Annotated in this window: 45 protein-coding genes (1 of these 45 only partly in view); 25 read left to right on the top strand and 20 right to left on the bottom strand. The window is 64.4% G+C overall.

Going from position 1 to position 57671, the window contains the following annotated elements; all coding sequences use genetic code 11:
* The 4 genes from KF712_11380 to KF712_11365 form a co-directional block, all read left to right on the top strand.
* A protein-coding gene (locus KF712_11380; GenBank protein ID MBX3741586.1) for a TonB-dependent receptor crosses the window boundary here: on the top strand, positions 1-1796 show its 3' portion. Its footprint begins 181 nt before the window's first position; only the last 1796 of its 1977 coding nucleotides appear in the window; its start codon lies off the left edge, out of view; its stop codon occupies positions 1794-1796.
* A 3-nt stretch (positions 1797-1799) separates the two neighbouring features.
* Positions 1800-2720, top strand: a complete 921-nt coding sequence (locus KF712_11375; GenBank protein MBX3741585.1) for a hypothetical protein — start codon at positions 1800-1802, stop codon at positions 2718-2720.
* Between the two features lie 39 nt (positions 2721-2759).
* The gene (locus KF712_11370) at positions 2760-3104 is read left to right on the top strand and encodes an aspartate 1-decarboxylase (GenBank protein MBX3741584.1); all 345 of its coding nucleotides are present in this window, start codon (positions 2760-2762) and stop codon (positions 3102-3104) included.
* A gap of 132 nt (positions 3105-3236) precedes the next feature.
* A complete protein-coding gene (locus KF712_11365; GenBank protein MBX3741583.1) occupies positions 3237-3884 on the top strand; it encodes a hypothetical protein in 648 nt (215 codons plus the stop codon).
* Positions 3885-3970: 86 nt separating this feature from the next.
* On the opposite strand, the gene KF712_11360 is transcribed toward KF712_11365, so the two are convergent.
* Entirely contained in the window at positions 3971-4936 is a 966-nt protein-coding gene (locus KF712_11360; GenBank protein MBX3741582.1) for a PhoH family protein, read from the bottom strand.
* A gap of 150 nt (positions 4937-5086) precedes the next feature.
* On the opposite strand from KF712_11360, the gene KF712_11355 reads away from it, so the two are divergent.
* From KF712_11355 to KF712_11345, 3 genes are all read left to right on the top strand, one after another.
* Positions 5087-5545, top strand: coding sequence for a hypothetical protein (locus tag KF712_11355; GenBank protein MBX3741581.1), 459 nt, complete (start codon positions 5087-5089; stop codon positions 5543-5545).
* 202 nt (positions 5546-5747) lie between these two features.
* A complete protein-coding gene (locus KF712_11350; protein ID MBX3741580.1) occupies positions 5748-6188 on the top strand; it encodes an STAS domain-containing protein in 441 nt (146 codons plus the stop codon).
* Between the two features lie 6 nt (positions 6189-6194).
* Positions 6195-7643 carry a SpoIIE family protein phosphatase gene (locus KF712_11345; GenBank protein ID MBX3741579.1) on the top strand — a complete coding sequence of 483 codons (1449 nt, stop codon included), beginning with the start codon at positions 6195-6197 and terminating at the stop codon, positions 7641-7643.
* Between the two features lie 12 nt (positions 7644-7655).
* On the opposite strand, the gene KF712_11340 is transcribed toward KF712_11345, so the two are convergent.
* From KF712_11340 to KF712_11325, 4 genes are all read right to left on the bottom strand, one after another.
* A complete protein-coding gene (locus KF712_11340) occupies positions 7656-8159 on the bottom strand; it encodes a hypothetical protein (GenBank protein MBX3741578.1) in 504 nt (167 codons plus the stop codon).
* A gap of 10 nt (positions 8160-8169) precedes the next feature.
* Positions 8170-9717, bottom strand: coding sequence for a DUF1501 domain-containing protein (locus KF712_11335; protein ID MBX3741577.1), 1548 nt, complete (start codon positions 9715-9717; stop codon positions 8170-8172).
* A gap of 16 nt (positions 9718-9733) precedes the next feature.
* A complete protein-coding gene (locus tag KF712_11330; GenBank protein ID MBX3741576.1) occupies positions 9734-12925 on the bottom strand; it encodes a DUF1800 domain-containing protein in 3192 nt (1063 codons plus the stop codon).
* A gap of 181 nt (positions 12926-13106) precedes the next feature.
* Positions 13107-13838, bottom strand: a complete 732-nt coding sequence (locus KF712_11325; GenBank protein MBX3741575.1) for a PEP-CTERM sorting domain-containing protein — start codon at positions 13836-13838, stop codon at positions 13107-13109.
* 122 nt (positions 13839-13960) lie between these two features.
* On the opposite strand from KF712_11325, the gene KF712_11320 reads away from it, so the two are divergent.
* From KF712_11320 to KF712_11310, 3 genes are read left to right on the top strand one after another with little or no spacing between them, the layout of a single operon-like run.
* A complete protein-coding gene (locus KF712_11320) occupies positions 13961-16051 on the top strand; it encodes a sensor histidine kinase (protein ID MBX3741574.1) in 2091 nt (696 codons plus the stop codon).
* Positions 16048-16674: a response regulator transcription factor gene (locus tag KF712_11315; GenBank protein MBX3741573.1), complete on the top strand. Its 627-nt coding sequence runs from the start codon at positions 16048-16050 to the stop codon at positions 16672-16674. The genes KF712_11320 and KF712_11315 overlap by 4 nt, the downstream gene beginning before the upstream one ends.
* 6 nt (positions 16675-16680) lie before the next feature.
* Complete coding sequence (locus tag KF712_11310) at positions 16681-18282, top strand: FAD-dependent oxidoreductase (GenBank protein MBX3741572.1); 1602 nt, start codon at positions 16681-16683, stop codon at positions 18280-18282.
* 85 nt (positions 18283-18367) lie between these two features.
* Here KF712_11310 and KF712_11305 read toward each other — a convergent pair whose 3' ends face one another.
* From KF712_11305 to KF712_11270, 8 genes are all read right to left on the bottom strand, one after another.
* Positions 18368-18820, bottom strand: a complete 453-nt coding sequence (locus KF712_11305) for a host attachment protein (GenBank protein MBX3741571.1) — start codon at positions 18818-18820, stop codon at positions 18368-18370.
* A 192-nt stretch (positions 18821-19012) separates the two neighbouring features.
* Positions 19013-20542, bottom strand: a complete 1530-nt coding sequence (locus KF712_11300) for a sulfatase (GenBank protein MBX3741570.1) — start codon at positions 20540-20542, stop codon at positions 19013-19015.
* A 112-nt stretch (positions 20543-20654) separates the two neighbouring features.
* A complete protein-coding gene (locus KF712_11295) occupies positions 20655-21296 on the bottom strand; it encodes a VTT domain-containing protein (protein MBX3741569.1) in 642 nt (213 codons plus the stop codon).
* A complete protein-coding gene (locus tag KF712_11290; GenBank protein ID MBX3741568.1) occupies positions 21293-23659 on the bottom strand; it encodes an endonuclease/exonuclease/phosphatase family protein in 2367 nt (788 codons plus the stop codon). The genes KF712_11295 and KF712_11290 overlap by 4 nt, the downstream gene beginning before the upstream one ends.
* A 25-nt stretch (positions 23660-23684) precedes the next feature.
* On the bottom strand, positions 23685-24959 hold the full coding sequence (locus KF712_11285) for a glycosyltransferase (protein MBX3741567.1): 1275 nt from the start codon (positions 24957-24959) through the stop codon (positions 23685-23687).
* Positions 24956-27214: a hypothetical protein gene (locus KF712_11280; GenBank protein MBX3741566.1), complete on the bottom strand. Its 2259-nt coding sequence runs from the start codon at positions 27212-27214 to the stop codon at positions 24956-24958. Before KF712_11280 ends, KF712_11285 begins: the two co-directional genes overlap by 4 nt.
* Positions 27215-27635: 421 nt before the next feature.
* Complete coding sequence (locus KF712_11275) at positions 27636-29081, bottom strand: UdgX family uracil-DNA binding protein (protein MBX3741565.1); 1446 nt, start codon at positions 29079-29081, stop codon at positions 27636-27638.
* Complete coding sequence (locus KF712_11270) at positions 29078-30307, bottom strand: putative DNA modification/repair radical SAM protein (protein ID MBX3741564.1); 1230 nt, start codon at positions 30305-30307, stop codon at positions 29078-29080. Before KF712_11270 ends, KF712_11275 begins: the two co-directional genes overlap by 4 nt.
* A 202-nt stretch (positions 30308-30509) precedes the next feature.
* Here KF712_11270 and KF712_11265 point away from each other — a divergent pair, with 202 nt between their 5' ends.
* The 4 genes from KF712_11265 (at position 30510) to KF712_11250 (ending at position 35123) form a co-directional block, all read left to right on the top strand.
* Positions 30510-32054: a hypothetical protein gene (locus KF712_11265; protein ID MBX3741563.1), complete on the top strand. Its 1545-nt coding sequence runs from the start codon at positions 30510-30512 to the stop codon at positions 32052-32054.
* Positions 32051-33385 (top strand): hypothetical protein, encoded by a 1335-nt coding sequence (locus tag KF712_11260; protein MBX3741562.1) that lies wholly within the window; start codon positions 32051-32053, stop codon positions 33383-33385. Before KF712_11265 ends, KF712_11260 begins: the two co-directional genes overlap by 4 nt.
* A gap of 182 nt (positions 33386-33567) precedes the next feature.
* Positions 33568-34491, top strand: coding sequence for an alpha/beta hydrolase (locus tag KF712_11255; protein ID MBX3741561.1), 924 nt, complete (start codon positions 33568-33570; stop codon positions 34489-34491).
* A gap of 2 nt (positions 34492-34493) precedes the next feature.
* Positions 34494-35123, top strand: a complete 630-nt coding sequence (locus KF712_11250) for a LysE family translocator (protein ID MBX3741560.1) — start codon at positions 34494-34496, stop codon at positions 35121-35123.
* Here KF712_11250 and KF712_11245 read toward each other — a convergent pair whose 3' ends face one another.
* From KF712_11245 to KF712_11225, 5 genes are all read right to left on the bottom strand, one after another.
* Positions 35124-35756, bottom strand: coding sequence for a hypothetical protein (locus KF712_11245; GenBank protein ID MBX3741559.1), 633 nt, complete (start codon positions 35754-35756; stop codon positions 35124-35126).
* A 276-nt stretch (positions 35757-36032) separates the two neighbouring features.
* Positions 36033-37475, bottom strand: coding sequence for a DUF1501 domain-containing protein (locus tag KF712_11240; GenBank protein ID MBX3741558.1), 1443 nt, complete (start codon positions 37473-37475; stop codon positions 36033-36035).
* Positions 37476-37493: 18 nt separating this feature from the next.
* The gene (locus KF712_11235; GenBank protein MBX3741557.1) at positions 37494-40001 is read right to left on the bottom strand and encodes a PSD1 domain-containing protein; all 2508 of its coding nucleotides are present in this window, start codon (positions 39999-40001) and stop codon (positions 37494-37496) included.
* A gap of 500 nt (positions 40002-40501) precedes the next feature.
* Positions 40502-41137, bottom strand: a complete 636-nt coding sequence (locus KF712_11230; protein MBX3741556.1) for a response regulator transcription factor — start codon at positions 41135-41137, stop codon at positions 40502-40504.
* The gene (locus tag KF712_11225) at positions 41137-43101 is read right to left on the bottom strand and encodes a discoidin domain-containing protein (protein MBX3741555.1); all 1965 of its coding nucleotides are present in this window, start codon (positions 43099-43101) and stop codon (positions 41137-41139) included. Before KF712_11225 ends, KF712_11230 begins: the two co-directional genes overlap by 1 nt.
* Before the next feature lie 626 nt (positions 43102-43727).
* On the opposite strand from KF712_11225, the gene KF712_11220 reads away from it, so the two are divergent.
* Positions 43728-44825: a histidine kinase gene (locus tag KF712_11220; GenBank protein MBX3741554.1), complete on the top strand. Its 1098-nt coding sequence runs from the start codon at positions 43728-43730 to the stop codon at positions 44823-44825.
* Entirely contained in the window at positions 44822-45577 is a 756-nt protein-coding gene (locus KF712_11215; GenBank protein MBX3741553.1) for a response regulator transcription factor, read from the top strand. Before KF712_11220 ends, KF712_11215 begins: the two co-directional genes overlap by 4 nt.
* A gap of 16 nt (positions 45578-45593) precedes the next feature.
* Here the strand turns inward: KF712_11215 and KF712_11210 are convergent, their stop codons facing one another.
* Entirely contained in the window at positions 45594-47219 is a 1626-nt protein-coding gene (locus tag KF712_11210; protein MBX3741552.1) for an exo-alpha-sialidase, read from the bottom strand.
* A 478-nt stretch (positions 47220-47697) separates the two neighbouring features.
* The gene (locus KF712_11205) at positions 47698-48612 is read right to left on the bottom strand and encodes a universal stress protein (protein ID MBX3741551.1); all 915 of its coding nucleotides are present in this window, start codon (positions 48610-48612) and stop codon (positions 47698-47700) included.
* A gap of 278 nt (positions 48613-48890) precedes the next feature.
* On the opposite strand from KF712_11205, the gene KF712_11200 reads away from it, so the two are divergent.
* From KF712_11200 to KF712_11160, 9 genes are all read left to right on the top strand, one after another.
* Entirely contained in the window at positions 48891-51236 is a 2346-nt protein-coding gene (locus tag KF712_11200) for a DUF4040 domain-containing protein (protein ID MBX3741550.1), read from the top strand.
* Entirely contained in the window at positions 51233-51700 is a 468-nt protein-coding gene (locus KF712_11195; protein MBX3741549.1) for a hypothetical protein, read from the top strand. Before KF712_11200 ends, KF712_11195 begins: the two co-directional genes overlap by 4 nt.
* A gap of 3 nt (positions 51701-51703) precedes the next feature.
* Complete coding sequence (locus KF712_11190) at positions 51704-52051, top strand: Na+/H+ antiporter subunit C (GenBank protein ID MBX3741548.1); 348 nt, start codon at positions 51704-51706, stop codon at positions 52049-52051.
* A complete protein-coding gene (locus KF712_11185) occupies positions 52052-53569 on the top strand; it encodes a hypothetical protein (GenBank protein ID MBX3741547.1) in 1518 nt (505 codons plus the stop codon).
* Positions 53566-53895, top strand: a complete 330-nt coding sequence (locus KF712_11180) for a Na+/H+ antiporter subunit E (GenBank protein ID MBX3741546.1) — start codon at positions 53566-53568, stop codon at positions 53893-53895. The genes KF712_11185 and KF712_11180 overlap by 4 nt, the downstream gene beginning before the upstream one ends.
* A gap of 21 nt (positions 53896-53916) precedes the next feature.
* A complete protein-coding gene (locus tag KF712_11175) occupies positions 53917-54183 on the top strand; it encodes a hypothetical protein (GenBank protein MBX3741545.1) in 267 nt (88 codons plus the stop codon).
* Positions 54180-54476: a monovalent cation/H(+) antiporter subunit G gene (gene mnhG / locus KF712_11170; protein ID MBX3741544.1), complete on the top strand. Its 297-nt coding sequence runs from the start codon at positions 54180-54182 to the stop codon at positions 54474-54476. The genes KF712_11175 and mnhG overlap by 4 nt, the downstream gene beginning before the upstream one ends.
* Positions 54477-55043: 567 nt before the next feature.
* Complete coding sequence (locus KF712_11165) at positions 55044-55826, top strand: hypothetical protein (protein MBX3741543.1); 783 nt, start codon at positions 55044-55046, stop codon at positions 55824-55826.
* A 412-nt stretch (positions 55827-56238) separates the two neighbouring features.
* Positions 56239-57540, top strand: coding sequence for a hypothetical protein (locus KF712_11160; protein ID MBX3741542.1), 1302 nt, complete (start codon positions 56239-56241; stop codon positions 57538-57540).
* Positions 57541-57671: the final 131 nt, after the last annotated feature.

Below are 57671 nucleotides of genomic sequence, written 5' to 3'. Positions count from 1 at the left end.
GCTCCGTGGCGGAACTGCTGGCGGTGAAAGGCGGCGTGCGGCTGACCAGCACCTCTGGAAATGCGGCGGCGGGTGCGCTGCACCTCCGCGGGTTCGGGGAAAATTCGTCATCCCGTGTGCTGGTCATGGTGGACGGCCGTCCGGTGAACCGCCCGGACATGGCGGCGGTGTCCCTGCTGGAGGTACCGCTTTCGCGGATCGTCCGTGTGGAGATCCTGCGGGGCGCGCAGACAGCCCGGTTCGGGGACAATGCGGCGGCGGGCGTGATCAACCTGGTCACCCGCACCCCCTCGGGAAAGGGGAGCGGCTATCTGGAGGCCGCCGGGGGCAGTGATGGACTTGCCATCTACCGGCTGGGCTACGGTGGCCGGTACGGCGCGGACGGCATCCGCGTCGATCTGGAAAGGAACTTCTCCGACGGCTGGCGGGACAACGCGATGAGCGAGGTGGAGTCCATCCACCTGCGGTGGGACCGGCGGCTCGGCCACGGATGGGAGGTGGATGCCGGTATCGGTTGGTCGGATGAACTCAGCGGCTTTCCCGGCCCATTGTCGGAGGCGCGGTATAGGGATGATCCCCGGCAGTCCATCTACGTGCAGGCCGGTCAGGAGGACCAATATTTTTCCGAACAGGAACAGTGGAAGGCGGATGTCAATCTGGGCTGGAAGGGCGGCCAGGGGATGGGCGTGGAACTGCCGCTGGCGTGGTCCCGCCGGGACCAGGCATGGAATTTCGGCCCCGGATCCCACACGGACAACCTGCTGGATTCCGTCACCTTCCGCCCGGAATGGAGCTGGCGGACCGATGGGCTGGACGTCCGGGCCGGGCTGAACTTCCGGTATGATTCGCTCGACCTTACCCAATACCGGGAGATCCAGCGGCAGAGGAAAACGGCGGTCGCTGACTTGGAGCGCATGGTCTATGGGGCATCCGCCGCGGTGGACTGGGAGCCATGGCAAAGATGGCACCTCGGCTTTGCGGCCAGGTTGGAACGCTCCCGGGTGGACGCCCGCGCGGAGAGCATCCGCTTTCCGTGGGATCCGGACCTGAATTTCGATAGGGGAGGCAGCGAACTGAACCATGCGCTGCAACTAGGCCTCCGCTGGGAAGGCGACGCCGCGGACGCGTGGCTGCGCTATGACCGGCTCTATCGCCTGCCCTCCACGGATGAGATCGCCTCCTACCAGGGCTTTCCCATGGCGGAGCCGTTCAATGACCGCCTGGAAGCGGAAACCGGCCACCAGGTCGAACTGGGCGGTGAATGGCGGAAGGGCGGCTGGAGGTTCCGGCTGAACGGGTTCGTCCAGTGGCTCGACGGAGAGATCGCCTACGACTACCTGCGGAACCTGAACGTGAACCTCGCGGAAACCCGCCGCCACGGCGTGGAGACGGAGCTGGGCTGGAACTCCGCCCGCTGGGACCTGCAGCTCCGCCACACCTGGCTGGATGCCCGCCAGCAATCCGGCCCGTATTCCGGAAAGGAAATCTACCTCGTCCCGCGGCATGAACTCTCCGCCATCGCGGGCTGGCGTCCGCTGGACCGCTGGCTGGTGCAGGCGGAATACCAATACACCGGCAGTTCCTTCGAGGGGAACGACCTTTCGAACAACCGGCCGAAGCTGCCGTCCCATGCCACCGCCAATCTCATGCTACGCTGGGAAGGCCGCGACGGATGGTCCGTCTATGGCCGCGTGAACAACCTCACCGATGAGCGGTATGCCACGGTTAAATACAATGGAGTCTGGTATCCGGCGGCCGGCAGGCAGTATCAGATCGGCATCCGGAAAGAATTCTGACACATGAAGAAGGCGCTTTTGATTCTCTCCGCGCTGTGGCCGCTGGCCGCAGGGGCGGGGGATTTCCCACCTCCGGCTGGGGCTCCGGGTTCCACGGCCATCAGCCACACGGACCCCCGCTTCGTCGCGTGGGCGAACGGATACCTCCCTCCGCAGTATGGCACCGATGTGGACGATGTATGGAAGACGCCGGGGCTCGCCCTCGGGCCTGCCGGCACGGATCCCATGCACATCGTGACGCTGGGGAATGGCGGCAGGATGACGCTCTATTTCCCCCATCCCATCCGGAACGGCCCGGGCGCGGACTTCGCCGTTTTCGAGAACTCCTTCAACCATACCTTCCTGGAACTGGCCTTCGTGGAGGTGTCCAGTGACGGGGTGAACTACTACCGTTTTCCGGCCATCTCGGACACGGTGGAACCCGCGGGCGGCTTCGGCGGCATCGACGCCACGGAGATCCACAACCTGGCGGGGAAATACCGCGGCGGCTTCGGCACGCCATTCGACCTTGCGGAAATCCTGGACGCCCCGCTGCTGGACAAAGAGAACGTGCGGTTCGTCAGGATCGTGGACATCATCGGGAATGGAACCACCACCGACAGCCGCGGGAAACCGATCTATGATCCATGGCCGGTCGAGGGCTCCGGCGGCTTCGACCTGGACGCCATCGGCGTGATCCACCAGAACGACGGTCCGTTCCGCGTCACCCGTGCCGCCGCCGGTGGCGCGGTTTTCACGCTGGAGTGGGAGAGCAATCCCGGCAGCCGCTACCGGATCGAGACATCCACAACACTTGATCCCGCGGAGAGCTGGCAGCCGGTGGAACAGGTGGCTGGAAGCCCGCTTTCCGGGACCACCCTCTTCCCCGCCCCGGTGGACCCCGCGGAAACCCGGCGCTTCTGGAGGGTGGTGCGTCTGGACTAATCGCTTGACTGCCGGGGGATCGGCGGATTCCTTCCGCGCATGCTTCGCCAAGTCCTGAAGTCAAAGATGCACCGCGCCATGATCACGTCTTCGGATGTGGACTATGAAGGCAGCATCGAGATCGATACCCAGCTCATGGAGGCGGCGGGCCTGTGGGAGGGTGAGAAGGTGCTGGTCGCCTCCATCACCAGCGGCAACCGGCTGGAGACCTACGTGCAGGCGGGCGTGCCCGGTGCGCGGGAGATCATCATCAACGGCGGCGCCGCCCACCGGATCAAGAAAGGCGAGCGGGTGGCCATCATGGCCTTCGCCCTGTCCGATGTGCCGGTCGTGCCGAAGAAGATCCTCCTTGATGAGGAGAACCACATCATCCGCCGGAACTGAATGGAGCGCGGACTTCAGTCCGCCCCGGAGAATCCGGCCAGCGAAGCCAAGCGGACTGAAGTCCGCGCTCCGTCCATCCTCGGGTTAAACAAATTGACCCACCATAACTCCCGTGGCAGGTTTCCCGGGAGTATGAAGTATATACCGGTCCTTTCCGCTACCGCCGCTCTCGCCCTTGTGGGCTGCGCGTCGATGAACGCCCCGCTCACCTCCAGCGGTAGTTTCGACCCGTTGTCCGCCGCCGGTGGCTCGGTCCGCACGGGAGTCGGCACCGTATCCGCCTTCAAGGCCGGCCAATTCGTGCACGCCACCATCGACAACACCGCGTTTTTCAACAAGCGGCCGAAGGGTGATGCGGATGCCGACAAGCTTCTCGCCCGCAACACCTCGATGAAGGTGATCTCCTCCGACTCCAGCTACGTCAAGGTGGAGCTGGACAGCGGTGAGGTCGGCTTCGTTCCCGCGGTGATGGTCCATGATCCGAACGCGGTGGCACCGGTGGATACCAGCGGCATGGTCGTCTACCCTCCGCTCCCTGACGGTGGTGGGGTGGTCGAGCCGCTGCCGAACATGACTCCCACGGACGTGCCTCCGGGAGGCGTTCCTCCGGTGATCTCGGTGGATCCTTCCGCACCTGTTCCGCCCGCTCCCGCCGCTGCCGGGGATCCCTCCACCTCTCCCGCCACGGCACCCGCCGCCCCCGGGGCGGCACCTGCGCCCACGCCACCTCCACTGCCTCCGGGTGGTGAGGACGTCACCCCCGGGAAAGCGTCCGAGTAAGCGCCTCCACGGCGGCCCAGTTACATTTCACCATCAAAGCCGGTGCCTTTCCAGAGGCACCGGTTTTGTCTTTGGTGGGTGGGCCATCAGGCGCGGTAACGCTCGTAGGCATCCACGATGCGACCGACGACCGGATGGCGGACGATGTCGTGTTTCGCGAATCTCAGGAAAGTGATCCCGTCGATGCCCTGCAAGGCGTGCTCCGCTTCGGAGAGGCCGGATCTCACACCGGGCTTCAGGTCAACCTGGGAGCCGTCTCCGGTGACGACCATGCGTGAATCTTCCCCCAGACGGGTCAGGGTCATGAACATCTGCTCACGGGTGGTGTTCTGTGCCTCGTCGAGGATGATGAAGGAGCGGGAAAGCGTGCGCCCGCGCATGAAGGCCAGCGGGGCAATCTCGATGGTGCCGTCATCCAGATACCGCTGTGCCTCCTCCGGGTCCAGCATGTCATGGATCGCGTCGTAGAGCGGCCGCAGGTAGGGGGCGACCTTCTCACGCAGGTCCCCGGGCAGGAAACCGAGAGCTTCCCCGGCCTCCACCGCGGGCCGGGTCAGGACGATGCGCTGGATCGCTTTCTTTTTCAGCATCGTCAGTGCCATCGCCATCGCCAGATAGGTCTTGCCGGTTCCCGCCGGGCCGAGGCCGAAAATGACATCATGGGTTTCCATCGCCCGGATGTAGGCCAGTTGGTTGGCCGTGCGTGGGACCACGGGCCTGCGCCCTTTGGATCCGACCAGCTTCACCCCGGACAACTCGGAAACGCCCACCTCAGCTCCCGTCGCCGCGGCTTCCACCGCGAGGCGGAAATCCCGGGACTCGATCTCACGGCCATTGCGGCGTGCGGTTTCCAGATCGTCGAAGACGGCCTTCGCCCTGGCCAATGCGGCGGGTTTTCCGGAAAGCAGGATCCATCCCTCACGGGTGACCGCTTTCACTTCCAGCATGGTTTCCAGCAGGTTCAGATTCCGCAGGTCATCCGCGAACAGGGAATGCAGGAACTGGGGTGTGTCGAACTCAAGTTTGATCTCGTCGGCAGCGGTATCGATCATTGGCAGTGAACAATCTAACGTCGGAATGGAGATCGGTCAATGATCCGGCTTGAGTCCGCCATTCGCACATCCATCTTTGGTTCCCGGTTTCATTGCTGGGGTCCTGTTCTTGATCCTTGATCCCCGTGTGCCTGCTGCTTGAATGGGGTTGTGAAACACTGGTATCTGTTCTTGTCGTTGTTGGGGTTGGGCGCGTGTGCTGGGCCGGACAGCGATCTGACCGTGAAGCAGTTCTACCTGCGGGATCAGGTCGAGGACGATCTTGACGACCCCATGATGCGCGGGGAGAAGAGCCGCCTCCTGCACGGAGCGGTGAGCATGGCCGAAAGGCGTGACCGGCTGGGGCAATACTACACCGTGCTGTGGAACGATGCCAGTGGCGTGGGTTCCGGGCCGGTGGAGGTCCGTTTCGACTACCGCCAGGGAGCATCCGGCAGCCGGATCAAGACCCGCTCGGAGACTTTCTCCGCGGATACATCCTCCGGCAAGGCGGTGTTCTCCGTCATCGGGGACGACTATTTCAAGCGGGGCAAGGTCATCAGTTGGAAAGTGACGCTCCTGCGGGATGGCAGGGCCCTTTCCTCAAGGCAGTCCTACATGTGGGAATAGGCGGTGGGTGGAAAAACCGCCACCGATTCAACCGCAAGGAAGGTTGACCGGGTGCGTGAATGAATTATATTGTTCGGCACCCGGCCGTTGGAAGTACCGTACTCACCCCGTGATCACCGAATGCCCCATCTTGGTAGGAACCTTTGAACGGTTCAGTTGGATCCGTTGCGTTGGGAAAGGTTCCTTCCTCACGAGTCCTTCCATGAAGACGTTCGGGGACGATGCCATCTCCAACGGGGAACGATGTCTGGTGGTGGATCTCGGTGCCTGCACGGGGATGGACTCCACTTTCATGGGCACTCTGGCGGGTATGGCCGCCCGGCTTTCCGTCGTGGACGGTGGCACGCTCCAGATCGCGGATGCGGGTGAACGCAACCGCCGTTCGCTGGAAGATCTCGGATTGGATTTTTTGATGGAGATCGATCCTCCATCCGCCGACTGGCGCGGGAAGGTGGATGAGATCCGGAAATCACTGAAGCCCCCGAAGAGCGGTGTCTCCGCGGGGAATCAGGCCCGCCATGTGCTGGAAGCCCACCAGGTGCTTTCCCAGGCCAACGAGAGCAACGCCCGGAAATTCTCCACGGTCGTGAATCTGCTCGAAGCGGAACTGGCGGAGAAACAGGGGGTAACGGAGGGGTCGTAGCCGCGGATGACACCTCTCCAGCATTCGATCACAGGTGCGCTGTTGTTGTTCGTGATCGCGGCCGTGGTGCTTGTGGTGGCCCTGCAGAACCAGCGCCGCCATTCCCGCAGGTTGCGCGTCCGTTTCAGGGATCACGATGCGAAGGAGCACCGCATGTTCACCTTCCTCCATGACCTGGGGGAATCGATCGAGAACGAACCTTCCCCGGCCGTGCTTTCCCGCATCATCGTGGATGGCATCGACAAGGTGGTGAAGGCCACGGGTGGCGCCATCTATTTCATTTCCGAGGAACACGGCGGTTATCTGAACCCCTCCTATGTTTCGGAGGACTGCCCTCCGCTCATCGGCCTTCCGGCGGACGTCAGGAAGAAGGCGGAGAAGGATCCCCGTGCGATCGAGAGCCACATCCGCCTTTCGCGCGTGGCGGTCGGTGAGGGGATCCTCGGCTATTGCCTGGAGGCGGGTGAAGCCATCCAGGTGGATGATGTGAAGGGCTATCCTTCGTTCCGGGACTCCCACTACACGGATGATGTGTCCGTGCTGCTGGCCCCGCTGCGCCATGCGGGAAAGGACATGGGGGTGCTGGCGGTTGCCCGCCGTCATCAGGACGGATATTTTTCCGAGAACGACTTCACGGTTTTCAAGTCCGCCGCGGAACAGTCCGCCTTCGCCATCGGCAACGCGCGCATCCACCGCGAAGCCAGCGAGAAGCGGGCGATGGAGAGCGAGCTGAGGACCGCGCGCGAGGTCCAGCAGGTGCTGCTGCCGCAGAAGGATCCGGTGGTGCCCGGCTTCCGCATCAGCGGGACCAACCTGCCCGCCCGCATCATCAGCGGTGACTATTACGACTACATTGACCTCGGTGACGCGAAATGCGGCATCGTGATCGCGGACGTGTCCGGCAAGGGTGTTCCCGCCGGCCTCCTGATGGCCATGTGCCGCAGCTCCCTGCGTTCCGTGGCGGCGGGCGAGCTTTCCCCGTCGAAAGCACTGGGCTTGGTCAACCGCCAGCTTTTCCCCGACATCCGGGAGGATATGTTCATCAGCATGGCCTATGGCATCCTCGACGGGATGACCGGCATCCTCACTCTGTCCAGGGCCGGCCATGACCCCGCGCTCTGCTACCGGGCGGCAACCGGCACGGTCGAGTCCCTGCGTTCCCCGGGCCTCGCGTTGGGTGTGGACAGCGGCCAGGTCTTCGAGAGGGTGACGAAGGATCACGAGGTGCCGCTGGCCGCCGGAGACTGCGTCCTTTTCTATACGGACGGCGTGAAGGAAGCCGTCGATGCGAAGGAGGAGGAATTCGGCATGGAGCGCATGGCGGAGGTTTTCAGGAATGCCGCGCCTGATGGTGCGGAAGCGGTGCTTCTCCGCATGCAGGAGGAACTCAAGGCGTTCACGGGTGAATGCCCGCAGATGGACGACATCACCCTCGTGGTGATCCAGAAACGTTGATCCGGCGCAGGTTCAGCGGACGTGATCGTCCGCCGTGTTCATCTCTTTGTCCGGTCCCGCGGAGCGTATCTGCGTTTCAGATCCGGAGATCTGGTGGAAGAAATAAGGGGTGCCCCAGCGGTCCACCAGTTGTCCGTTGCGGTTGAGGTGGGTGCCTTTGTCAGGCAGGTAGGAAAGGCGTTTCGGATTCGCACCCAGCAGCGCCGCAGTGATCTCCTCGTTCTCGCCGATGGGATTCCCCTCATGGTGTTTCCTGAACTCGGACATCAGCAGTTCCAGGGTGGCCAGATCGTCGTCCACCTGGCTGTCCGGTGAGTTGAGCGGCGTGATGTCGTCCGCGATGGGCAGACGGGTGATCTCCACCGGCTCCTGGACCACGGGTGGTGGGGCGGCGGCACGCCGGGACTCGGGGGTAGGGGCCGGTGGTGGGGCCACCGTGTCCTGTTGCCATATCAGCAGCAGGCCTCCGAGGAGCAGGCAGCCGATCACGGCGGGCACGAAGAACCGGCGGGACATCGGCGGTGGGTCAGAGGAAGCCGAGATTGGCGGTGGAGCTGGTGGTGGCGTCGAACCGGCCGAGATTCGGGAACACGGCCTCCATCGAGTTGGAATCCGCTCCCATCCATGACGCGAGACGTGCCGCGTATTGGTCCACCGAGGTGTCCGGAATCCACCGGCCGCGGTTTGATCCCGCGTCGATCGATCCCGTGACCGCACCGGTCTTCAGTGACGGGAAACTGCCATAGAGGTCGCCGCCATTCACCGCGCCTCCGGTGATGAAGGCGTGGCTTCCCCAGCCATGGTCGGAACCCGCCTTGGTGGAGTCCGTGTTGTTCGGCGTGAAGGTCCGGTTGAAGTCGGAGGCGGTGAAGGTCACCACATCATTCCACACACCCAGCGCCTTCAGGGTTTCCGAGAAGGCCTTGATCGAGTTGTTCAGCTCCCTGACCAGATTGCCGTGGGAAACGAGCAACGTCTGGTGCGTGTCGAATCCTCCGATCTGGCAGAAGAAGATCTGCCGGTTGTTGCCCAGCACGTTCCTTCCGGCGATGAGCTTCGCGATCATCTTGAGCTGGTTGCCGAGCGAGGTCGTCGCCCCGGCGGTGCTGAAGATGGAGTCGAAGTTCACGCCCGTGGTGTTCGCCGCGGTGACCGCAGCACCGATGGTCCCTTCGGCGGCACGCGCACGCACCACGATCCGGTTGTACTCCTCCTCATGGAGGTTGCCGTGGGTCAGGCGCATGATGTCCTCGAACGCCTTCAACCTTTTGGCGGCGTCGCTCGTCTTGTAGGTGCCGTCGGTGTTGAGCGCGTCGGTGTAGTTCGTGCCGAAGCCGGACAGCGGGACCGTTCCGCTGCTGTTCACCACGAACTGGGTGACCTGTCCGGCCGTGCCGACCTGGAAGGAATTGATGCCAGCCAGCGAGATCGACATCGATACTTTCGAGGTTCCCGCGTTGTAGGAAGAGTGCAGTAGGTCCGCCGCCCGTCCGCCCCAGCCGGAGCTGAAAGGCTTGTCGGATACGGACGATTGCCATTGGGTCTGTTGGTCCGAGTGGGAGAACAACTGCCGCGGCAGCGGGATGTTTCCGGAGAGATACTCCGCCCGGCTGGCGACTGGAAAAGCGAGGGTACCCACGTTGCAGAGGACCGCCAGATCACCTTCGTTGAAGAGTTGGGCCAAGTGGCTTGCCTCGGGATGAAGGCCCATCGGGGAAATGTTCCCGCCATGCCAGCGGTTGAAGGCACGCGTGGTGGTGGGCACATTCAGCGACCGGAGCGTGGTCCGGTCCAGCGACAGGACGCCCCGGCCCGTTTGATAGTCCGAACGGATGCCATCACTGGCGGGATCACCCGCGGGGACGAGGAAGTTGTTGGAATCATGCCCGCCGTTCAGGAACAGACAGACCAGCGCCTTGTAGGAGCCATCCGGCGGCGTCTGGGCCATGGCCGCGGTCATCAGCCGCATCTGCGCGAGCGCGTTGACCAGGCCGGTCACCCCGAGCGAGGCGCAGGCCGTCTGGCGGATGAAATCCCGGCGGGTGGCGAGGTCTTCCTTCTGGTGTTTTTTCATGGTCAGGAAGATGGGGTTATTTCTGGGTGACGCAGACCGGGGATGACATGACCAGCCAGACACCGGTCTTGATGCGGTCCCGCATGTAGGTCGCCTGGTTGGCGGCGCTGTTCGAATTGTTGCTCGTCGAGCGGATGGAAACCATGGCGTCCAGGATGATCTTCCGCGGCTTCCCGGCGGTGTTGCCGAAGCGGGCCTTCAGCTCGCCCGCGCACAGCAACAGGTCGATGCGGTCCAGCACCGCATCGCAGGCGGTGGTGATGGCCGTCGTGTTGTTGAAGGCACCCGTGTCCAGGTTGGTGATGGTGCCGTCGTTGTTGGTGTCCATCACCGCCATGTAGAGCGCCTCCAGCGGGGTGAAGTCGGCGAAGATCCGTTGCGAAGTCTGGCCGGTGTAGCCGACGGTCGTGGAAAGTCCGCCGCTGGCGTAGATGCCGTTGTAGAGGAAATTCGTCGCGTTGACCGTGCTGGTCTCGTTCGCGATCTGTAGCTCGGGGGAAAGCAGCCCGTTGGCGGAAAGCACGCCGGGGGGCGAGTAGTCCGGCAGGAACCAGTTGAACACATTCGGCGCGGCGAGCGGGGACTGGCCGACGGTGGTCGCCGTGGAGTTGAGCTGGTAACGGCCGATGCCCGGAGTGAATTTATCGACCTCATCCTGCGTATAGCCGAAGGCCAGCAGGTCGGTGAGCGCCATCGTTGACTTCGCGTTGAAGGCACGGAGGAAGGCGGTGGAGCGGATGATCGGCTCCTTGACCTTGCCGGAGCTGGCCAGCGTGACCGCGTCTTGCGGGGAGCGTGCTTCCGGATCCAGAAGGATCTTTTTGATCACGGCGGGGAAACTTCCGCCGGTGTTCCGGAACTCCTCGGAGACCCGGTAGAGATACCCGGCGGACGGGTTCGCGGTGACCAGGCGCTGGATCAGCCTCCGGCAGATGAACGGAGCCGTGTTTGGGTGGGTATCGAGATGGTTCAGCACCGCCGCCAGATCCTGCTCTCCGGTCTGGCCGGCCGGGAGCGACAGCCCGATCATCGACTTCGCGCCGACATCGTGGTTCGCGGCGAACATCTTCATCGGGTTGGTCCACTGCGACTCGTAGTAGCTGTTGCCGTTGCCGTTGTTGAACGTGTTGTTGTCGATGACCGTGTTGCTGGTGCCCGGGCTGTTGCGCTTGGAGAACGACCAGCCGGTGAACACCCGCGCCATCTCCGTGATGTCCGTCTGGTCATACGTCGGGATCGGCGAGCCGTTGCCATCCAGCTTCAGCGAGCCATCCGGATGCAGCGCCACCAGGCCGATGGAGAACAACTGCATGATTTCCCGGGCATAGTTTTCATCCGGAGAGACGAGCAGGTTGCCCTTGGAGTCGTAGGTCGCCTTCGAGTTCCGCAGGTGGGACAGGTAGTAGCCCATCATCGGGCTTTTGGACACATTCTCGAGGGTCGTCTTGAAATTGCCGGAGGCCGCCCCGCGCAGCATGTCGTAGTAGTTGGCGGCACCGTAGGCGCGGTTGTTGACGATCGCGTCGGCCTCGGAGATCACGAAGATCTCGCTGAGCGCGAATCCGAAGCGCTCCTTGAGCTGGCTGTGCGAAGCCATCGACATCAACCACCAGCCACGGCGGCGGTTGATCTGGAGGACCGAATAGTCCGCCCCGCGCATCGACCACTCCTCCGCGTTGGCCGCCGTGGTGTAGGCGAGGAGCGATGGAGGGGTCATCCCGAGTTGCTCGTCGATCCACGCGCTGTAGGCGGCGATGCGGTCTCCCCCCGCGTCGGTGACGCGGGCCTTCATGTCGTTGATCGTCTCCAGAGTCGGGCCGAAGGTCGCCTGGGTGAGGAAGCGCGCGATGTCCCGCTCCAGCTCGGTGCCTGCCAGCGTGTCGATCGCTCCGGGGGCGGACGGAGGCTGGAATTCCGTCGAACCGGACGCCGGCTGGAAGTTGCCCTCGATCTCTCCGGTGACATTGGCCTGGGTGAAGACGCCCAGCTTCACATTGCCGGCGAGCAACGCGTCGAGAACCTCCTGGTCCTTGAGGAAAGACTGGCTCGCGCGCAGCAGCCACTGCTGGCCCCCGTAGTTCGCGGGTTGCACGGACTGCAGGATGGAAGATGCCGCGTTGAGAACCTGGGTCGAGTTGACCGGGGAATTCAGGTTGGAAAAACTGACGGTGACAGTGGCAACGTCATTGTCACCGGGAAGCCGGACGGTCGCGATGCCGCTGCCATTCGACTCGATGCCACTCACGGGCCGCAGGTAGGCGATCAGCAACCGCTGGTTCGCGAGGGTGGGCTTCGCATCCCGGATGGTGACCGCCGCGTTCTGCGCCGTCCCCACCATGGTGATGTGGAGATGCTCGGGAACCTCCGTCAGGGCATCCGCCAGCGGCTTCACATTCAGCGTCGCGCTGCTGGCTCCCGCGGGGATGACCAGGCGGTTGGTGACCGGTTGGTCGTTGCCGTCGCGGAGGGCGAAGTCCGCTGCGGAAGCGGAGGATTTCGTCGGGTCCGTCTCGCCGCTGGTCCGCAGGAAGATGGTGAACGGGTAGGGCGTGGGGCTGGCGAGGCTGCAGGTGACCACCGCCGGTTCGTTTTCCTTTTCATAGGCCGCGGCGGCGGTCGTCGCCACGGTCAGGGAATGGTTCCGCCATGCCTGCACCATCGCCGTGGCGACCGCGAGATCATTCCCGGAAGACGCGGATGGGAAGGAGGTGCCGTTGTCCGGATCGAATCCGGAAAGCTGCATCTCCGACCAGTTGTCCACCCCATCATTGTCCGTGTCGGTGTCGCCGACCACCACCCGGTAGAACGTCCGTGTTTCATCCGCTGCCGGAGTGAAAACGTGGCTGCCTGCGCTGGTGGCGATGTGGGGTTCCCCGACGGGCTCCCACGGGCCGGCGGGACCCGTTGCCGATACCACCTGGTACTTCTTGCCGGGTTGCGTCAGCGTGGTCAGTGAGATGGCGGTGCCATCCATCGTGATGGCCACCATGGGGCGTGACAGCGCATCGCGTGGATCGGTGCCGGCGGCGGACTCGGCGGCGTTGCTGTAGCCGTCTCCGTCGGTGTCTTCCGACGGGACCAGACCGGCGGCATGGTAACGTGCCTCCCACACGTCATTCAGACCATTCGTGTCCAGATCCAGTGCGAACACCGGTGCGACACTCATGGCGACCGTCAACGAAGGCAGAAGGAATTTTGAGGGCGGCATGGAATGGGTTTTTCGGAGCCATCCGTTCGCTAATTCCGCAACCCTTGAAAGTAAAGCCGATTCCTTCCGGCCTGCCGGGTATCATCCCAAATCATGCAATGCGCCTTGGGCGCTGTCCTTGGAACGGGTGGTTCCTGACCCTTTGCACACGCTGGTCTGGAGAGGGCCAACCGCCCGGAGATCAGGGACGCTTCCTGCGGAGCGTGAAAAGCCCGGCACCCATCAACAGGGAACTGAGGAAGGCCGGCTCCGGGATGGCGTCCGCGGTGAGCTGGATGTTGTCGAACCGGAAGCTGGTGGTGTTTCCCGCGTGGCCGACCGTGAACCGGATCTGGACATTCGACTGCCCCTCGATCGCGTCAAGGGACGACAGATCATAGTTCATCACCGTATAGTTGTTGGTCGTGAAACTCCCCAGGTTCGCTCCGGGCACCGAGGTGAAACTTCCCCCGCCGATGCTGTATTCGATCGCGCTGAAGGCGGAGGCACGCGGTTCGGTCCCTCCTTGGGCGGACCGGACATCCATCCGGATCAACAGGTTCTGGATGTTGGTGAGGTTGAGGGAGATGGTGAGCGCGTCGGAACCGACGGTCGAGGTTCCGTTCCAGCCGAAGGCGAAGCCCGCCCCGGTTGCATTGGCGACGCCGTTCCATGTGTTGCTCTGGAAATCCTGGAAGGAGGCCGCCCCGCCGGGCATGCCTCCGCTCCCGATCACGTGGGTGCCCGCGAGGGAGATCCCCGGCGTCACCGGAAAGGTGGATGCCGTCGCATCCGGATTGAACGAACCCCCATTGGCGACCGCATTCTGCTCCGTCTGGGCGGACCAGAAAGCGTGGACGGTCGCTCCGCGGAGTGTGCCGGAAGTTCCGCAGAGGATTGCGGGAAGGAAGATGGCGGCGGTGAGGTTTTTCATGGAGTGGGGTTCGGATTTATTCGCATGGATTGGATCACGCCGCGCACCTCTGCGTCCACCCCCCGAACGGTTGGTATTTGCGGCTTCCCCCTTCGGGCGGCGACCGTGCTAGTTTGGAGGACATGCCTTGGTCCCGTTCCTGTTTCCCACTGCTCGCCCTGGCGATGGTCAGCCAAGGGCAGGAGATCCCCGTGGTCACCCAGGCAAAGGATCTCTACCGGTTGAACCGGGCGGAGATGCTGCACCCCACACCGGTGCGCATCCGGGGCGTCGTCACCTACAACCGTGGGGATGAGTTCAACGACTTCACCATGCAGGACGAAACCGGCGGTCTGGTGGCGGATGCCCCCGGTGCCGCCAACCGGCTGATGATCGGGCTGGTCCCCGGCCAGGAGGTCGAGATCGAAGGGGTGACCATGGTGAACCCTCCACCTACGCCAAGGGTGAAGGTCGAAAAGCTCATTCCCGGCAGGATGGCAGGCCTGCCCGCACCCCTCACGTTCACTCCGGAGGCACTGCTGGGAGGGGCGGGCCGGCTTTGTCATGTCGAGTTTTCAGGCGTGATCCGGGAAGCGCACGTGGACACGAAACTGGAACCACCCAGGCTCATCCTTTCCCTCGGCCCGCCGGAGAGCAGGCTGGCGGTCTGGCTCGCCAGATTCGATGACGCATCCGTGGCCGCGTTGAAGCCGGACACCCGGGTGCGGGTCCATGGTGTCTCGATGTCATGGACCAGCGCGAACCTGCAACCCTACTCCACCTTCGTGGTCGTCCAGGATCCCACGCAGATCGAGATCCTGTCCCCTCCCGCCGATTCGGAGACCCTGCCGGTCATTCCCATAGGCCAGCTTCTTTCCACCGTGCCGGAGGGTTTCGAAAGCCGCAGGCAGCGCATTTCCGGAACGGTCACCCTCCGGTGGTCGGATGAAGCGGTGGTCATCCAGGATGAAACAGGCGGCATCCTTTCCTATCCGGCCACCGGGGAGATGCCGGAAGTGGGGGACCGGGTGGATTGCGCCGGCTTTCTCAGTCCGGACCGCGGACGGGTCATTCTGGACGAATCCTCCTACAGTGACTTCCGGCCCGGCGAGCTGCCGCGGCCGGAGATGGTTTCCGCGGATCTCCTGCTGAATGAAGCTCCGGTGAAGGACCGGGATGCGCTCCTCGTCCGTACCTCCGGCGTTTTCAGGAGTTCCGGACGCAGCGGGACCCATGGGGTTCTCCAGATGGAGGCGGACGGGGTGATGTTTGATGTGGTGCTCCCTCCGGGTGGCGTGCTTTCCGCCGACGTGCTGCCCGGCAGCAGGATCGAGGTGACGGGCGTCACCAAATTCGTTTTCACCGGCAGGTCCACCGTGGGCGGAGGCCGCGCGCTGGACCGGTTTGAGATCCACCTGCCCACCATGGCAGGGATCCGGGTGCTGTCGGCGCCCTCGTGGTGGACTCCGCACCGCTTCGCGGTGGTGGCCGGGGTGATTCTCTTTTGCCTGCTGCTTTCGCTGCTCTGGATCGTTTCGCTGCGCCGCCGCGTCGCCGCCCGCAGTGCCCTGCTGGTGAGGGAAATCCGCGCCCGCCATGAACAGCGCGTCCTGCTGGAGGAGCGCTCACGGCTGGCGGGTGACCTCCATGACACCCTCTCCCAATCGTTGTCCGGTGCCGTGGTGCAAATGGAACTCGCGGATTCGCTCGATGCATCACCCGCGGCGGAAACCCACCGCCTGCTTGCCCGCCGTCTGATCAACCGCAGCTATGAGGATCTCCGCCGCGCGGTGTGGGATCTCACCCCGAGTGTCCTGCTCAACCAGGATCTCGCCAACGCGCTCCGCTCCATCGCCGGGGAACAGTCCGCGGACCACACCTGCGAAATCACCATCGAAGCCGCGGACGATCTGCCCGGCCTCCCGGAGCGCTCCCGCTCGCATCTTCTCCGCGTCGGTCAGGAGGCCATCCACAATGCCATCCGGCACGGCGCCGCATCGGAGATCCGCGTATCCCTCAGGCAGGAGGGGGAGAACCTCGCGCTCACCATCATGGACAACGGCTCCGGCTTCGATCCCGGCCAGGTTCCCGGTCCCACGGATGGCCACTTCGGCCTCAGCTCCATGCGGAACCGCATCCTGCGGCTCGGTGGGGCGTTCAGTGTGGATACGTCCCCGGCGGGTACCCTGGTCAGTGTCACCGTCCCCATCGCTCCAGTTCCCGACTGCGCATGAAAACTCCCGTCCGTCTCCTGCTTGCCGATGATCACGCGATTGTCATCGCGGGGCTGTCCGCGCTCCTCGGCCTTGAGCCGGGGTTCGAAGTCGTGGCGACAGCGGAGGATGGTGAAGAGGCGGTCAGGAAATACGATGAACACCGGCCGGATGTGGCGTTGCTCGACCTCCGGATGCCCGGCATGGGAGGGATCGAGGCCGCCCGGCGCATCCTGACCAAACATCGCGGGGCACGCATCCTGATCATCTCCACCTTTGAGAGCGAAGAGGACATCCACCGCGCCCTCGTGGCCGGGGTCGGAGGCTATCTGCTGAAGGGGTCGAAGCGGCCGGAGCTGGTCGACGCCATCCGTACGGTTTTCGAAGGGAAGCGCTGGCTTTCCGCACCCGTTGCCCGCCTCGCCGCGGAGCGGGCGAAGCAGCCCGACCTGACCGCCCGCCAGGTGGAGGTTCTGGACCTCGTCTCAAAGGGTCTCAGTACGAAGGAAATGGCCGTCATCCTCGGCCTGACCCTGGAAGGGACAAAGCATCATCTCCAGCAGATCTACCAGAAACTCGGAGTCTCTACCCGCGCGGAAGCCACTTCCGAAGCGATGCGCCGCGGCATTCTCCACCCCGATTGAAAATTCATGAACAAGTACCTAGCACTACTCCTCAGTGGCACCATCGCCGGTGCATCCGCCCGGGAAATCCGCACGGAAATCGTCGTCTACAGTGGCGTTCCATGTGGCATCGCCGCCGCCATCACCGCCGCCCGTGAGGGCGCGGAAGTCATCCTCATCGAGCCTGAAAAACACGTCGGCGGACTGTCCACCAGCGGCATCAACACGGCGGAATCCGAGCACATGCTCAAGTGGACCATCGGTGGATTCGCGGATGAGTTCTACCGCGAACTCGGCAAGCACTACGGCAAGGGCGACAGCCCGGAATACTACTTCGAGTCCAGTGTCGCGCAGAAGGCGTATGACGCCATGCTGGCGAAATCCGGAGTCGCCATCCACCAGGGGGCACGCGTCGAAAAGGTGGCCAAGGAAGGTGGCCGCATCACCTCCATCACCCTGACCGACGGCTCCGTCGTGCATGGCAAGGTTTTCATCGATGCCAGCTACGAGGGCGACCTCATGGCCCGTGCCGGGGTGGACTACCGCATCGGCCGGGAAGCGAAGGCCGAGTTCGGCGAGGAGGCCGCGGGCGTCCGCTTTGACAAGACCACGCGCAAGGCGCCGACCGTCGATGCGGACGGAAAGCTACTCCCCGGCATCACCGCCTGGGCGAAGGACCTCAAGGAAGGTGACGCGCACCCCGCACCGATGAACTACAACTTCCGCTTCACCGTCGCGAAGGACCCGGAACTGCGGGTGCCATTCCCCGCGCCGCGGAACTATGATCCGGCGCGCTACGTCATGCTCGCCAGTTGGCTGAAGTCACGCACCGCACAGGGCCAGAAAAGCAAGTTCGAGGATGTCATCGACCTCTACTCCCGCCGCAACGGCAAGTTCGAGATGAACAACAGCCAGGCGGCCATCTTTTCGCTCGGCCACTTCGGCGGCCAGTTCGAATGGTCGGACGCCAGCTACGCGAAGCGGAAGGAGATCTTCGACGATCACATGGACTATTCGCTCGGTCTGATCCATTTCCTCGGCAACGACCCGGCGGTTCCGGAAAATGTCCGTGCGGAAGCGAAGGCCATCGGCCTCCACAAAGATGAGTTCACCGACAACGGCAACCTTCCCTACCAGCTCTATGTCCGCGAGGCACGGCGCATGCGCGGCGAGTATGTCGTCCGCCAGCAGGATGTGCAGGATGACAGGAGGAAGGACGACAGCATCGGCATCAGCAGCCACTTCATCGACAGCCACCACGTGCAGCGCCTGGCGGTTTCCGAGACGGAGTTCCTCAACGAAGGCCGCATCTGGCGGATGGGCTACGCCTTCCAGATCCCCTACCGCTCCCTGATCCCGAAGGCAGGTCAGGCGGACAACCTCCTGGTCCCCGGGGCGGCGAGCTTCACCCATGTGGCCTTCTGTACGCTGCGTCTGGAGAGTGTCTGGATGATCACCGGGCACGCGGCCGGAGTCGCCGCGGCCATGGCGTCCAAGGAGGGCGTGGCGGTCCGGAACGTCCCGATCAAGTCGCTCCAGGAAAAGCTGCGCCAGCAGAAGCAGGTCGTGGACTTCATCGAAGGACAGCCGGAGAAGTGCGAGAAGCTGAACGGCCCTCCGGAGTTCTGATTTTTCAGAATGGCAGGACCGCGACCACCGGGCGCGCCGGAGGCCGGTCCGGCCCTGCCGGGCTTTTGGAGGTCGGCCCCTGCCGTCAAACCACGTTCGTTTCCCGCGCCGCCTTTGCGAAGCTCTGGTACACCTGCTCCTTCGGTGAGTTGGTCAGGTCGGACTTCAGGCTGATCGACACTTTTTCGCGGTATTGCGGTTTCAGGTGGTCGAGGATCGCACCGTTGATCTCGCTGGGGGAGGCGAATCCCCACCAGGGGATATCCTCTTCGTCCAGGATCCTGCCGATCCTTTCCGCCACCTTGCGGAAGCTGCGGACTTCCAGCTCCGCGACCAATGGGAGGCTCTCAAACGATCCGGTGCCAGGTGTTCCACTCATGGGAAATGCGCCCGCCTGATCGGTGACCAGATCGGAAATGTTTGCGTTCCCTTCCTTGAAGGAAGCGTTGTCGATCGGTTGCAGGGAATCGTTTTCGGTTTTGCGGTAGGCGACCAGATGTCCCCGGTTCGCTGCGATGATGATGGAAGGTAGGTTCATGGATTTCTATGGATTTGGGATGATCCACTTCCTTCCGCAGGGTCCATGCCATCCTCAGGAGGCAAAGGGAATGGAGCGATCAGGGCCGCATCCCCAGACCCGTCTTGCATTTCGCGCCCGCTGGGGGTTGCACCCTGCAAATCCTAGGTGGATTCAATGACGCTTCCGCATTGATGCCTCCGTGGATACCGCCTATTCCTTCCTGCCTCCGGAAAATCCGGGCGGGTCCTGGGCGGGGACTTTCAGCTCGGCGCGCAGGCGGTCCACTTCGCGGTGGAGTTCGTCGCGGACGGCGGCCTGGGCCGGGTCGTCATAGATGCTGCGGAGTTCATGCGGATCCGTCTGGAGGTCATACAGCTCCCAGTAGTCCACATCCGGCGCGTAGAAGTGGACCAGCTTGTGGCGGGCGGTCACCACGCCGTAGTGCGGGCGCACGCGATGGGGCATGGGGTATTCGTAGTAGTGGTAGTAAAAGCTTTTCCGCCAGTCGTCCGGCGTCTTTCCGGAAAGGACGGGGACGAGGCTGCGGCCTTGGACTCCCTCGTGCGGGGCGACGCCCGCCGCTTCATAGAATGTCTGGGCGAAGTCCACGGTGGAAACGAGATCGTCGTTGACCGAGCCGGGCTTCGTAACGCCGGGCCATTTGACCAGCAGCGGCGTGCGCAGGGATTCCTCGAAGATCCAGCGCTTGTCGAACCAGCCATGTTCGCCGAGGAAGAAGCCCTGGTCGGATGAGAAGACGATGATGGTCTTGTCGGCGATGCCTTCCTTGTCCAGGTAGTCCAGCAGCTTGCCCACGCTTTCGTCCACGGACTTCACGGTGCCCAGATAGTCGTGCAGGTAGCGGTTGTAGCGCCAGCGGACCAGGTCATTTCCCTGGAGTTTGGCTTCGTGGAAGGCCTTGTTACGGGGCTCGTAGTAGGCTTCCCACTCCGTCCGCTGATCCGGAGTGAGGCGGGGCTGGGCGTTGAGCTTCGCGTCGCGCGGGGTGAAGGTTTTCTCCAGCGTCATGTCCTGCTCGCGGACGGCCTGGCCCCTGCCCGCGTAGTCGTCGAAGAGGGTCGGCGGCTCGGGATACTTGCGGTCGTTGTCGTGGTTCAGGTGGCGCAGCGCGGGCGCCCATTCGCGGTGCGGGGCCTTGTGCTGGGCCATCAGCAGAAAGGGCCGCGACTTGTCCCGCTTTTCCAGCCAGCCGATGCTGTGGTCGGTGATGATGTCCGTGACGTAACCGTCCTCGGTGATCTTCTCCCCGTTGCGGATGAAGTCCGGTTGGTAGTAGGCCCCCTGTCCCGGCAGGATCTCCCAATGGTCGAAGCCGGTGGGATCGCTCACCAGGTGCCATTTTCCGACGATGGCGGTCTGGTAGCCATTTTTTTGGAGCGTCTTCGGGAAGGTCGGCTGCGATCCGTCAAAGCGGCTGTTCGAGTTGTTCGGGAAGCCGTTGAGGTGGGAGTATTTTCCGGTCAGGACGGTGGCCCGGCTGGGGCCGCAGATGGAGTTGGGCACCAGCGCGCGGTTGAAGCGCATGCCCTCGCGGGCGATCCGGTCGAGGTTCGGCGTGTCCAGAAGCTTGCGGGATTCCCCGTAGGAACTGATCGCCTGGTAGGCGAGGTCGTCGGTGAAGATGAAAAGGATGTTCGGGCGTTCGGTCGCCGCGCGGAGGCAGGGCAGGAACAGTACCGCGGAGGCGAAAAGAGCGGGTAGCTTGAAGGAAGGCATCATCAAAGGCTTTCGGGAGTTTTGCAGGGAACGGCGATCCATTGCAAACACCGGAAAGTGGCGAAAGTCGCATGGAATCCATCTTCGGATGCCCCCGGAGAAAGGCATATCGATCCTACGGCGATGAAGTGCCATCGGCGGCGGCCTGCTTCCGCTTCCTCAACCATTTCCCGATGAGCACACCCGCGGAGATCACCACGATCCCGACGTAGATCCACGTGACGTCCATATGAACCGCCGCCGCGGCGGCCCCCACGGGGATGATGCAGAACAGGATGTACACCGTACCACCCACCCAGCAGTAGATGCGGAAAGGAACGCCCGTGAGGGCTAGCAGATACAGCTTGAACGCATAGGGCGGACCATGGACGGAGGCGAAGAGGACGGTGTACCACACACGGTTCCCCTCATCGATCTCCGGCACCTTGTGGCCCCTCTTTTCCGCCAGGCGGCGGAGGCGTTCGTCCAGATAGCTATGGGATATCCAGTAGGCGGCCAGGTGGTGGAAATAAATGCAAGCGGTGGTGATCGCCATGCCCCAGCCGAGACCGAAGCGGATGCCCGCAAGGATGAGAAGGATGCTCAGCGGAAAGCCGAGCAGCGGCAGGAACAGGAAGGCGAGGATGAACCACACGGCAGGCAGGCTTTTGCCGTAGGCGATGATGGATTCCTTCGTCAGGGATTCCCGGTTCGCATAGACCAGCCAGCCGAGGAGCGCGGCGACCGCCACCCAGGCGATGATTTTCCATGCCTTCATTGGGGCACCTCCATTTCCAGTTCCACGCATAGCGGCAGGTGGTCGGACGCGACGACCGCGGTGTGGCCGTGGGGGATGGTGATGCTCCGCACCTTGAAATGGCGGCTGATGAAAACGTGGTCCAGGCGGGCGAGGGGACGCATGCTGGGAAAGGTGGGGCGGGGCCGGTGCTGCGGGAGGGAGAGCTGCGCGTCCTGGTAGCGTTCGCTGATCCGCTTCCACGCGACGGAGCGGCGGGTCGAGTTGAAGTCACCGCAGAGGATGACCGGCTCGTCATCGGGTATGGAGCCGAGCCATCCGTCACCCATCAGGGCGGCGGCCTGGCGGTTGCGCTCATCCCTGCCGAGGCCGAAGTGGGTGTTGATGAAGTGGACGTCCCGCCCGGTTTCCTCACGACCCAGCTTGACCCAGATGGCCCCGCGTGCCTCGCGCAGGCGGGATGGCTCCGCCTTTGTCAGCAGGCCTGTTTTCACCGGCTCGAAGGGCAGCGGGGAGAACACGGCGATGCCATACTTCTCCTTTTCCTCCTCCAGCATGGAGTGGAAGACGTGGCGGAACTCCAGGTGTCTGGCGATGAGATCCGCCTGGTCGTGCTCCGCGCTGCGCAGGCGGTGGGCGTCCACCTCCTGCAACGCGATGATGTCCGGATGGAACCGGTTGATGACCCGGGCCACGCGCTCCGGCCGGAGCTTCCCGTCGATGCCGACACAACTGTGTATGTTGTAGGTCATGACGCGCAGGATGGTCTTTCCGCTGCGCACGGGGCGGACGGGTTTCGCCACCGCGCGCTTGCCGTCGAGGAATTCCCTGCCGAGCTGATAGAGGTTTCCACCGCGGATGGGGCCGTGCGCCGGATTCACCGCGGGTTCGTGTTCAAAGTGCTCCGGCAACAGGAGGAAACCATGCGTCTCCTGGGAACCGGGACCACCGTGGGCACCGTTCTCCGGAGGGAAACTGATGGGGGATCCCGGCCTCCAGCCGCTGATGATGAGGTCCCCGGCATCCGGGTGGGCGCACAGTGCGACGAGGTCTTTCCCCGCCTCCTCCAGAAACGGATGGTCCCCGCCCAGCAAGCGATCCGCTTGTTGCGGAAGTTCCAGAACGCCGGAGGGAGTGATGGCGGTGGCTTGGTTGCCCCCGTCCTCCGCCGGGATGAGGACGCAGGGAATGCGGGCTTTCTCCACCAGCGCGCCGGCATAGCGCCGCAGTTCATCTGCAGGCAGTCCCGTGGGCAGGTAGATGTGGCCGACCGGCCCCATGGCGGCGACGATGATTTCCTTCCCATGGACCGGCTGCGGCCTGCCGGTGGAGCGCAGCTTTTTCCGCCGGTTGGTGGTGCCCAGCACCTTCTGCGCCCCGCCCGCATCCACCACGGCGAATCCTGCCAGCGGGCCTTCGCGGAACACCCCGCCCAGCGCCTCTCCCAGTGGACGGCCATTCTCCGTCTCATACGGCGTGGTCCGCTCCTGCCCGTGGTCGGAGTAGATGATCAGCTCGAAATCCCGGTAGTCGGAGCGGATGGCGGCGCGCTGGATGTCACGGATCGCGTCATCGATGCCCTTCAGCGTCCAGTGGGCGAAGGCGGAGTCCGGTCCGCGGCGGTGGGCCTGTTCATCATAGCCCAGGAAGTTCGCGTGGATCACCCGCACGCCGCGCTCGATGTCCAGCAGCACGCGGAAGCGGATGAACTCCCGCAGCATGATGCAGATGCCCACCCGTGCCGGGATGAACAGCAGTTCCCGGAGCAGGTTCTGCCGCTCGAAGAGGCCGCGCACGCAGTCGATGAAGGCGAGGAAAAATTCGATCACCGCGAGCGAAAGGACACGCAGGATCTTCATGAGGTACACCATGGAGAGCAGCAGCCATTTCAGCGGCCGCGCCTTCCGCCACATCACGGCGGGGGAGAGATCCTGCGAGCAGTACCACGATCCGGCGCATCCCGCCTGATAGATGTTCGAGTAGGTGTGGCCCCCTTCCAGCAGGGCCGGTCCGCCTTTTTCCCTGAGCATGTCTTCGATGACCTCGGAAGACTTCGCGTCATACATGCGGAAGACATCCCCGGACGCGCGGTGGAGGAACTGGAAGGCCGGAACGGCGGCGCGCACTCCGTAGAACAGCTCGCCCTGCACCGCCGGGGTCGTCGAGGGCACTCCGGAGTAGAAGCTGTGGAGGTGGAACTGCCGCCGCCGCAGGGTGCGGGCGATGTGGGGCAGGTTCTTGTTGGCGAGCGCCTTTTCGAACTGCGGCCGGGAAAGCCCGTCGATCTGGATCATGATCAGGCCCGGGCTGGGGTTGTGCCCCTTTGGCACGGAGACGCCCAGCAGACGCGCCGCCCAGTGCGTCCGGCTCAGTTTGCGGCGCATCCACCGCATCCGCGCTCCGATCCTGCTAATCAATCTTCGCCTCCGTTGCTGGGGTTGCAGTGACGACCGCCGCCACCGCGGCGAGCTTCGCGACGGTGAGATCCCACTCGACGCCGATGCCGTTGAGCAGCCGGTCCCATAGGGTGAAATCCTCCGCACGGTCTTGCGCGGCGGCGGCGACGAGTTCCTCGTAAAGCGAGATGATGCGGTCCGTGGTCACGTCCCGGTCATACTCCGCGGCGGTGGCGGAGGCCCCTTCCGCACAGCGGCTGCGGAAATCATGGTCCGAAAGGATGCGGTGGAGTGCCTCCGCGTATTCCTCCACGGGAGCATCCCCGGCCAGCATGGTGCCGTTCCCGCCGTCCTTCATGATCTCCCGCACGCCGGGGCCATCCAGCGCGACGACGGGCACGCCCGCCGCCATCGCCTCCGCCAGCACCATGCCCTGGGTCTCCGACTGCGAGGCGAAGACGAACACATCCATCGACGCATAGGCGTTGGCCAGATCGGTGCCGTGCAACGAGCCGGGGGCAATGATGCGGTCGCTGCCGATGAGGTCGATCATGGCCTGCTTTTCCGGGCCATCGCCGACCAGGACGAACCATGCCTCCGCGTGCCGGGCGAGCGCGGCTTTCACCGCCTCCGTCAGGTAGCGAAGGTTCTTTTCCTCCGCCAGCCGCCCGACATGGCCGATGACGGTGGCCCCCTCCGGGATGCGGTGCAGTTCACGGAAGGCGCCGCAATCCGCCGACGCGAAAGCAGCCGTGTCGATGCCCGTGGGAATGGCTTCGATGGGTGTGGTGACCCCGCGTTCCACCAGCAGGCGGGCGACGCTCTCGCTGGGGGCGATGATCCTGCTGCACAGGTTGCAGTATTCCGTGGCGAGCTGGATGGCCACCCGCTTCAGCGCGTCGGAGTCCAGCGGTACGTAGTGCGTGTAGCGTTCGTAAAGCGTGTGGTGGGTGAAGACGATGGGCATCCTGACCTTCCATGCCTCCCTCAGCGCGGAGTCTCCCAGCAGGAAGGGGTGGTGGCTGTGGATGATGTCCGGCTGGAAGTATTCCAGGAAATCACTGATGAGGTTCAGCGAGGGCAGCCGCACGCTGAAGTCACTGCCGTTGAAATTCTGGATCGCCGGGACGCGCAGGACGTCCGGGCTTTCCTCCGCCATGTCGGACTCCGGGGCGATGACGCAGACCTCGTGCCCGCGCTTGCGGCACTCGTCCTCCAGCGTCTTCACCGATCTGGCGACCCCGCCGACGTGCGGCAGGTAGGTGTTCGTGAACATCGCGATTCTCATGATGGGAGGGGCGTGAGGGGGTGCGGGGCATTGGCCGCCGCGTCCGGGATGGGCAGGTATCCCGGTATGGAGATCACAATTTGCGGAGGCGCGCCGTTCCAGATGGCATCGACGCGGACGGCCTCATCCTTGATGGTCACGCTGACCTCACCCCACAGCGTGTGGGTCGGGCCGAAGCTGGCGGAGCCATCCCCATGCATCCACTCCGGCAGGATGCCGGAACCGATGACGAGTGACCGGGTGGACTCCTCTTCATAGACGAAGGCGTTGCGGATGATCATGATCCACTCGCCCGCGGCCCAGCCGTGCTGGCCGTCGCCCATGCAGCCGCCGAGCGTGTTCGGGTGGATGGCTTCCGGCCACTGGCCGGTGGGTGAGGCGAGGTCCGCCACCGTCCGCACCAACTTTCCATAGGCGGGATCGCCGCCACGCAGGCAGGTCTGCGCGAGGTCCAGGGTGAGGTAGGCATTGATGCCGGAGTGGATCATTTCCTGGAAGAATCCGTCGCGGAAAGAGCAACGGTCCATCAGGTAGCGGGAGGTTGCCATCAACCGTTCCTCGCCGGGCGGGTAGAGCTGCAGCGGGTAGTCCGCCACCATGGAGCCGACGGCCCCGGCATCCATCCGGCGGGACGGCGCGGCGGGGATGGCCCCGCGTGAGCGCTTCGCGGGGATGCCCTCCAGGCTTTTCTCCAGGCTGTCGGTGTATTCCTCCGCGAGCTTTTCCGCTTCCTCCGCGTGGTCATGTTCGCCGTATTTTTTCCAATAGTCGGCGATGGCGCGCAGTCCGCCGATGGCCCAGAAGTCATCCCAGTAGTAGAAATCGTTCGGCCCCAGGTGTTCCGCGCTGAAGCCCGCGGGCAACAGCCCGGCGGTGCCGTGCGGCGCATCCGCGGGGAGGCGTTTCTTCGAAAGCCAGCGGGTACCTTTGACAAGCGCGTGCTCCATCGTGTCGTCCAGCCGCTTGCCGGTGACGGCGGCGAACCGCGCGGCGATCCACAGTACCTGGCCGTTGGAGTCCCACTCGCCCTCCTGCGAGGAGAAGTAGCCACCGAGGGTCTGGCGTGATGGGAAGCGCGAGAGGATCCTTTCCGCACGCCCGGTCAGGCCCATGGCCAGCATGGGGTTCAGCATCAGGCAGGCATCTCGGAACCAGAAGCGGCGGTAGGTGTTCGGGCCGGGCACCAGCTCATCCGCAGAAAGCAGGAGCAACGTGCGCACCGCGGCGTCGTAGAGGAACTGGATCTTCCCATCCGCGACGGAAAGCCGGGCCGTGGGCTGGATGGCGACATCCCATGGGGTGGCTGCGGCTTCCGGCAGTTTCAGGCCGCGCTGTTCCATTTCTTCCGTCAGCGGGATGAAGACGGTGAGCTGCCTTTCCGCTCCGGCGGAGATGGGGAAAAGGGCGGCTGCGGTGGCCATCCCGGCATCACAGGTGATGGAGGAGGTTTCCTGCGAAGAGGCCAAATCATTGTGGACGTCGCCCTCCTCATAGTGGGCCATGCGCAGGCCGGAAGGGGCCTCGCTGAAACGGACGGTGGTCTTTTTGTTGATCTCCAGCCCGTCGCCGGGACCGTTGATGTGGATGTCGTCGATGAACTGGATGCCCTCCGGGTTGTAGGGGCGGATGGCGGCGATGAGCCAGCCCGCCTTGTCAGAGGTGGCGTTGACCTGAACCTCAACCGTAGGGGTGGTGCCGTCCAGCATCATGGCGACTTCGCTGCGGATGCGGAAGCTGCTTTTCTCCGCCACCGTCTCCACCCGCAAGCCGGGTTCCACATGGAGGGTCTGGGTGACCTGCGACTCTTCGAGCTTTGATGGCAGCAGGCGTGCGCCGTCCTTCGTCACGATCCAAAAGTCCACCGACCATCCGTCATGCAGCGGCGTGACCAGTCCTCGCGGATCGACGATGGGGTAGATGGGGATCTCCGGCAGACCGACGGCGGTCCAGTTGCGGTGGGTGAGGTTGATGTGGCTGAAGGAAAACGCGCGCGGGACGAAGGAAGGGTCGCCCGGTTTGAACTGGCGTTCCACCCAGAATGGCCACACCCAGTCGAGGTTGTGCTGGATCGCCTTCACGTTCACGAGGCCGCGGGCGTGGAAGACGATGCCCGCACGGAGCAGCTCGATGGGTTCCTGAACCTCCGAAGGACGGGCGAAGGCCCGCAACCGTGCGAGCCAGGAAATCGGATCCATCACCCCATACCGGCGGGCGGCGAAGCGGATGATGAATCTCCATGGAAGAAAGCGCAGCATGTCTGCCCGTTCCTTTCGCAAGCGTCATGCCATAGCCAGAAGCTGGGTGCCGCAACGTTTCCGTCCGGGCTGGGAGCGGTGGTGTCCGCTGTCTCCGCACGGTGGGCGTGCAGTTCGCAATTTTCATTTGATTGGACGGCTGGGAGTGCCGGTCTTCAGAACGGCATCTTCAAGCCAATCCGGACGGGGGATGTTTATACTCCGGGGCCACTTCCTTCCAAGACCAAGTGGTGTAGCGCAGACACCGGTTTTGGAAGATTTGGAAACCACTGATTTCACTGATTTACTGATTCAGAATTGGAAGGCGCACCCGCTGCGAATGGATGTGCCCGAGCACTCTCTTCAAATCAGTAAATCAGTGGAATCAGTGGTAATCTAACCGCTTTTCTCCAAGCGATCCCCCAAACGATGCTCCGGCCCCTCACCCCCGCGCCAGCCGCAGATCCTCCACAAACCTCCGATATTCGCTCTCCCGCTTCCGGACGTCGGGGATGCGCAGGAGGTAGGAGGGATGGACGGTCAGGATCACCCGCGGGGCCACCTTGGACGGGAGGAGTCCGCGGAATTTCGCCACCGCCACACCTTTCCCGAGAACCGCTCGGGCGGCGGTCGATCCCAAGAGAAGGAGCACCTCCGGCTTGATGTGGCCCAGCTCGCCCAGCAACCATGGCCGGCAGGCGTCGATCTCGGTGGCGTCCGGTTTCTGGTGGAGGCGGATCTTTCCGCGCGGGGTCCATTTGAAATGCTTCACCGCGTTCGTCACATAGGCGGCCTGCCGGTCGAGGCCCGCCTCCGCCAGGGCGCGGTCGAGCAACTTTCCGGCAGGACCGACGAAGGCCAGCCCGGCGATGTCCTCCTTGTCCCCCGGTTGCTCGCCGACGATCATGAGGCGCGCGTCCGCCGGACCGTTCCCGAACACCGTGCAGGTCGCGTCCGCCCACAGCGGGCAGGCGCGGCAGTGGGAGGCGAGGCGGCGCAGATCCTCCAGGGAGGCCGTCACCGCCGGGACGCTTTCCACCGGTGGCGCGGCGTCCAGGTCGCGCAGCTTCGCCAGATAGGGCAGGGCGGGCGCCTGCTTTTCCCGGCTGGGTTCCTTTTCCAGCATGTGATCGACCCGGGGCCGGCTGGCGGCGATGAGGCCGGGGATCTGTGCGGCTTCCGGCAGGTTCTTCCAGTAGCGCTTTGGCATCTCCGTCTGCATCATTTTCGTCTTCAGCCGCGCGGGGTTGAAGATGCTGCGGTAGTAGGTGCTCCACGCGGACTCCAGCGCGTCCGCGTCCGCGATGGGATTCACCGGGATGCCGGGGGAGTGGGTGACGGTCCCGCCGATCCAGTGGATGCAGCCTTTCGGCGTGAAGATGCTCCAGTCCATGTTGGCGAAGCGTGCCCTGAAAAACGGCGCGGCCGCCTGGACCACGTGGTGCTCCGGCTCGAACCACGCGGCGTAGCGCTCGCGCCCGGTCGTCTCGTCCGTGGAGATCAGCTTGAAGCGGACGAAGGCGTGCATCTTGTGGATTTCCCGCCGCACGTTCTTCGCCATGGTCGCCGCGCGGACCACATCCGCATCACTGGAGATCTCCAGCAGGTGCTTTTCCCCGCCGAGGGCGATCCTCCACAGCAGGCGGTAAAGCAGCGCCCACCGTTCGTCATCCGCGTGGCAGGAAACCTCCGACGCGAGCTTCAGGAAAGCGGCTGGCACCTTCGCCGTCGGGACGGGAGCGGCGGGCGCCAGGTTGTCCGGCACACCGCCGAAGAGGGAATCCGCGTTCCACATCACCTCCTCCGGCGGCACGCCTTTCTCCAGCAGGGATCTGGAAAGATCCCGCCATCCGTTGAAGCCGCCATCGACCGTCACGCTGACCATCATCGGGAAAAGAGATCGAGTTGCACGGGTTTCGGCGCGAAGCGGGAGCGGAGGGAGTCGGAGTCCAGCTCCAGCAATGACGGACGGTGGTCCGCCAGCACCACGAACGGCCGGACCTTTTCCAGCGACACCCGCAGCCGCGCGAGATCCGCCAGGCGGATCTTCGCAAAGCGGCGGATGGACAGGATGCGGTCCACGTTCCGCACGCCCAGGCCGGGCACCCGCAGCAACGACTCCCGGCTGGCGGTGTGGACGTCCAGCGGGAACTCATGGCGGTTCCGCAGCGCCCACGAAAGCTTCGGGTCGATGTCCAGGTCGAGGTTCGGCCGCGCGGCATCGACGATCTCGCCGGTGCCGAATCCATAGTGCCGCATGAGCCAGTCCGCCTGGTAGAGCCGGTGTTCCCGCACCAGCGGCGGGGACTTCAGCGGCAGGATGCCGGAGGAGTCCGGGATGGGGCTGAAGGCGGAGTAATAGACCCTCTTCAGCCGGTAGGAGCGGTAAAGCTCGTCCGAGCGGGAGAGGAAATCCGAGTCCGTGGAGGCATCCGCGCCGACGATGACTTGCGTGCTTTGTCCGGTCGCGTGGCGCAGCTTCTTGTCCCCGTCCTTCTTCCGCTCCACGGCCTCCTCCAGCTTGTGGCGGATGCGGCCCATCGCCTGCTTCGTCCGGGCGAGGTTCTTTTCCGGTGCCAGTTGGTCCAGCGCCTCCTGCCGTGGCAGCTCCAGGTTGATGCTGATGCGGTCCGCATGCCGCGCGGCTTCCTCGATCAGGCCCGGCGATGCCTCCGGGATGGTCTTCAGGTGGATGTAGCCGCGGAAGTCATGCACCTCCCGCAGCGTGCGGGCGACGGCGACCACCTGCTCCATCGTGTGGTCCGCGTCCCGGATGATGCCGGAGCTGAGGAACAGCCCCTCGATGTAGTTGCGCTTGTAGAAGTCGAGCGTGAGCTTCACCGCCTCCTCCACCGTGAATGCCGCGCGCCGCACGTTGCTGGATCTACGGTTGATACAGTAGTGGCAATCATAGATGCAGCGGTTGGTCAGCAGGATCTTCAGCAGGGAGATGCACCGCCCGTCCGGCGCGTAGCTGTGGCAGATGCCCGCGCCGCCGGTGGAGCCGACGCCCTTTCCATCCAGCGAGTTTTTCCGCACCGCGCCGGAACTCGCGCAGGAGGCGTCGTATTTCGCGGCATCGGCGAGGATGGCGAGCTTGGTTTCCAGTTTCATGTTCTTATGAACACTATTCGGGTTTTTGGAGAAATCCACCCCGATTTCCTGTCATGATGATGGGAAAATGGGGGGGATACCGTGGGGGACCGGAGCTGTTTCCCTGATAAACGTCCACCCCGCCGAAGCTCTCACGAGCTTCGCTACCTCTCCCTGATTTCCATTGCGGAGGACCGGTGGTTTTCATACCACCTTGGTTCCAATGAAGAGGCGGCTTTCCACCTTGCTTGTCGTGGCGGGCCATCTCGCGGCGTTCGCGGGGGGCTGGCTGGTGTGGAAGGCGGGAGGGGAGAAAGTCACCGCAGGTCTGGATGGCATGCGGCATGCCCGGGATGCCGGGGAGAGAGAGCGTTCCCGGCGGACGAGGGAGGAGCCGGATGCCCCGGCGGAACGCCTGTTGGACCGTTTGATTGCGGAGGCACCGTTGGGGAACACGTTCAAAGGATGGGGACGCTGGGCGGAGAACAGCCGGGAGCGCTACCGGACACTGCTGGCCCAGGCGGAGGAGACCACGGTGGCGGATGATCCCGCGGCGGCGGCGATGGCAGCGATGGAGCGTTTTTCAAAGGCAACAGGTGATGCGGATCTGAGGCGTGAGGCGACGGTCCGCCTGATCCATTGGCTGAGGGCGGATCCGGCTGCGTTCATCAAAGCGTCTGCCAGGCCGGCTGGAGACTCCATGGGGTTCGAGCTGCTTGACGCGGCGATGGCGGTCGCCATGGAAAAGGGACCGGACGAAGTGGGTGGATGGCTGAAGGGCGACAACACGGGTTTCGGCGCGAAGCTGGCTCCGTCGTTGTCCCGGCAGATGGCGGCCTCCGGAGATCTGGCCGGCATCCGGCGGATGAAGGAACACCTCGACCCGCAGGCATGGACGGCGTTCCGGAGGACGGCCGCGGATGCCTGGCCGCTGGGCCGGGCGGATGAACTCATCGCCTTCTGCCGGGAGGAGGGGAGCATGATCTTGATGGGGAACCTGGCCTCCGCCAATGGTGCGGATGGAGCGCTGTGGATCGGCAACCTGCTCGCATCCGGGAAGCTGGATGAGGCGGAAAAGGAATCCGTCCGCAAGGGGCCGATGTATGCGGAACTGATGTGGCGGAACCCGACCGTGGACATGGAGGCACGGCTGGAGGTGCTGACCGCCTACCGTCCCGGAAAGAGCCGCGACGAAATCATCACGGAGATCGCGGGCCGTGATGTGGCCGACGCGTTGCGGAAAGAAAAAGACTACCGCTATGCCTTCCGCAACGGGGTGCTGTCCGCGGACGAGGTGCTGGCGGAGGTCTCCAGGCAGCTTCCCCATATGGCGGCGGAGTCGCCTGACGCGCTCCGCGAAAATGTATTCCGGGGGCTGGTGAAGGACGACGGTGCGCGTGCGCTTCACTTGCTCGACCATCTGCCCGGCCAGGAGAAATGGGACAAGGCGATGGCGGCGGCGTTCTCTTTCGATGAGGCGAATCCGCAAAGCCTCCACGACTATCTCCGTGCCGTCCCGGTGGATGCCTCCCCGGAACTGTGGCGGAAGCGGATGGACGTGTGGATGATGGCAGGGGCGCAGAATCATGTCCGCCTGGGTGCGGACTATCTGGCGTGGGTGAAACAACTGCCCGAGGGGCTGGACAAGGACATGGCCTCATACGCGCTGGTCAGCGTGCTGGGTCCGGACCGGGCACACCTCACCGCCGAACTTTCCTCCAACATCCGTGACCCGAAGATCCGCGGAATGCTCCCCACTCCGCCATGAATGCCACGCTGAAAAGAACCGGCACCTGCCTGCTGTCCGCCGCCGCGGGCATCTGCGCCGCCGCCTTGCTGGGGGGCGTTGCCGGACCCACGGTGGAAGATGCCGCCGCCGCCGCTCCGGATGGACGGCGCGGAGAATCGGTGGAACCTGCCCGCGAACGGAGGGAAGGTGCGGCTCCGCGAAAAGCGGAAAGGACCGTCGGTGCCCTGAAGTCCGCCGACTACCGCAAGGCATGGGATGCCATTGCCCGGCGGAACCTCACGCCGCGCGAGCGTGCCGAGCTGCAGAAGCGCGTGCTGGAGCACTGGTCGCTGGTGGATCTGGAAGGAGCGATGAAAGCGGCCTTGGAGAGTCCGTGGGATGGAGGCATCGAAACTTCCGGGGTGGGCTATCTGGTGCCTGCGTTCAGCGCGGCGTTCATGAAAAACCCCATCGAGGCCTGGCGGATCATTCAGTCCGGGAATCTGGGTCCCGGTGCGGCGACGCTCCGTTGGCAATGGCTGACTGATGTCTCGAAGGAGCATCCGCTGCTGGTGGTTTCCTATTTCAACGAATTGGCTCCTCCGTTGATGAAGTCCGCGCTGAACCAGGTGATGAGGAAACATCCCGGGAATACTGAGGTATCCGCCGCCGTCCGCCGCATGTTGGAGGGCTTGCCCGCGGACGCTGTGACCAAGGAACTGGCCGCCGACTACTTCGACCGCGCTCCGCCGACGGAGACTCCCGCCGAACTCGGCGCGCGGTGGGCGGCGGCGGCCACGGAGCGGGAAAAACTCATCGCGCTCCAGGCACTGATCGGTTCGCTGCGGAAGAGTGACCTCGCCACGATCCGGGCGGAATGGGAGAAGCTGCCGCCGGACGCGAGGAATGACCTGACCAGCACGCTGCTCACTTCCTACAATCTGAACCACCCGCCGACGGCCCTGCTGGACCTGGCGATCGAGAACGGGAATTGGGAGCTGTTCAAAGACCCCCGGATCTCCGGCATGGAAGGGGCGCTGGCGAAGCATGCGAGAACCGCCGAACCCATCGCGTTGGCGGAGTGGGGGCTGAAGCTGCCGGATCGTCCGGAGACGCTGGATGTTTTCCGCCGTGCCGTCAGCGGGTACATCGACAAGAACTACGTGGATGCCCGTGACTGGATACTCTCCATCCCGGAGGGGGACTGGCGGCGGGAGCGGGCGCTGGCGGAGTATTCCCAGAACGCGCTGTGGGCGAAGAAAGACCCGGATGGCTCCCAGTGGGCGATCGACCAAATCCAGGATCAGAAGATCAAGGGGACCGTCATCAACTGGCGCAAGGAATGGACCGAGCGCACGGGGCGGAAGTGAGGATGAGATGGTCCGAAGCGGTGGGGTAGCGGAAGTCGTGAGACTTCCGGTTGGGGGGAGGTCCGCTGGAGACCGGAGCCGTTTTCCTGACAGACGTCCACCCCGCCGAAGCTCTCACGAGCTTCGCTGCTTCCCCCGCTTCATCATTGCCATCCGTCCGCGGCTCTGGATTGCTCTCAGCGATGAAAAGCCTTCTGTGTGCCGCCGGTCTGATGTGGTCCCTCTTTTCCGCCGCCAGCGGCCAGGAACGCATCCGCGATGTGATCTACGCGAAGCATGACGGGGTGGCGCTGACCATGGACATCTACAAGCCGGAGAAGCCGAACGGCGCGGGCATCATCAAGATCATCAGCGGCGGCTGGAAATCGAACCATCTCCAGATCAACGATGGTGGCTGGCCGGCCGCAGGTTACACCACCTTCGTCGTGGTGCATGGAACGCAGCCGCGTTTCCATGTCGATGAGATCGTCGCGGACCTCAACCGGGCGGTGCGGTTCATCCGCGCGAACGCCGAAAAGCATGGGGTCGATCCGCAGAAGCTGGGCGTGACCGGTGGCAGTGCGGGAGGGCATCTCAGCCTGATGCTGGCGACGCGCGGTGGGCCGGGCGATCCACAGGCGCATGATCCGGTGGAGCGGCAGAGCAGCGCGGTGAATGCGGTGGCCTGCTTCCACCCGCCGACGGATTTCCTGAACTACCGCGGGGAGGGTGACAATGCGGCCGGCTCCGGAAGATTGGCGGATTATGCGGGTGCCTTCGGCCCGCGTGCGGAAACCTCGGAGGGCCGGGAAGTGCTGGGGCGCGAGCTTTCCCCCGCGCTGTGGGTGCGGCAGGACCAGCCTCCGGTTTTCATCGCCCACGGGGATGCGGACGAGTTGGTGCCGCTGTTCCAGGGGAAGCGCTTTTTCGACCGCTCCACCGAAGCTGGCGCGAAGTGCGAGCTGTGGGTCCGCAATGGTGTGGGCCATGGCGGCTGGCAGGAGATGAAGGAGGACAACGCTCGCATGCGGGAGTGGTTCGACCTGCACCTGCTGGGCAAGCAACCGGCGGTGCCATTTACCTATGGCATCACGAACCATCCCGGTACTCCGCTGAAGAAACCCTGACCATGTGGGAGATCCCGGGTGTCCGAGAGTTTCCGGTGTTCCTCGTCTCCGCAGTCATGCTCGCGGTGACGCCGGGGCAGGACACGCTCTACGTCATGGGCCGCGCGCTCGCTCAAGGGCGGAAGGCGGGCGTCATCTCCGTGGCGGGCATCCTGTCCGGTGCACTGGTCCATCTGTTGGCCGGGGCGGGCGGGCTTTCCGCGCTGCTGGCCGCGTCCCCCTCCGCATTCACCGTGGTGAAGTGGATGGGTGGAGCCTACCTCATCTACCTGGGCATCCGCATGCTGATGGGTGGCGGGAAGGATGAGGTGGTGGAAGCGGGTGGCATCACCAGCGCCGCCGTGCTGTGGAGGCAGGGCTTCATCACCAACGTGCTGAACCCGAAGGTGGCGCTTTTCTGCCTCGCGTTCATTCCGCAGTTCATCGTCCCGGGTGCGTCCCACACGGTTCCCGTCTTCCTTTTCCTGGGCCTTTGCTTTTTCGCCATCGGCGGCCTTTGGCTGCTGGTGATCGTCGCCTTCGCCGCCGCCATCGGAGGAAAGCTGGAGGGAGGATGGAATGTCGCGCTCAACCGCGTGGCGGGCGTGCTGTTCATCGGGCTGGGCCTGCGGCTGTTGTTCCAGCATCTGTGATCAATCGGCCAGCGTGTCCGCGGAGATGATGGAGACACCGGGAGGTTGGCGGATGGCGGCGTCCAGCATGGCCCGGGCGATCTTTTCCGCAGGGTTGATCCTCCACCTGCGCGGCAACAACGGGCCGAGTGTGTTGAGGATGACTGCGGCGAACTTTTCCCCGGCACGGGATTCGTCCCGCTTTCCTCCGATCAGCCCCGGACGGACGAGCGTGAGGGAGCGGAAGCCCGCCTGCCGCAGGTCCGCCTCCAGCTCGCCCTTCACCCGGTTGTAGAAGAAGCGGGAGCGGGCATCCGCGCCCATGGCGGAGTTGAGGACGTAGGCGAGCGTGCCATGTTTCCGGGCGAGCCGTGCCACGGCCATGGGGTAGTCATGGTCCACGCGGCGGAACGCCTCCCGGGAACCCGCCGCGCGCAGGGTGGTGCCAAGCGTGCAGATGACCGCGTCCGCATGCCACCAGTCCGCGTCACCCGGCAGATGGTCATAGTCTGTCAGCGGGGCATGCAGCTTCGGGTGGGCGGGCAGATTCTTCCGCACCGGTGCGATGACTTCATCCACCCGTGGATCCGCCAGCGCGAGATCCAGCACATGACGTCCGACCAGCCCGGTCGATCCTACCAGCAACAGTTTCATTTCCCGGGTTGATACACGCGGGATGGGGGATGTGCAAAGGGGAGTAAGGAGGGAGGACACTCTTGTCCTCCGGCGGCATTGGCGAAACATATGAAGGTTACCGCCAAGACGCAAAAATCGCGAAGAAAGAAGGGGATCAAAATGAGGTTATTGAAGATCCGCGGTCCCCTTCCTCTCTTTCCTGAAAACTGAACACTGAAAACTTCTTCTTCTTTGTTCTCCATTGCAGCCGGAGGACAGGAGTGTCCTCCTTCCTTACTCGGAGCAGTCGGGTCCTCAGGCCAATATCCCCTTCACCACCTCGCCGTGCACATCGGTCAGGCGGAATTGCCTGCCCTGGTAGCGATAGGTGAGCTTCGTGTGGTCGATGCCCATCAGGTGGAGGATGGTCGCCTGGTGGTCGTGGACGTGGACGGGATCCTTGGTGATGTTCCAGGCGAAGTCGTCCGTCTCCCCGTGGACGTGTCCGCCTTTGACGCCGCCGCCGGCCATCCAAAGGGAAAAGCCCTTGCCGAAGTGGTCGCGGCCCTTCGGGTTTTTCGGATCACCTTGGCCGAAGGGGGTGCGGCCGAACTCCCCGCCCCAGATGACGAGCGTATCCTCCAGCAGCCCGCGCTGCTTGAGGTCCTTCACCAGCGCGGCGGATGCCTGATCGGTGTCCTTGCACTGGATGGCGAGCTGGGTGTGCAGGTTGTTGTGCTGGTCCCAGCCCGCGTGCATGAGCTGGACGAAGCGCACGCCGCGCTCGATGAGGCGGCGGGCCATCAGGCAGTTGTTGGCGAAGCTGCCCTTCTCCAGCACATCCGGCCCGTACATGTCCAGCACGTGCTTCGGCTCCGTGGAGAGGTCCTGCAGTCCGGGGACGCTGGTCTGCATCTTGTAGGCCATCTCGTATTGGGAAATGCGCGTGTCGATCTCCGGATCGCCGTACTCCGCCAGGTGCGCCTGATTGATGTCGCGGAGGTCATCCAGCATCGCACGGCGGGCGACCTGGCTCATCCCGCCGGGATTCGTCAGGTAGGGGACGGGGTCGCCGCTGCTGCGGAAGCGCACGCCCTGGTGGCGGCTGGGCAGGAATCCACTACCCCAATAGTAGTCGAAGAAAAGCTGGCCGCAGCTTTTCTGCCGGTCGGACGACGTCATCACGACGAAAGCGGGCAGGTCGGACGTTTCCGAGCCGAGGCCGTAGGTCGTCCACGCGCCCAGGCTGGGGCGGCCGGGAATCTGGGAACCGGTGAGGAAATAAGTCACGCCCGGCGCGTGGTTCACCGCCTCCGTGTGCATGGAGCGGATGAGGCAAATGTCATCCGCGATGGACGCGGTGTGGGGCAGCATGTCGCTGATCTCCATGCCGCACGCGCCACGCCGCTGGAATGGCTGCAGCGCGGGGATGATGGGCCACGCCTTGTTGCCGGACGTCATGGTGGAGAGCCGCGTGTTCCCGCGCACGCTCTCCGGCAGGTCCTGCATGGCCATTTTTTGCAACAGCGGCTTCGGATCGAAGAGATCGACATGCGACGGCCCGCCGCCCTGCCATAGATAGATCACACGCTTCGCCTTTTGCTTCTGGTTCGGAAAGCCGGCCACACCGGCACCCGCCGAAGCGGAGGCGGATTCACCGAACAGCGAGGAAAGCGCGGCCAGCCCCAGGCCGTTCGCGGACTTGCCGAAGAACTGCCTGCGGGTGACCACGCGCTGGTTTTCGAGGAAGGGGGCCATGGTGTTGGTGGCGGCGGGTTATTCGCGGGTGAGCGCGGGATCGAGGTTGAGGATGCCGAGGGCGGTGGAGGACCAGGTGGCGAGTTCCACCGGGTCGATGTCAGCGGGTGGTGGGGTCGCGCCGTTGGCGAGGAACGCCTTCGCGGAGGCAGGGTCGGCGGTGAAGTGGGTGCGCTGGTTTTCCATCATCCGCCGCAGCAGGGCGGTCTGGGAAGCCGGGGGCGTGCGGGCGGTGACCAGCCGCATGACGTGGGTGAGGCGGGCATCCGCATCCGGCGAGTGGCGGATGGCGCGGGTGGCCAGACCACGTGCGGCCTCCACCCAGGTGGGATCGTTCAGGGTCGTCAGCGCGTGGAGCGGCGTGTTCGTCAGGCTGGGCTTCACGGAGCAGATCTGGCGGGACGCGGAGTCGAACATGTTGGCCGGGGCCACGGTGCGCCGCCAGAACGTGTAGAGGCTGCGGCGGTGGAGGTCCGCGCCGGATGACTGCGGGTAGCTGAAGTCGCGCTCCTTCGTGATGGCCAGCGTGTCCCAGATGCCCTCCGGCTGGTAGGGATAGACCGGCTTTCCTTCCAGCCGTCCGTCCAGCAGGCCGCCTGCGGACAGGGCCAGGTCACGCAGCAACATGGAGGGCAGGCGGAAGCGGGAGGCGCGCGCCATCAGCCGGTTGTCCGGGTCCTTTTCCAGATGCACGGGCGTCACCCGGCTGGATTGGCGGTAGGTGCCGCTGGTGACGATGAGGCGGTGCATGTGCTTCATCTTCCAGCCGCTCTCGCGGAACTCCACGGCCAGCCAGTCCAGCAGTTCCTGATGCTCCGGTACCTCGCTCTGCACGCCCAGATCCTCCGACGTCTTCACCAGCCCGGTGCCGAAAAAGAGCTGCCACATCCGGTTCACCTGCACGCGGGCGGTCAGCGGATGCTCCGGCAGGAACAGCCAGCGCGCGATGCCCAGCCGGTTGCGCGGCAGATCCTCCGGCATGGGCGGGAGGAATGCGGGCGTGCCGATGCCGACCTTCTCCTGCGGGCTGAGGTAGTCGCCGCGGTCGAGGATGTGCGTGTCCCGTGGCTTCGTCTCCGCCATCACCATCACCTTCAGCAGTTCCTCCCTGGAAAATTTGTCCTCCGCGCCCTTTGCGGAAATGATGGCCTTCAGATCATCGTTGCCGGGCAGCTTCGGCAGGCGTGCGTTCTCGAACTCGCGGGCCAGACGGCCCTTCGCATAGTTGTTCGGCTTTTCCGGTGGCGCGTCTTTCACCGCCTTGATGAGGGTGGTCCAGGTGTTCTCCGCCGGAGCGTTCTCCGCCATCAGGCGGTCCTCCCACTCCTGTTGCAGCGTGTCGCGCCGCTTTTCCCAATCCGGCGTCGCCACCATCAGCGTGCGGGTCTTTTCCTTCAGCTCCGCGAGCTGCGCTTCATACTCCGGGGTTTTGAGTTCCAGCAGCGGTGCGGCGGAACGGATGCGCGACGGACCACTGCCCGCGCCACCCGTTTCCGGCACGTTGTTGAACGCGGCCATCAGGCTGTAGTAGTCCCGCTGGGTGATGGGGTCATACTTGTGGTCGTGGCACTGGGCGCACGCGACGGTCAGCCCGAGCCACGTCGTGCTGGTGACATCCACGCGGTCGAACAGGATGACGTTGCGCTGTTCCTCCGCGATGGCCCCGCCCTCGCCGTTGATGAGGTGGTTCCGGTTGAAGGCCGTGGCGATCTTCTGGTCCTGCGTCGCGTCCGGCAGCAGGTCGCCCGCCAGTTGTTCGATGGAGAATTGGTCGAACGGCATGTCCGCGTTCAACGCGCGCACCACCCAGTCCCGCCAGATCCACTGATGGGTGTCGCCGTCCTGCTGGAAGCCGTTGCTGTCCGCGTAGCGCGCGGCATCCAGCCACGGCAGGGCCATGCGTTCGCCGTAGTGCGGGGAAGCGAGAAGACGGTCCACCACCTTTTCATAGGCGTCCGGGGAAGTGTCCGCGGTGAAGGCGTCAATCTCCTCCGTGGAAGGCGGCAGCCCGGTGAGGTCCAGCGTCACGCGCCGCAACAATGTCGGCTTGTCCGCTTCCGGCGACGCGGAAAGCCCGTGGCTCGCCAGCTTCGCCGCCACGAAGCGGTCGATGGGATTCCGCACCGGCAGCGCGGTTTTCCCCGTCTCCGGCGGCACCGGGCGCTCCGGGGCGTCGAACGACCAGTGGGATTCGTAGTTCGCACCTTGCTCGATCCACTGGCGGATCATCTCCTTCTGATCCTGGCTCAAGGTGCGGTTGGAGTCCGGCGGCGGCATCACCTCGTCCGGATCGGTGGAAAGGATGTGGTCGAGCAGCAGGCTCTCCTTCGGCTTTCCGGGAACGATGATGCCGTCCGCGCGCTGGCCTTCCAGCGTGTTGAGCTGCAGGTCCGCCTTGCGCTTGTTCCCGTCCTGGCCGTGGCAGTAGAAGCAGTTTTCGGAAAGGATGGGCCGGATGTCCCGGTTGTAGGACAGCGCGGGGGCGGCACCCGCCATGCCCGCGCAAAGCAGGATGACGGATGCCATGACGCACGTTGGGTTTTTCGCTTGCATCACTCCTCTCTATACGGAGCGCGGAGGAGGATGTCATTTACGGAAGTTCGTAAGTCCGGGGCGAACGCCGTTCTCCCGTAGCGTGATGGCTGCGCCATCACGGCAGGGTGGATGCGTGCGATCCCGCGATCCCATCCTGTAACCCGGCTGTCGTTCCCATGCGGAACCGCAGGATATCCCGCGGATCTTCTCCGCCGGAATGGCGCAGCCATTCCGCTACCCCTGCGGGTGGATCTCCGGATTCGATGGCAGGGACCGCATTCCATGCGGTCCGGCTGGGAAGATGTTCCCGCTCCCTTTGGTTCCATCGTTGCGAACATCGTTCCCCGATTCTCCGGAAGGTCGACCGGTATCCGTCATCGCAGGGCATCAGCCGCCATCCACCGCCGGACCGCATGGAATGCGGTCCCTGCCAACCGCTCCGTGGTGTGGATCTTCCCCGCCGGAATGGCGCAACCATTCCGCTACATCACTCACCGTTTCACAATACCATCCTTCATCGCCACGGAAATGGCGGAGGCCAGGCAGTTCACGTGGAGTTTTTTGTAAATGCAGCGCATCACGTAGTCCGCGGTGTGCGGGTTGAGGGAGAGCCGGTCGGCGATCTGTTTCCGCGCGTAGCCATCGACCATCAGCTCCAGCACGGCCTTTTCCCGCTCGCTGAGGTCATGGTCGGCGGCGGGCGGGGCGAAGCGTGTGAACATCTCCAGCACGCGGCGGGCGATGCGGGCATTCATCGGTGAGCCGCCTGCGAACGCCTCGCGGATGGCGGAGACGATGCGTGCGGACGCCTCCGACTTCAGCAGGTAGCCGGACGCACCGGCGCAGATGGCGCGGAAGATTTTGTCATCATCCTCGAACACGGTGAGGATGAGGGCCGTCGCCTCCGGGGCGAGGCGCTTGAAGTGGGACAGCCCCTCGATGCCATCCATGCCCGGCAGGCCGATGTCCAGCAGCACGACGTCCGGCGACCCATCGGGGAGCAGGGCGATGGCGTCCTCACACCTCCCGAAACTCCTCACGGGGTGGAAGTCCTCCTGCTGCCCCAGCATGCGCTCCAGTCCGCTGCGGAAGGCCTTGTTGTCTTCGATGATCCAGATGGAGGGCATCAGTGCGAGAATGATGGGGTTCCGGGAGATTGCAAGGGTGCCACAAGGATGAGGCGGGTGCCGTCCCCGGGGGCGGAGATGAGGGTCAGCCGGCCGTGCAGGTTCCGCGCGCGTTCCTTCATCCCGCTGATGCCCATCCCGCGGGACGGACGCTGGGTGGTGAAGCCGCGGCCGTTGTCATGGATCTCCAGCCGCAAGGAGTCCGCGCCGCATTCCAGGGAAAGGGTCGTGCGGGTCGCGCCGGAGTGGCGGGAGATGTTGGCGAGCGCTTCCTTGAAGATGAGGAAGACCTGCCGCCGGGATTCCCCGTGCCATGCATCCGGCAGATGGTCCGGCAGGGCGGTCCATTCCACCTCCATGCCGGAAAGGAGGCGTCCCGCAGTGCGCCGCAGCAGGGAGATGAAGTCGGGTCCGGACTCCGCGCGCGCACCCACCAGCCAGAGGACCTCCCGCATGGAGTCGCTGGTTTCGCGGGCGATGCGGTTGATTTCCTGCCAGTCTTCCTTCTGCCGCTCCCCGTCCTGGCCCGGTGCGGTTTCACTGATGATGGCGATGCCCGCGATGTTGCTGCCGATCTCATCATGCAGGTCCTGGGCGATGCGGTTGCGGAGCAGGTGGAGGGATCTCACCCGCCTGCGCCGCTCCGAGATGGCCCAGGCAAGGCCGCCGCCGGGGAGGATGAGGGCCAGCAGGCCCGCCGCCGCCCATGCCCTGCGCTGCGCGGATTTCAGCAGCGTGGCATGCGCACGGGTTAGGGAAAGGATCTCCGCCTGCAACTGGTTCCGCCTTTCCCAGCGTTCCAGCCAGTCCGGCAGGGGAAGCAGGCGACCGTAGCTGGTGTAGCCGTCCGTGATGAGGGAGGCGGGGCGCTCCTCCGGGCGGGTGACGGTGTCCGGGCTGGAGGTCACGGTGGCACCCAGCGCGACATTTTCCCCGCCGGAGAAAATTTCGATCTCGGAAAGCCCGCACCGTCCGGTGGGGGAGGCCAGCATGCGGATGCGCACGCAACGCCCGCGCGTGTGCTCAGGCAGCGGGATGACCACCGGGTTGTTGCCAGGGTTCGGGTAGGCCTCGGCGGAGGTGTCCATCAGGATGGTGGGCGACGTGAAGTCCGGTCCGTCGTCCATCTCCACCACGAAGTGGGTGGGAAAGGAAAAGCCCGGCACGTCCGCGCCCAGCCGCGCGTGGACCGGGTGCAGGCGGATTTCACCGATCTCCCTTTCCCGCGCAAGATCCACGGTGATGGTTCCCGGAACTCCGGTGAACAGACCGTCATAGGGCAGGAAGTCCCTCAGGATCGGCGGGCCGAGCGGCGACCGCCCGTCGTTGAGATTCCGCACGTGCAGGCGGGGTGGGAGATTGACCGTGTTCGACGCCGTGACCGTTCCACGCAGCGCGATGTTGCGGACGCCCCGGATGACCATGATTTCACTGAGGGCAAAGGAATGGGTGGCGGTCTCCTCCGCCAGCTTCGTGATGGTCAGGCGGATGTAGCGCGCGCGCATGCCCCCGGCGCGGAAGACCGCCGGGGCGAGGCCGTGGGAAGGGTAGTCCGTGTCCGTGAACAGGGCCACCGGCGTGAAACGGGCGAAGGCCGGATCGTCCGATACGTCGATGCGGAACCTCCGGGGAAAGGCATACGGCTTCGACTCCCCCTGCTGCCAGTCCACCAGCGCGGGGACCAGCACGATCCAGTCGATCTCCTGCGGCGAGCCGAGGTCCACCTGCAGCCACGGCGGTACGGGTGGTGGCTCCGGCAGTTGGCGGTGCTGGTAGCCCAGCTCCTCCGTGGTCTGGCTCATGACGCCCACGCCCAGTCCGGTCAGTTCCTCCCGGTCTTTCCTGATCTGTTTCTCGATCCGGCCGAGTTCACCATGGAACAGGCACAGCCAACCGGCGTCCTGCCCGTGCGAAGGCGACGGGAGCAACAGGAGGCAGAAAAGGAATGGAAGCGCGCGGGACATGGACGGCGGTGCGTCCCGTCATTACTCCGGGCACCGGCCATTGCTTACGCCCATCCGGTGGGATCAGGCGATCTCCGGGAATGGGCGCGCCCATTTTTCTCCGGGATGAACGGTGGGGGTGGTTGCAGCAGCCTCCCGGACGGATCCGGAGCCATGGGCACCGATGAACTTTATGAAAGCCATCCGTGTTCATCGGTCCGGGGGATCTGGCGTAGATCCACCCGGTGACATGCAATCCACCCACACCGTTGCTTTTTCCCGGCCACGCGATGCCCTCGTCCGGAAGCGGGGAGGGTCCCCGGACGTGGTGCGCCGTTGCGGCTGTGGGGAATTCGTTGCCGCGGACCGCAGCCACCGCACCCATGCCGCGTGTGTTCGGCATGGATCTCCGTCAGAGGGCCGGAGTTGCGGGTGATACGGTTCACAGGAATTACCAAATCACGCAAACCGGGGAGTGATGCACGCCGCCTTTGATGAAACCGGCAGGATATTCCATGAATCGGTCCGGGAAGGTTTGCTTGGAGCTTCCCGCGGGGGCCGGGGCGTGCAATTTTCGTGCGGCGTCCCCTCGCGGAACAAAGGAAAGATTCCCGTGGTGCCAGATCCAGGCCATGGTGCGGAGTGTGATGAAATCGTTGGAAAGAGGAGGGCATCCGGAGACCACGGCACGGAAGCGCCTGTTCTGGTTCCTCCAGATCAGCGGGTGGTTCGGGGTCGGCCTGATGTCCCTCTATCCACTGGTCCAGATCTTCGATGGGAAGACCATGGCCGTGATCATGGTGCTGAGGGTGGCCTCCGGCATCCTGGTCACGCTGGGCATGCGGTGGCTCTATTGCCGGATGGGCTGGCGTGACTGGTCGTGGTGGAGACTGGGAGCTGCCGTCCTGCTGATCTGCATGGCGCTGGGAACGCTGGACTCCATCAGCACCCAGAAACTTTCCAGGGTCCTCACCGGCAGTGGCGTGCCGGAGGAGATCCACTCGTTCCTGCTCATCACGGGCATCCTTCTCCGGACCAGCGTGCTGATGATCTGGAGCCTGCTGTATTTCGGCATCAAGCTGTGGCTGGAGACCGCGGAGGTGAAGCTGCGCGCGGCGCAGAGCGAGGCCTCCGCGCGGACCAGCGAGCTGAAGCAGCTCCGTTCCCAGGTGAACCCGCATTTCCTGTTCAACGCGCTCAACTCCATCCTCGCGGAAAAGGATGACCCGGAGGCAGTGGAGCGCATCACCCAGGAGCTGGCCGGCTTCCTGCGGTTCTCACTGCGTCCGGCGGGGGATTGCCAGTTGCTGGGGGAGGAGATCGAGGCGCTGGAACACTACCTGCGGGTGGAGAAGGCCCGCTTTGAGGAGAAGCTCGTCTATGAAATACGGGTGTCACAGGAGGCGGGGTTTCACCGGGTTCCCGTGGCCACCGTCCAACCCCTGCTGGAGAACGCCATGAAGTATGGCAGGAAGACCAGCCCCACTCCGCTGCGGCTGGTCATCTCCGCGGACATCCTGCCCGCATATGGGGTGCTGAAGGTGGTGGTGGCGAACACCGGACGGTGGGTGGATGAGGATTCGGAGCACTCCCACGGCATCGGCCTTTCCAATCTCCGGCGGAGGCTGGAACTGCTGTTCGGCAGGGAGGCGCGCCTGACCCATGCGGCGACGGATGACGGATGGGTGAAGGTGGAGGTCGTGATCCCGCTGGAGTCCATGAATGAGGGGAGGGCCGCGTCATGACCACTCCCCGCAGGGCCGTGATCGTGGATGATGAGCGCCTCGCGCGGAAGCGCCTGCGTGATCTCCTGAAGGCCCACCCCGGAGTCACCGTGGTGGGGGAGGCGGACAGCGTGGAGGCGGCCGTGCCGCTGATCGCGGAGCATCGTCCGGACGTCGTCTTCCTGGATGTGGAGATGCCGCCGCGCAATGGGTTCGACCTGCTGCCCCTGCTGCCGGAGGCCCCCCACACGCCGGACGTGGTGTTCGTCACGGCGTATGAAAATTTCGCGCTGCGTGCCTTCGAGGTGAGCGCCCTGGACTACCTGCTCAAGCCCATCCACACGGAACGCCTGGCGATGAGCGTGCAGCGGTTGCTTTCCTCCACCAGGCAGGATGAGTCCGCCGAAGACGCCGCGGAGGAAACCTGGACCATGGAGTCCAGGGTCACCCTGAGCGACCGCAGGATCAAATCGATGGTGGAGATCTCCGGCATCGTCGCCATCCAGGCGCTGGGCGCCTACTCCCGCGTTAGCGTGGCCGGGCAGCCACCGATGATCATCCTCCGCAGCATCTCGGAGTGGGAAAGGCGGCTGCCTTCCTCCGGCTTTCTGCGCGCGGACCGCTCCCTCATCATCCAGCCACGGCTGCTGCGGAAGATGAAGCTGGTCTCCCGGGATGAGACGGAGATTTCCCTGGAGGGCATGCAGGGCATCCTGGTCATCGGCCGGGTGGCGACGGCCCGCCTGAAGAAGCACGTCAGGAACATGGGGTGAGTCCACGGCATGGATGTTATTCCTTCCAGATGAGGATGCCGCCGGTGAAGCCGGGCTGGTGGATGTCCAGACGCTGGCCCTCCGTGATCCTGCGGGTGAAGATACCCGCCTTCGCATTACTGGAGTCGGAGTAGTTCACTGCATCCTCCGTGCGCTTCCAGCCGCTGATGTCCGCGGTGAGCTGGCTGATCATGTGGAGGGTGGCGTCTTTCTTCGGGGTGATGCGGATGGAGTCCAGCTCGCCGCCGGGGGTGAGCAGGTATTTCCACCCATCGTATCCGGCGGGGAGGTTGTTCCAGGTATAGCCGCGGTTCGAGAAAGCCGGGGCGCCATCGGTGAGTGTGCCGACGCCGGTGAAGGTGCCGTCGATGATGAAGTCCTCCGTCTCGTGGCGGCGCATGATGTCCTGGCCGAGCCATGGACTGTCATCCGCGGACGAGAGGCTGCGGAAGCCCGGTGCGCGGTGGAAGGTCATGTGGTTCGCGTCATGGGCGCTGTGGGCGTGGTCCCACGCCGTGCGGCTGACATAGATGATGTCATCCCCGTCGATGACCCAGTCCACATACTGGAAGGCGTGGTATTTCCAGTCGCGGTGGCGCAGCAGGACGGTGCGTTGTTCCCAATGGATGAGATCCCTGGAGGCGGTGAGGACGAGGTGGTTCCGCCCCGCCATGGGGTCCTGCTGCCGGGTGGCCAGGGACCAATACAGGCCGGACTTCCCATCATGGCGGATGGTGAATTTCACGGCCCCTCCCGGAAAGCCGATCTGTGAAGCCTTGCCACGGGAGATGAGTTTTTTCCCATCGTCGGAGCAGTCGAGGATGATGGCCTTGTCGCGGCCTTCGGAGGCGCAGCGCAGGATGTTGGCGACCCGGCCATCCGGGGTGACGGCGGCGTTCCCTTCCAGGAAGCCATTGCCGGTCCACTGGCCGAAATCGTAGTCGAACGGTTCGGAGACGGTCCAGTTGGCGGCATCGAGCAGATCGGAATCAACCGGGGCGGAGGTCATGTGTGCGCGGAAGAAGTGGCCCCAGCGGGTGTTCCTGATGCCCATGGCGCGGACCTGCTCCTTCGGCATGATGGTTTCCACCGCGCGCCAGATGCGGCCGTTGTGGATGACGTGGGCGCATGGGGCGGTGTGGTAGCGGGCATCCGTGCGGAGCAGTCCGCTTTTCGCGTCCGTGGGATGGGTCCATGTCCTGCCGCCATCGGTGGACCTGCGGATCGCGTAGTGGGACCAGCTTTCCTTGCTGCCGTGGGCGGGTTTGAGGATGCCCAGCAGGTAAAGGTTCCCGTCGTGGACGAAGAGATTCGCCCAGACGAACGGAAAGCGCGCGATCTCGCTCCAGGTCCTGCCCTTGTCCGGGGAAGTGAAAATGATCGTCGTGCGGTTGAGGTCCGTGTTTCCGGCCCAGTTGTGGGAGGCCACATAGGTGCCGTCCGGAAGGATGGCGACGGAAGGGGAACTGGGGTAGGTGGTCGCAAAGTCGGGTGACTTGCTGATGACCACACCGGGCACGGGACCGGAATCATTGGTGGCCTTTGACGGCAGCAGGCTGCCCGCCCGGGGTGGCTGGTCCTGCGCGTGCGATAGATGGAGTCCGGCGAGGAGAACGGAGAATACGCCGATGATGCGGTGCATGGATGGGGGATATACCAACAGCCCCGGGCACTGCCTTTCAACCATGCGGTGTGGGCATGCGCTTCCGTGGACGAACCATCCATGCGTAGCGAAGCTCGTGAGAGCTTCGGCAGGGTGGACGGCACCGCACGGACCGACTCCGGTTTTCCACCGATTTCCCCCAGCCGGAAGCCTCACGACTTCCGCTTGGTCGCGAAGCCAAGCGGGATGAATCCCGCGGTCCCGGTATCCGCCCTGCCATTGCCTGCCGAAAAGCAAACCGGCAGAGTAGCGGGGGGACTTCTCTGCCGGTTGTCGCGTCGGGGGGAGCGCTTGTTTTTCGGGGGGATGTTGTTGGCGTTTCCGGTCGGGGGGCGTCCGTCGCGCTGACAAAAAGACAATGTCACAAAAACGGACATATCGGCATTACGCGGATGCGTAGGTCCGGTGTCAGTTCATGGAGCGAAGCGTCGGATTCATGGGAATCCGGGCCGCCGGGCTATGCGTCCGCGCCTGTCCCGCCATCGGCCACCGGGATCACCAGGACGTCGCTCTCGATATTCTGCAGGATTTCCTTCGAAAGGCTGCCCATCAGCATCTCCGCCACCACGCCGTGACCGCGGTTGCCGATGATGACGAGGTCGATGTCGTGGCGCCTGGCGTGTTCGCTGAGCGCGGTGACCGCGGGTCCCATCTCGCATTCGATGCGGATGAAAGGCGCGCCACCACGGTTCATCCCGATGGAGGCGAGGAACTCCTTCGCATCCCGTGTGGCGTCGCGGCGGGCCTGCTCGCACACCGCCTCCCGGTTGCCGTCGGAGAGGCCCAGGAACGGCACGTTGAACACATGGAAGAACGTGATCTCCGCATCCGGGAACAGACCCAGCGCGGCAGCCATCAGGCGTTCCGTCTTCGGTGAGAAGTCGCCGGCCACCGCCACCCTGCGGTAGTCCCCGGAAACCCGGTTCCTCACGACCAGTGTGGGGACGGTGGAATTCCTCAGGATGCCATCGACAACGCCGCCCAAGGTGATCGTCCGCAGCCATTGGTTCCGGGCCACACCGGTCACGATCAGGTCCATCCCTCCGCCGGTGCTCACATCCAGCAGCTCATCCACCACCTCCCCGGTGCGGACGATGACCGCGGGTGTCCTGTCGGTGGAGCGGGTGTCCTTGCGCAGGCGTTTCGCCGCCCGCACGGCGGGATCTTCCGCGTGGGATCCGTTCACCTGGAGGCCGTCGATCGCCGCCTTGTCCACCACGGTCAGGGCCGTCAGATGCGCACCCCATGACTTCGCGCATGCGATGGACCGGTCCAGCGCCCTGTCACATCGGCAACTCAGATCCGTTGCCAGCAGGATGTTTTTCGGCAGGGGAAATGAGACGGCGGTGGTGGATTCAGGGAGTGTTTGCATGGCTTCCGGGAGTATGGGGTTGGCATTGCCCCGCGGAATGTCCGCGGAGGCAACAGGGGTTCTTGTCACAGAAAGCATGGATGCCCGCTCCGTCAAGGAATCGAGGGACATATCCCGATGTTAGATCAATCATTTGATTCAATATCCCGTGCGCTCCACGGCTGATCTAACAAAAGTGCCGCCGGTTCCTTGACAGGAGGATATCCGGCCAAACATTGGATTGTGCCGTTTCTCCGGCGCATCATGATATTCCGCCATCCCAGCCCTCTTCGGAGAACATGCCCCTTCCGCTCATCATCGCACTTCCGCTGGTTGGTGCCCTCGTGGCCCCTGCCATCGTCAGGATGTTGGGAGCGCGTCTGTGCGGGCTGATCCTTTCGCTGGTCCCGTTCTCCATCGCGGCATGGCTGCTGGTCGATCCAGCCGCTGGTGCCGCCGGATCATGGTCCGTGCCATGGTTGCCCGCGCTGGGCATCGACTTCGCCCTGAGGGTGGCGGGCCCGGAGACGCTGTTCCTGTTGCTGGTGTCTTTCATCGGAGGGGCGATCCTGATCTACGGAGGATGCTATCTGGCGAAAGACCCGCGGGTATCGCGCTTTTTCGTGATCATCCTGCTGTTCATGGCGTCGATGCTGGGGGTGATCCTGGCCGATGACATGGTGGTGATGTTCGTGTTCTGGGAGCTGACAAGCATCACGTCCTTCCTCCTCATCGGCTTCAAGCACGGTGACGCGGGCGCGCGGAAGGCGGCGCTGAAAGCCCTGCTGGTGACGGGAGGCGGCGGCCTCGCCCTGCTGGTGGGGCTGGTCGTGCTGTCGCAGATCTCCGGCGTGACCAGGCTGTCGCAGCTCCCATCCGTGGCGGACACGGCGGCGCAGAGCGTGCTTTTTCCCGTGGCCTTCCTCCTGATCCTGGCCGGGGCGTTCACGAAGTCCGCCCAGGTGCCGTTCCATTTCTGGCTGCCCGGGGCCATGTCCGCGCCCACGCCCGTCAGCGCCTACCTGCACTCCGCCACCATGGTGAAGGCGGGCATCATCCTGCTGGTGAAGCTGTGGCCCGCGTTCTCCGGCCTGCCGCTCTGGCAATGGACCATCACTCCCGCCGGTGCGGTGACCATGCTGGCCGGCGCGTCCATGGCGATCCTCCAGACGGACTTGAAGCGCCTGCTGGCCTACTCCACCGTGAGCATGCTGGGGGCCATGACCATGCTGCTGGGGCTGGGCAGTCCTGCCGCCCTCAAAGCCGCGTTCGTCCTCATCCTCGCGCATGGACTCTACAAGGCGGCGTTGTTCCTGGTCGCCGGCACCATCGACCACACCACCGGCACGCGCGACATCCGCGGGCTGAACGGCCTCGGCCGGTCGCTGCCCGTGCTCGCCGTGGCGGGGATCTGCGCCACCGTCTCCATGTCCGGCTTTCCACCGACGCTGGGATTCATGAGCAAGGAACTGCTGCTGGAGGCGGGACTCGCCGCCACGGGCACTGCCTGGAGCATCGTCATCGCGGGTGTCATCGCCGGTGCGCTGGGCATGGCGGTGGCCATCGCCTCCGGTGTGCGGCCGTTCTTCGGTCCGGCGAACGAACGTCCGCTGCATCTTCCCGATGCGGGCCTCATCATCCCGCCGCTGGTTCTCGCCGCGCTGGGGATCCTGCTCGCCTTGGTGCCCTCATACCTCGAGACGCGCCTCGTCGCACCTGCCGTCACGCCGCTGACCGGTGGGGGGGCGGGAGCACCGCTGTCGCTGTGGCACGGCCTGACCCCCGCGCTGGGCCTGGGGATTCTCACGCTGTTCCTCGGTTTCCTGCTCGACCGGTTCCGGATGAAGATCGACCGCGGGCGGGAGCTTCCGCGCTCCCTGGCCTGCCTCACACCCACGGCGATCTATCATTCCGGCATGGAGGGGCTGCTGCGGCTCGCCTCCTGGCTGACCGGCTGGATCCAGCACGGGCAGTTGCGCATTTATGTGCGGGTGACGCTCATTGCCGCCGCGGTGCTCATCCTGCATGCGGTCGTGCTTTCGAAAGGGCGCTTCTCCCTCGCCTCCACGGTGCCGGTGGAACCGTTCGGCCTCACGGTACTGCTCCTCATGAGCGCGTCCGCCATCGCCGCCGCACGCGCGCAGAGCCGGCTGCGCGCCATCCTGTGCCTGGGCGGAGTGGGCTACTCCGTCGCCCTTCTTTTCGTCGCCTACGGCGCTCCGGATCTGGCGCTGACCCAGCTTCTTGTGGAGACGCTGACGGTGGTCCTTTTCTCGTTCATCATCCTGAAGCTGCCGCAGATCCGGATCATCACGGACAAGCGCGAGCGCGGCTGGGACCTGCTGGTCGCCTGCGGAGCCGGGGTGGCGATGACGCTGGTCGTCTGGAAAGCCGTCCACGTCCGCGTGCATGATTCCATTTCCCCCGGGCTGGTCGAACGCTCCGCCACGGAGGGCTTCGGTCTGAATGTGGTCAATGTCATCCTCGTCGATTTCCGCGCGCTCGACACGCTGGGTGAGATCACCGTGCTGGCGCTGGCCTGCCTGGGTGTCACCGCCCTGCTGGCGGGAAGAAGGCGGAGGGGACGCCCCGCCCATTCCGAACTATTCAACTCCGGGGATGAAACCTCCGGCACCGGACGATGAACGAACCTCACAAACACTCCGATGACAGCCTGCTCCCCACGGCGGCGATGCTGGTGGTCCCCATCCAGTATGTGTTCGCCGTGTTCCTGCTGCTCCGCGGGCACAACCTGCCCGGCGGAGGCTTCATCGGCGGGCTGGTGCTGGCCAGTGCGCTGGTCCTCCGGCAGATGGCCAACCGCGGGAGGCAGCCGCGGTTCGAGCCGGTGGCGCTCGTTGGCATCGGCATCATCTGTGCGGTTGCCGCCGCATCCGCGCCGGTCTTCCTCGGGCAGCCGTTCTTCAAGGCGCTCTGGCTGGGCGAAATCTGGTTGCCCGTTCTGGGCATCCTGAAAGTGGGGACTCCGCTTCTCTTCGATATCGGCGTGTTCCTCGCCGTCACCGGTGTGGGCGCGAAGATCCTCTCGGTGCTCCTTTCCCAGAACCAGCCGCCGCCGGGCGGACGGAAAAACGACCAACCCCGCTGAACCATGGAAAATCTCCTGCCCATCGTCATCGGCCTGCTCTTCGGATGCGGCTGCTACCTCGTCATGCGGAGGAACATCGTCCGTGTCCTGCTGGGCATCATGCTGTTCGGCCAGGCGGCGAACCTCGTGATCTTCACCAGCGCCGGCCTCACGCCGGGGGAGCCTCCCATCATCCCCGCGGGTGAAACAACCATCACCGGCGACCATGCTGACCCGCTGCCGCAGGCGCTGGTCCTCACCGCCATCGTCATCGGCTTCGCCGTGCTGGCCTTCGCCCTCGCCCTCGTCCTCCGCGCCTATGAAAAGACGGGCAGCGATGACCTCGACACCTTCCGCAACTCCGAGAACTGAATGCCCCCATCCTCACTGCTGCTGGCACTGCCGCTGATCCTGCCGCTCCTGGCGAGCGGTGTGCTGCTCTGCGTGCGTAACCTGCCGGAAAGCCGGAGGCACGCGGCCAGCATCCTCACCTGCCTGCTCATCGTCATCTCCGCAGCGCTGTTGCTGGCGAGGGTGTCGGCGGAGGAAATCCTGGTGCTGGAGGTGGGATCCTGGCCCGCCCCCTTCGGCATCGTCCTGGTGGCGGATCTCCTTTCCGCCATCATGCTGCTCGTTTCCGCGGTCATCGGCCTGGCGGTCGCGGTGTATGCGGCGGGCCATGGCACCGCCCGTTTCCGCGGTTATTTTCCGCCCGTGTTCCTGCTGCTGCTGCTGGGTGTGAACGGCTCCTTCCTGACAGGGGACCTGTTCAACCTCTACGTGTGGTTCGAGGTGATGCTGATGGCTTCCTTCGTCCTCGTCGCGCTTCCCGGCGGACGCCTCCAGCTTGAGGCGGGGGTGAAATACCTTACGCTGAACTTCATCGCATCCACCTTCTTCCTCGTCGGTCTGGGGGTGCTGTATGGCATGACGGGCACGCTGAACATGGCGGACCTGGCCGTGAAGTTCCGGATGACGGAGGACATGAACCTCGTCGCCTCCAGCGCCGTCCTGTTCCTCATCGCCTTCGGCATCAAGGCGGGCATCTTCCCGTTCTATTTCTGGCTGCCATCCTCCTACCACGTCACCCCCACACCGGTGGCCGCGGTGTTCGCAGGTCTGCTCACCAAGGTGGGTGTGTATGCCTGCCTGAGGATCTTCACGCTCGTCTATGGGAACTATCAGGATCTCATCGGCTCCATCCTCCTGCCGCTGGGTATCCTGACCATGGTGACCGGCGTCTTCGGAGCGGCCAGCCAGTTCTTCATCCCGCGCATCCTGTCATTCCACATCATCAGCCAGATCGGCTACATGATCGTGGGCATCGCCCTGTTCACGGAGGGGGCGCTCACCGCCACCATCTTCTACATCGTCCACCACATCCTGGTGAAGACGAACCTGTTCCTCGTTGGTGGCATGATCAGCCGGAAGCTGGACACCCAGGCGCTGGATAACACCGGCGGCCTCTACCGGACCGCCCCGTGGCTCGCGTGCCTATTCCTCATTCCCGCGCTCTCGCTGGGGGGCATCCCGCCGCTTTCAGGCTTCTTCGCGAAGTTCTCGCTCATCCGTGAGGGCGTGGCCACCGGCGGGTGGGTGTTCGTGTTCTTCGCCTCCGCCGTGGGCCTGCTCACCCTGTATTCCATGGTGAAGATATGGAACGAGGCGTTCTGGAAGGATCTGCCGGACCGCTGGCATCCCCCGCACCGGCGGGTGCCACTGACCATGGCCGCGCCGTCCTGCGCGCTAGCCCTCTGCACCATCCTCATCGGTGTGTTCCCGGCGTCGCTCCATGATCTCGCCGCCCGGGCTGCCGCCCAGATCAAGGACCCGGACCTGTATATCTCCCGGGTGCTGGGCACGAAAACCGAGACCACCGGCACGCCATGAAAGTTCTCCAGGCCATCGCCTTCTGCTTCATCTACCTGCGTGAACTGCTCACGGCCACGGGCCGGCTCGCTTGGCTGGTGGTGCAGCCCCGTGTCCGGTTGTCACCGTGCTTCGCGGAGATGCCGCTGGATCTGCGGGGGGAGTTCCCCACGCTGCTCTTTGTCTGCCTGGTTTCCATGACGCCTGGCAGCCTCAGCGTCTCGCTGGACCGCGGGAGAAATGTCCTGCTGATCCACCTCCTCGACAGCCATGACCCCGGGGCGGAGATCGCCCGCATGAAACTCCAGTTGGAACGCCCGCTCATCCGCATCTTCGGGCAGGGCTGAACCGAACCCGCCGCCACTACCATGAACATCGTATTCAGCATCTGCTTCCTCCTGCTCGCCATCTCGCTCGCGCTCATCGCCGCGCGGCTGTTCCGCGGACCCACGGCGGGGGACAGGGTGCTGGCGACGGACCTGCTGGCGGTGTGCGCCGGATCCGCCGTCATCATCCACGCCATCGCCGGTAAGCGGGCGGTGTACATCGACGTCGTCGTGGTGCTCGGCGTCATCATCTTCTTCGGCACCGTCGCCCTCGCCCGGACCATATCGAACACCCCCAGGGATCCATGATTGATTTCTTCATCGCCTTTTTCGCGCTGGCAGGCTGCCTCGCGGTGTTGCTCGCCGCGGTGGGCATCTACCGCTTCCCGAATTTCTTCACGCGCGCCCATGCCGCGACGAAGGCCAGCGCCTTCGGCCTCGTCGCGCTGATGATCGCGGCCTGCCTGACCTTTCCCGGGGTGGCCACCGTCATCAAGTCGTTGCTGGCGATGTTCGCGCTCTTCCTCACGCTGCCTGTCGCCTCCCAGGCACTTGCCCACGCCGCGCGCAAGGGTGGAGAGCAGGATGAAGGTGAGGGGTAAGCCCGCTTTCCGGGCGGCTGGCTGGACGGTGACACCCGTGGGCTGCGTAACACCCGTTTCTGGAATGCACGCCGCAATCTGAGGATGGAATGGGTTGTGGTAAAAATATTGTGAGTCAGTGGCTTGTGTATTCGGTATGCAGGATGCGGTTGATCCTTCATCATGAAAATCCCAAGCCACAGAACCACTTTCCTTTCCACCATCTTCGCCAGTTCGCTGGTCATCACCGGCCTCATGGCACAGACAACACCCCAGAGGCCGGCGCCGACGCCCCCAACCAATCCGCCTCCGGCCCCCGCACCGGCGACTCCGCAAACGCCGCAGACTCCGACTCCCGCACCAACGGTTCCACAGAGGCCGGCACCAGCGCCCCCAAATCCTGCGCCAACGCCGGCACCCCGGACTCCTGCGCCTGCGCCTGCCCCTGCGCCTGCCCCTGCGCCTGCCCCTGCACCGGCACCCGCTCCGGGGACTCCTGGCCAGCCAAACGGACCGGCCCTGCCGGGTCAGCCGACATCACCCACGCCGGGCCAACCGGTCACACCGCCCGCTCCCGCCACCCCCGGTGTGCCGGATCGCGGAAATGGCACAGGCAGCGGTGGCATGAACGGAAACGGCAACTCTTCCGGCAACTCCGGCAACACCTCCGGAGGTGCGGGCCAGAATAACCAGAGCGGTGGTAATTCCGGAACTCGTGGTCTTCCCGTCGGGCCTGCGAATGACGGTGATCCGACCACCAACCCGACCCGTGGCAGCAGGCTGAACTCCACCATCCCCGGAACCGCCGGAACCCCCAGCCGTGGCAATGCGACCGGCAACGCCGACTATCGGGGTGGCAACACCAACTCCGACACCAAAGGGACGCAGGGAACCGGCAGCCGCAACAGCGCGGGTCCGGATTCCGGAGCACAAGGAGCGGCCAACCGCAGGGCGGCTGGAATTCCGGATGGTTCCAACTCCAATACCCAGGGAACAGCCGGTGGAGCGAACTCCGGGAACAACATGACTGGTTCCAATAACCAGAACGGTAACCAAAGCGGCAACCAAGGCGGCAACCAAAGCGGCAACCAAAGCGGCAACCAAAGCGGCAACCAAAGCGGCAACCAAAGCGGCAACCAAAGCGGCAACCAAAGCGGCAACCAAAGCGGCAACCAAAGCGGCAACCAAAGCGGCAACCAAGGCGGCAACCAAGGCGGCAACCAAGGCGGCAACCAAGGTGGCAGCTCCGGTGGTGGATCAGGCGGCAACTCCGGTGGTGGCGGTGGTGGCGGTGGTGGCGGTGGTGGCGGTGGTGGCGGTGGTGGCGGTGGTGGCGGCGGTGGTGGTGGCTCCGGCGGTGGTGGCAATTGATTCCCGGGTTCTCCCTCCGGCATCGGGTAAGGTGGGTTGGACTGCCCCTTACCTCCCAAAAAGCAAACCGGCAGAGTAGCGGGGGGACTTCTCTGCCGGTTGGTCGCGTCGGGGGGGAAACGCTTGATTTTCGGGGGGATGTTGCCGGCGTTTCCGGTCGGGTGGAATCCGTTCGCGCTGACAGGAAGACCATGTCACAAAACCGGACGCACCGGCATAACGCGGACGCGTGGGATGGCGGTCAGCCTATGGAGTGAGCGGGCGGATTCATGGGAGACCGCTGGTCTTCAGACCGGCGCCTTCATTCTGGAGAACCGGCGGATGGATCCTCTATTTCCTCTATTCGGTGAATGTTGGTTGCTTTTCAGACATTCCGGAAACGGGGCGATGTAGCAGGCGTATGGGGGCATCCATGCGCCTTTCCATCCTTTCCCTGCCGCTGTTTTCCCTGTTGGTTCCATTGGTTTTTTCTCCGCCGGCTTGGTGCCAGGGGGAGGCATCCGTGCGATGGAGGATTGGAAAACCGATCACCACCTACTGGGGAGGGCCGGGGTATCCGAATGGCGCGGCCCTCGATGATGCGGCAGCCGGGAGGCTGGCGGAGGCCGGATGGAACCTGGTGTGGTGCCATGAGCACGAACTGGATGTGGCCCAGCGTCATGGCCTGCGGGCGCACCTTTATCATCCGGTGCTGATGCGGCTGGATGTGCTGGACAACCCGCAGGCGAAGGCGGAGCTGGACGCCCTCATCGGCCGGGTGAAGGACCATCCCGCGCTGTACTCCTATCACCTGACCGATGAGCCTGACGCGGGGAAATTCCCCCGGCTGGGCAGGATCGTCGCCTATCTGCGGGAGAAAGATCCGGGCACCCTCGCCTACATCAACCTGCTGCCCACCTATGCCAGCAACGCGCAACTGGGCACGGAGGGGGACAAGGTCACCGCCTACCAGAAGCATCTCGACCGGTATGTGGACACGGTGAAACCGGACCTCATCAGCTATGACCACTACCAGTTCACCCGCAGCGGGGATGCGGGCGGCTATTTCCTCAATCTGGAACTCATCCGGAGGAAGTCGCTCGCGGCGGACGTCCCGTTCCTCAACATCGTGCAGTCCAGTTCCTGGGTGCCGGGGGAGGCCGCATCCCCGCACTCCCCGCGGGTGCCCGGACCGGATGAGCTGCGGTTCCTGGTGAACACCTCGCTGGCCTATGGCGCGCAGGGGATCTCCTACTACATCTACTCCCACCGGACGCATGAGGGTGGGATGGTGGACCAGGATGGTAACACCACCGCGCTCCATGATGAGGCCTCGGTGGCGAATCCCGCGTTCGTCGCCATCGCCGGAGAGTTGCAGCCGCTTTCATCGCTGGGAGCCTGGCACTGTGGCATGAGGCCGGACGGTGCGGAGATGCTGCGGAAAGACGCGCCCTTCCGCTTGGAGCCACCGCTGCCGGAAAAGGAGATGAAACCGGGCGAGCGCGCCCGTGGCGTGGTGTTGGGATTCTTCGGCGCGAAGGGAGCGTCACCGGAAGCGGCGTCCCATGTCATGGTGGTGAATCTGGACTACCGGGAGGACATCTCCGTCACCCTTGCCGGGCCGGGGGCGATGGAGGTGTTCGACGCAACCGCGGGCACGTGGTCCGGTGCGGGCGGGAAGAACGTGCGGCTCGACCTGGGGAAAGGCGGCGGAAAGTTACTGCGGGTGAAGTGACCGGGTGCAGGAGGATCCGCATCCCCGTCTGTGTCGCCCGCGGAGGGACCGGCCTCAGCCGCTGGAACCTGCGGACGTTCCCGGTGAAACAGCGCGCTCTTCGGCAGCGTAGGGAAAAGGCCCATGGGAAA

The organism is Akkermansiaceae bacterium, from assembly GCA_019634595.1.
Lineage (GTDB): Bacteria > Verrucomicrobiota > Verrucomicrobiia > Verrucomicrobiales > Akkermansiaceae > Luteolibacter.
The sequence above is the reverse complement of the archived record's forward strand: the minus strand, read 5'-3'. Positions and strand labels throughout refer to the sequence as shown.

What these genes read in the sequence shown, in the direction of transcription:
- KF712_11375 (MBX3741585.1), top strand. Translation starts at nt 1,800, where the DNA reads ATGAAGAAGGCGCTTTTGATTCTCTCCGCGCTGTGGCCGCTGGCCGCA.
- KF712_11370 (MBX3741584.1), top strand. Translation starts at nt 2,760, where the DNA reads ATGCTTCGCCAAGTCCTGAAGTCAAAGATGCACCGCGCCATGATCACG.
- KF712_11365 (MBX3741583.1), top strand. Translation starts at nt 3,237, where the DNA reads ATGAAGTATATACCGGTCCTTTCCGCTACCGCCGCTCTCGCCCTTGTG.
- KF712_11360 (MBX3741582.1), bottom strand. Translation starts at nt 4,936, where the DNA reads ATGATCGATACCGCTGCCGACGAGATCAAACTTGAGTTCGACACACCC.
- KF712_11350 (MBX3741580.1), top strand. Translation starts at nt 5,748, where the DNA reads ATGAAGACGTTCGGGGACGATGCCATCTCCAACGGGGAACGATGTCTG.
- KF712_11345 (MBX3741579.1), top strand. Translation starts at nt 6,195, where the DNA reads ATGACACCTCTCCAGCATTCGATCACAGGTGCGCTGTTGTTGTTCGTG.
- KF712_11340 (MBX3741578.1), bottom strand. Translation starts at nt 8,159, where the DNA reads ATGTCCCGCCGGTTCTTCGTGCCCGCCGTGATCGGCTGCCTGCTCCTC.
- KF712_11335 (MBX3741577.1), bottom strand. Translation starts at nt 9,717, where the DNA reads ATGAAAAAACACCAGAAGGAAGACCTCGCCACCCGCCGGGATTTCATC.
- KF712_11330 (MBX3741576.1), bottom strand. Translation starts at nt 12,925, where the DNA reads ATGCCGCCCTCAAAATTCCTTCTGCCTTCGTTGACGGTCGCCATGAGT.
- KF712_11325 (MBX3741575.1), bottom strand. Translation starts at nt 13,838, where the DNA reads ATGAAAAACCTCACCGCCGCCATCTTCCTTCCCGCAATCCTCTGCGGA.
- KF712_11320 (MBX3741574.1), top strand. Translation starts at nt 13,961, where the DNA reads ATGCCTTGGTCCCGTTCCTGTTTCCCACTGCTCGCCCTGGCGATGGTC.
- KF712_11315 (MBX3741573.1), top strand. Translation starts at nt 16,048, where the DNA reads ATGAAAACTCCCGTCCGTCTCCTGCTTGCCGATGATCACGCGATTGTC.
- KF712_11310 (MBX3741572.1), top strand. Translation starts at nt 16,681, where the DNA reads ATGAACAAGTACCTAGCACTACTCCTCAGTGGCACCATCGCCGGTGCA.
- KF712_11305 (MBX3741571.1), bottom strand. Translation starts at nt 18,820, where the DNA reads ATGAACCTACCTTCCATCATCATCGCAGCGAACCGGGGACATCTGGTC.
- KF712_11300 (MBX3741570.1), bottom strand. Translation starts at nt 20,542, where the DNA reads ATGATGCCTTCCTTCAAGCTACCCGCTCTTTTCGCCTCCGCGGTACTG.
- KF712_11295 (MBX3741569.1), bottom strand. Translation starts at nt 21,296, where the DNA reads ATGAAGGCATGGAAAATCATCGCCTGGGTGGCGGTCGCCGCGCTCCTC.
- KF712_11290 (MBX3741568.1), bottom strand. Translation starts at nt 23,659, where the DNA reads ATGCGCCGCAAACTGAGCCGGACGCACTGGGCGGCGCGTCTGCTGGGC.
- KF712_11285 (MBX3741567.1), bottom strand. Translation starts at nt 24,959, where the DNA reads ATGAGAATCGCGATGTTCACGAACACCTACCTGCCGCACGTCGGCGGG.
- KF712_11280 (MBX3741566.1), bottom strand. Translation starts at nt 27,214, where the DNA reads ATGCTGCGCTTTCTTCCATGGAGATTCATCATCCGCTTCGCCGCCCGC.
- KF712_11275 (MBX3741565.1), bottom strand. Translation starts at nt 29,081, where the DNA reads ATGATGGTCAGCGTGACGGTCGATGGCGGCTTCAACGGATGGCGGGAT.
- KF712_11270 (MBX3741564.1), bottom strand. Translation starts at nt 30,307, where the DNA reads ATGAAACTGGAAACCAAGCTCGCCATCCTCGCCGATGCCGCGAAATAC.
- KF712_11265 (MBX3741563.1), top strand. Translation starts at nt 30,510, where the DNA reads ATGAAGAGGCGGCTTTCCACCTTGCTTGTCGTGGCGGGCCATCTCGCG.
- KF712_11260 (MBX3741562.1), top strand. Translation starts at nt 32,051, where the DNA reads ATGAATGCCACGCTGAAAAGAACCGGCACCTGCCTGCTGTCCGCCGCC.
- KF712_11255 (MBX3741561.1), top strand. Translation starts at nt 33,568, where the DNA reads ATGAAAAGCCTTCTGTGTGCCGCCGGTCTGATGTGGTCCCTCTTTTCC.
- KF712_11250 (MBX3741560.1), top strand. Translation starts at nt 34,494, where the DNA reads ATGTGGGAGATCCCGGGTGTCCGAGAGTTTCCGGTGTTCCTCGTCTCC.
- KF712_11245 (MBX3741559.1), bottom strand. Translation starts at nt 35,756, where the DNA reads ATGAAACTGTTGCTGGTAGGATCGACCGGGCTGGTCGGACGTCATGTG.
- KF712_11240 (MBX3741558.1), bottom strand. Translation starts at nt 37,475, where the DNA reads ATGGCCCCCTTCCTCGAAAACCAGCGCGTGGTCACCCGCAGGCAGTTC.
- KF712_11235 (MBX3741557.1), bottom strand. Translation starts at nt 40,001, where the DNA reads ATGGCATCCGTCATCCTGCTTTGCGCGGGCATGGCGGGTGCCGCCCCC.
- KF712_11230 (MBX3741556.1), bottom strand. Translation starts at nt 41,137, where the DNA reads ATGCCCTCCATCTGGATCATCGAAGACAACAAGGCCTTCCGCAGCGGA.
- KF712_11225 (MBX3741555.1), bottom strand. Translation starts at nt 43,101, where the DNA reads ATGTCCCGCGCGCTTCCATTCCTTTTCTGCCTCCTGTTGCTCCCGTCG.
- KF712_11220 (MBX3741554.1), top strand. Translation starts at nt 43,728, where the DNA reads ATGAAATCGTTGGAAAGAGGAGGGCATCCGGAGACCACGGCACGGAAG.
- KF712_11215 (MBX3741553.1), top strand. Translation starts at nt 44,822, where the DNA reads ATGACCACTCCCCGCAGGGCCGTGATCGTGGATGATGAGCGCCTCGCG.
- KF712_11210 (MBX3741552.1), bottom strand. Translation starts at nt 47,219, where the DNA reads ATGCACCGCATCATCGGCGTATTCTCCGTTCTCCTCGCCGGACTCCAT.
- KF712_11205 (MBX3741551.1), bottom strand. Translation starts at nt 48,612, where the DNA reads ATGCAAACACTCCCTGAATCCACCACCGCCGTCTCATTTCCCCTGCCG.
- KF712_11200 (MBX3741550.1), top strand. Translation starts at nt 48,891, where the DNA reads ATGCCCCTTCCGCTCATCATCGCACTTCCGCTGGTTGGTGCCCTCGTG.
- KF712_11195 (MBX3741549.1), top strand. Translation starts at nt 51,233, where the DNA reads ATGAACGAACCTCACAAACACTCCGATGACAGCCTGCTCCCCACGGCG.
- KF712_11190 (MBX3741548.1), top strand. Translation starts at nt 51,704, where the DNA reads ATGGAAAATCTCCTGCCCATCGTCATCGGCCTGCTCTTCGGATGCGGC.
- KF712_11185 (MBX3741547.1), top strand. Translation starts at nt 52,052, where the DNA reads ATGCCCCCATCCTCACTGCTGCTGGCACTGCCGCTGATCCTGCCGCTC.
- KF712_11180 (MBX3741546.1), top strand. Translation starts at nt 53,566, where the DNA reads ATGAAAGTTCTCCAGGCCATCGCCTTCTGCTTCATCTACCTGCGTGAA.
- KF712_11175 (MBX3741545.1), top strand. Translation starts at nt 53,917, where the DNA reads ATGAACATCGTATTCAGCATCTGCTTCCTCCTGCTCGCCATCTCGCTC.
- mnhG (MBX3741544.1), top strand. Translation starts at nt 54,180, where the DNA reads ATGATTGATTTCTTCATCGCCTTTTTCGCGCTGGCAGGCTGCCTCGCG.
- KF712_11160 (MBX3741542.1), top strand. Translation starts at nt 56,239, where the DNA reads ATGCGCCTTTCCATCCTTTCCCTGCCGCTGTTTTCCCTGTTGGTTCCA.